At 45.8% G+C, this 57,671-nt stretch carries 55 protein-coding genes (1 of these 55 only partly in view); 40 read left to right on the top strand and 15 right to left on the bottom strand.

Annotated features, from left to right (window positions below; translation table 11 throughout):
* The 8 genes from atpD to BTA30_RS03325 form a co-directional block, all read left to right on the top strand.
* On the top strand, positions 1–70 hold the end of the coding sequence (atpD, locus tag BTA30_RS03360) for a F0F1 ATP synthase subunit beta (RefSeq protein ID WP_076759290.1). The gene continues 1,352 nt to the left of window position 1, outside the view; only the last 70 of its 1,422 coding nucleotides appear in the window; its start codon lies beyond the left edge, outside the window; the stop codon is at positions 68–70.
* A 23-nt stretch (positions 71–93) separates the two neighbouring features.
* Positions 94–489: a F0F1 ATP synthase subunit epsilon gene (locus tag BTA30_RS03355; protein WP_076759287.1), complete on the top strand. Its 396-nt coding sequence runs from the start codon at positions 94–96 to the stop codon at positions 487–489.
* A gap of 379 nt (positions 490–868) precedes the next feature.
* On the top strand, positions 869–1,102 hold the full coding sequence (locus BTA30_RS03350) for a DUF1146 family protein (RefSeq protein WP_076759283.1): 234 nt from the start codon (positions 869–871) through the stop codon (positions 1,100–1,102).
* A 130-nt stretch (positions 1,103–1,232) separates the two neighbouring features.
* Positions 1,233–1,973, top strand: a complete 741-nt coding sequence (locus BTA30_RS03345) for a YwmB family TATA-box binding protein (RefSeq protein WP_076759281.1) — start codon at positions 1,233–1,235, stop codon at positions 1,971–1,973.
* A 32-nt stretch (positions 1,974–2,005) separates the two neighbouring features.
* On the top strand, positions 2,006–3,316 hold the full coding sequence (murA, locus tag BTA30_RS03340) for a UDP-N-acetylglucosamine 1-carboxyvinyltransferase (protein WP_076759280.1): 1,311 nt from the start codon (positions 2,006–2,008) through the stop codon (positions 3,314–3,316).
* 196 nt (positions 3,317–3,512) lie between these two features.
* On the top strand, positions 3,513–4,529 hold the full coding sequence (gene spoIID, locus BTA30_RS03335) for a stage II sporulation protein D (protein ID WP_076759279.1): 1,017 nt from the start codon (positions 3,513–3,515) through the stop codon (positions 4,527–4,529).
* A 311-nt stretch (positions 4,530–4,840) separates the two neighbouring features.
* Positions 4,841–5,533, top strand: coding sequence for a VWA domain-containing protein (locus tag BTA30_RS03330; protein ID WP_076759278.1), 693 nt, complete (start codon positions 4,841–4,843; stop codon positions 5,531–5,533).
* Positions 5,534–5,900: 367 nt separating this feature from the next.
* Positions 5,901–6,593, top strand: coding sequence for a VWA domain-containing protein (locus BTA30_RS03325; RefSeq protein ID WP_076760235.1), 693 nt, complete (start codon positions 5,901–5,903; stop codon positions 6,591–6,593).
* Positions 6,594–6,661: 68 nt separating this feature from the next.
* Here the strand turns inward: BTA30_RS03325 and BTA30_RS03320 are convergent, their stop codons facing one another.
* Positions 6,662–9,013 carry an FdhF/YdeP family oxidoreductase gene (locus tag BTA30_RS03320; protein WP_076759277.1) on the bottom strand — a complete coding sequence of 784 codons (2,352 nt, stop codon included), beginning with the start codon at positions 9,011–9,013 and terminating at the stop codon, positions 6,662–6,664.
* Between the two features lie 44 nt (positions 9,014–9,057).
* Positions 9,058–10,311 carry an L-lactate MFS transporter gene (locus tag BTA30_RS03315; RefSeq protein WP_076759276.1) on the bottom strand — a complete coding sequence of 418 codons (1,254 nt, stop codon included), beginning with the start codon at positions 10,309–10,311 and terminating at the stop codon, positions 9,058–9,060.
* Positions 10,312–10,584: 273 nt separating this feature from the next.
* Here BTA30_RS03315 and fdhD point away from each other — a divergent pair, with 273 nt between their 5' ends.
* The 3 genes from fdhD (at position 10,585) to BTA30_RS22965 (ending at position 13,205) form a co-directional block, all read left to right on the top strand.
* Positions 10,585–11,376: a formate dehydrogenase accessory sulfurtransferase FdhD gene (fdhD, locus tag BTA30_RS03310; protein WP_076759274.1), complete on the top strand. Its 792-nt coding sequence runs from the start codon at positions 10,585–10,587 to the stop codon at positions 11,374–11,376.
* A 15-nt stretch (positions 11,377–11,391) separates the two neighbouring features.
* Entirely contained in the window at positions 11,392–12,417 is a 1,026-nt protein-coding gene (moaA, locus tag BTA30_RS03305) for a GTP 3',8-cyclase MoaA (RefSeq protein WP_076759272.1), read from the top strand.
* Between the two features lie 308 nt (positions 12,418–12,725).
* Positions 12,726–13,205, top strand: a complete 480-nt coding sequence (locus BTA30_RS22965; protein ID WP_076759269.1) for a hypothetical protein — start codon at positions 12,726–12,728, stop codon at positions 13,203–13,205.
* Positions 13,206–13,240: 35 nt separating this feature from the next.
* On the opposite strand, the gene BTA30_RS03295 is transcribed toward BTA30_RS22965, so the two are convergent.
* Positions 13,241–13,624 (bottom strand): PH domain-containing protein, encoded by a 384-nt coding sequence (locus BTA30_RS03295; RefSeq protein WP_239693567.1) that lies wholly within the window; start codon positions 13,622–13,624, stop codon positions 13,241–13,243.
* A 164-nt stretch (positions 13,625–13,788) separates the two neighbouring features.
* On the opposite strand from BTA30_RS03295, the gene BTA30_RS03290 reads away from it, so the two are divergent.
* The 14 genes from BTA30_RS03290 to BTA30_RS03225 all read left to right on the top strand — a co-directional run bounded on the left by BTA30_RS03290 (position 13,789) and on the right by BTA30_RS03225 (position 34,603).
* Positions 13,789–14,190 carry an Rrf2 family transcriptional regulator gene (locus tag BTA30_RS03290; RefSeq protein ID WP_076759267.1) on the top strand — a complete coding sequence of 134 codons (402 nt, stop codon included), beginning with the start codon at positions 13,789–13,791 and terminating at the stop codon, positions 14,188–14,190.
* A gap of 70 nt (positions 14,191–14,260) precedes the next feature.
* A complete protein-coding gene (locus BTA30_RS03285) occupies positions 14,261–14,905 on the top strand; it encodes an NAD(P)-dependent oxidoreductase (RefSeq protein WP_076759265.1) in 645 nt (214 codons plus the stop codon).
* 450 nt (positions 14,906–15,355) lie between these two features.
* Positions 15,356–16,951 (top strand): bacillibactin transport transcriptional regulator Btr, encoded by a 1,596-nt coding sequence (gene btr, locus BTA30_RS03280; protein WP_076759263.1) that lies wholly within the window; start codon positions 15,356–15,358, stop codon positions 16,949–16,951.
* A gap of 90 nt (positions 16,952–17,041) precedes the next feature.
* Entirely contained in the window at positions 17,042–17,995 is a 954-nt protein-coding gene (locus BTA30_RS03275) for an iron-hydroxamate ABC transporter substrate-binding protein (RefSeq protein WP_076759260.1), read from the top strand.
* 22 nt (positions 17,996–18,017) lie between these two features.
* On the top strand, positions 18,018–19,022 hold the full coding sequence (locus tag BTA30_RS03270; protein WP_076759257.1) for a FecCD family ABC transporter permease: 1,005 nt from the start codon (positions 18,018–18,020) through the stop codon (positions 19,020–19,022).
* Complete coding sequence (locus BTA30_RS03265) at positions 19,015–20,034, top strand: FecCD family ABC transporter permease (RefSeq protein ID WP_076759253.1); 1,020 nt, start codon at positions 19,015–19,017, stop codon at positions 20,032–20,034. Before BTA30_RS03270 ends, BTA30_RS03265 begins: the two co-directional genes overlap by 8 nt.
* Positions 20,035–20,073: 39 nt before the next feature.
* Positions 20,074–20,922: an alpha/beta hydrolase gene (locus BTA30_RS03260; protein WP_076759251.1), complete on the top strand. Its 849-nt coding sequence runs from the start codon at positions 20,074–20,076 to the stop codon at positions 20,920–20,922.
* Positions 20,923–21,120: 198 nt separating this feature from the next.
* Complete coding sequence (locus tag BTA30_RS03255) at positions 21,121–21,900, top strand: 2,3-dihydro-2,3-dihydroxybenzoate dehydrogenase (protein WP_076760234.1); 780 nt, start codon at positions 21,121–21,123, stop codon at positions 21,898–21,900.
* Positions 21,901–21,926: 26 nt separating this feature from the next.
* Complete coding sequence (gene dhbC / locus BTA30_RS03250) at positions 21,927–23,141, top strand: isochorismate synthase DhbC (RefSeq protein WP_076759247.1); 1,215 nt, start codon at positions 21,927–21,929, stop codon at positions 23,139–23,141.
* 15 nt (positions 23,142–23,156) lie between these two features.
* The gene (locus BTA30_RS03245) at positions 23,157–24,782 is read left to right on the top strand and encodes a (2,3-dihydroxybenzoyl)adenylate synthase (protein ID WP_076759245.1); all 1,626 of its coding nucleotides are present in this window, start codon (positions 23,157–23,159) and stop codon (positions 24,780–24,782) included.
* A gap of 24 nt (positions 24,783–24,806) precedes the next feature.
* The gene (locus BTA30_RS03240; protein ID WP_076759242.1) at positions 24,807–25,742 is read left to right on the top strand and encodes an isochorismatase family protein; all 936 of its coding nucleotides are present in this window, start codon (positions 24,807–24,809) and stop codon (positions 25,740–25,742) included.
* A gap of 15 nt (positions 25,743–25,757) precedes the next feature.
* Entirely contained in the window at positions 25,758–32,930 is a 7,173-nt protein-coding gene (locus BTA30_RS03235; protein ID WP_076759239.1) for an amino acid adenylation domain-containing protein, read from the top strand.
* A 21-nt stretch (positions 32,931–32,951) separates the two neighbouring features.
* Positions 32,952–33,176 (top strand): MbtH family protein, encoded by a 225-nt coding sequence (locus tag BTA30_RS03230; RefSeq protein WP_076760232.1) that lies wholly within the window; start codon positions 32,952–32,954, stop codon positions 33,174–33,176.
* Positions 33,177–33,178: 2 nt separating this feature from the next.
* Positions 33,179–34,603, top strand: coding sequence for an MDR family MFS transporter (locus tag BTA30_RS03225; protein ID WP_076759236.1), 1,425 nt, complete (start codon positions 33,179–33,181; stop codon positions 34,601–34,603).
* A gap of 60 nt (positions 34,604–34,663) precedes the next feature.
* On the opposite strand, the gene cls is transcribed toward BTA30_RS03225, so the two are convergent.
* Complete coding sequence (gene cls, locus BTA30_RS03220; protein ID WP_094777293.1) at positions 34,664–36,112, bottom strand: cardiolipin synthase; 1,449 nt, start codon at positions 36,110–36,112, stop codon at positions 34,664–34,666.
* A 246-nt stretch (positions 36,113–36,358) separates the two neighbouring features.
* Between cls and BTA30_RS03215 the strand changes: the two genes are divergently transcribed.
* A complete protein-coding gene (locus BTA30_RS03215) occupies positions 36,359–36,787 on the top strand; it encodes a DUF5392 family protein (protein WP_076759230.1) in 429 nt (142 codons plus the stop codon).
* 48 nt (positions 36,788–36,835) lie between these two features.
* Here BTA30_RS03215 and BTA30_RS03210 read toward each other — a convergent pair whose 3' ends face one another.
* A complete protein-coding gene (locus BTA30_RS03210; protein ID WP_076760230.1) occupies positions 36,836–37,333 on the bottom strand; it encodes a GNAT family N-acetyltransferase in 498 nt (165 codons plus the stop codon).
* A gap of 210 nt (positions 37,334–37,543) precedes the next feature.
* Here BTA30_RS03210 and spoIIQ point away from each other — a divergent pair, with 210 nt between their 5' ends.
* From spoIIQ to BTA30_RS03195, 3 genes are all read left to right on the top strand, one after another.
* Positions 37,544–38,428, top strand: coding sequence for a stage II sporulation protein SpoIIQ (gene spoIIQ / locus BTA30_RS03205; protein WP_076759228.1), 885 nt, complete (start codon positions 37,544–37,546; stop codon positions 38,426–38,428).
* Between the two features lie 133 nt (positions 38,429–38,561).
* On the top strand, positions 38,562–39,170 hold the full coding sequence (locus tag BTA30_RS03200) for an RNA polymerase sigma factor (RefSeq protein WP_076759224.1): 609 nt from the start codon (positions 38,562–38,564) through the stop codon (positions 39,168–39,170).
* Between the two features lie 12 nt (positions 39,171–39,182).
* Positions 39,183–39,755 (top strand): ATP-dependent Clp protease proteolytic subunit, encoded by a 573-nt coding sequence (locus tag BTA30_RS03195; RefSeq protein ID WP_076759221.1) that lies wholly within the window; start codon positions 39,183–39,185, stop codon positions 39,753–39,755.
* 50 nt (positions 39,756–39,805) lie between these two features.
* Here the strand turns inward: BTA30_RS03195 and BTA30_RS03190 are convergent, their stop codons facing one another.
* From BTA30_RS03190 to BTA30_RS03180, 3 genes are all read right to left on the bottom strand, one after another.
* On the bottom strand, positions 39,806–40,156 hold the full coding sequence (locus tag BTA30_RS03190) for a P-II family nitrogen regulator (protein ID WP_076759217.1): 351 nt from the start codon (positions 40,154–40,156) through the stop codon (positions 39,806–39,808).
* A 19-nt stretch (positions 40,157–40,175) separates the two neighbouring features.
* Positions 40,176–41,387, bottom strand: coding sequence for an ammonium transporter (locus tag BTA30_RS03185; RefSeq protein ID WP_076759214.1), 1,212 nt, complete (start codon positions 41,385–41,387; stop codon positions 40,176–40,178).
* Positions 41,388–41,537: 150 nt separating this feature from the next.
* On the bottom strand, positions 41,538–42,836 hold the full coding sequence (locus tag BTA30_RS03180; RefSeq protein WP_076760228.1) for a hemolysin family protein: 1,299 nt from the start codon (positions 42,834–42,836) through the stop codon (positions 41,538–41,540).
* Positions 42,837–43,002: 166 nt separating this feature from the next.
* Here BTA30_RS03180 and BTA30_RS03175 point away from each other — a divergent pair, with 166 nt between their 5' ends.
* Together BTA30_RS03175 and BTA30_RS03170 are read left to right on the top strand one after the other, a co-directional pair.
* Positions 43,003–43,956, top strand: a complete 954-nt coding sequence (locus tag BTA30_RS03175) for a magnesium transporter CorA family protein (RefSeq protein WP_076759212.1) — start codon at positions 43,003–43,005, stop codon at positions 43,954–43,956.
* A gap of 66 nt (positions 43,957–44,022) precedes the next feature.
* Positions 44,023–44,433 (top strand): CBS domain-containing protein, encoded by a 411-nt coding sequence (locus BTA30_RS03170; protein ID WP_076759210.1) that lies wholly within the window; start codon positions 44,023–44,025, stop codon positions 44,431–44,433.
* A 279-nt stretch (positions 44,434–44,712) separates the two neighbouring features.
* On the opposite strand, the gene BTA30_RS03165 is transcribed toward BTA30_RS03170, so the two are convergent.
* The 3 genes from BTA30_RS03165 to BTA30_RS03150 all read right to left on the bottom strand — a co-directional run bounded on the left by BTA30_RS03165 (position 44,713) and on the right by BTA30_RS03150 (position 47,241).
* Positions 44,713–45,660 carry an SDR family oxidoreductase gene (locus BTA30_RS03165; RefSeq protein WP_076759207.1) on the bottom strand — a complete coding sequence of 316 codons (948 nt, stop codon included), beginning with the start codon at positions 45,658–45,660 and terminating at the stop codon, positions 44,713–44,715.
* A 79-nt stretch (positions 45,661–45,739) separates the two neighbouring features.
* Positions 45,740–46,255, bottom strand: coding sequence for a TetR/AcrR family transcriptional regulator (locus BTA30_RS03160; protein ID WP_076759205.1), 516 nt, complete (start codon positions 46,253–46,255; stop codon positions 45,740–45,742).
* A 257-nt stretch (positions 46,256–46,512) separates the two neighbouring features.
* Complete coding sequence (locus BTA30_RS03150) at positions 46,513–47,241, bottom strand: YqjF family protein (protein WP_076759200.1); 729 nt, start codon at positions 47,239–47,241, stop codon at positions 46,513–46,515.
* Positions 47,242–47,376: 135 nt separating this feature from the next.
* On the opposite strand from BTA30_RS03150, the gene BTA30_RS03145 reads away from it, so the two are divergent.
* Together BTA30_RS03145 and BTA30_RS03140 are read left to right on the top strand one after the other, a co-directional pair.
* Positions 47,377–48,198 (top strand): manganese catalase, encoded by an 822-nt coding sequence (locus BTA30_RS03145; protein ID WP_076759197.1) that lies wholly within the window; start codon positions 47,377–47,379, stop codon positions 48,196–48,198.
* A 133-nt stretch (positions 48,199–48,331) separates the two neighbouring features.
* Complete coding sequence (locus tag BTA30_RS03140; RefSeq protein WP_076759193.1) at positions 48,332–49,258, top strand: manganese-dependent inorganic pyrophosphatase; 927 nt, start codon at positions 48,332–48,334, stop codon at positions 49,256–49,258.
* A 64-nt stretch (positions 49,259–49,322) separates the two neighbouring features.
* On the opposite strand, the gene BTA30_RS03135 is transcribed toward BTA30_RS03140, so the two are convergent.
* The 3 genes from BTA30_RS03135 to BTA30_RS03125 form a co-directional block, all read right to left on the bottom strand.
* Positions 49,323–49,895 (bottom strand): undecaprenyl-diphosphatase, encoded by a 573-nt coding sequence (locus BTA30_RS03135; protein WP_076759190.1) that lies wholly within the window; start codon positions 49,893–49,895, stop codon positions 49,323–49,325.
* Positions 49,896–50,050: 155 nt separating this feature from the next.
* On the bottom strand, positions 50,051–51,244 hold the full coding sequence (locus tag BTA30_RS03130; RefSeq protein ID WP_076759187.1) for an MFS transporter: 1,194 nt from the start codon (positions 51,242–51,244) through the stop codon (positions 50,051–50,053).
* Between the two features lie 3 nt (positions 51,245–51,247).
* A complete protein-coding gene (locus tag BTA30_RS03125) occupies positions 51,248–51,676 on the bottom strand; it encodes a MarR family winged helix-turn-helix transcriptional regulator (RefSeq protein WP_076759184.1) in 429 nt (142 codons plus the stop codon).
* 334 nt (positions 51,677–52,010) lie between these two features.
* On the opposite strand from BTA30_RS03125, the gene spoIIID reads away from it, so the two are divergent.
* The 6 genes from spoIIID (at position 52,011) to mscL (ending at position 56,633) form a co-directional block, all read left to right on the top strand.
* Entirely contained in the window at positions 52,011–52,286 is a 276-nt protein-coding gene (gene spoIIID / locus BTA30_RS03115) for a sporulation transcriptional regulator SpoIIID (protein ID WP_076759177.1), read from the top strand.
* A gap of 184 nt (positions 52,287–52,470) precedes the next feature.
* Positions 52,471–53,472 carry a cell shape-determining protein Mbl gene (mbl, locus tag BTA30_RS03110; RefSeq protein ID WP_076759175.1) on the top strand — a complete coding sequence of 334 codons (1,002 nt, stop codon included), beginning with the start codon at positions 52,471–52,473 and terminating at the stop codon, positions 53,470–53,472.
* A 227-nt stretch (positions 53,473–53,699) separates the two neighbouring features.
* The gene (locus BTA30_RS03105) at positions 53,700–54,539 is read left to right on the top strand and encodes a flagellar hook-basal body protein (protein ID WP_076759172.1); all 840 of its coding nucleotides are present in this window, start codon (positions 53,700–53,702) and stop codon (positions 54,537–54,539) included.
* 48 nt (positions 54,540–54,587) lie between these two features.
* The gene (locus BTA30_RS03100; protein ID WP_076759169.1) at positions 54,588–55,415 is read left to right on the top strand and encodes a flagellar hook-basal body protein; all 828 of its coding nucleotides are present in this window, start codon (positions 54,588–54,590) and stop codon (positions 55,413–55,415) included.
* A gap of 332 nt (positions 55,416–55,747) precedes the next feature.
* A complete protein-coding gene (gene fabZ / locus BTA30_RS03095) occupies positions 55,748–56,182 on the top strand; it encodes a 3-hydroxyacyl-ACP dehydratase FabZ (protein WP_076759167.1) in 435 nt (144 codons plus the stop codon).
* A gap of 67 nt (positions 56,183–56,249) precedes the next feature.
* Complete coding sequence (gene mscL, locus BTA30_RS03090; protein WP_076760227.1) at positions 56,250–56,633, top strand: large conductance mechanosensitive channel protein MscL; 384 nt, start codon at positions 56,250–56,252, stop codon at positions 56,631–56,633.
* Positions 56,634–56,676: 43 nt separating this feature from the next.
* Here the strand turns inward: mscL and BTA30_RS03085 are convergent, their stop codons facing one another.
* Positions 56,677–57,090: a YwpF-like family protein gene (locus BTA30_RS03085; RefSeq protein ID WP_076759164.1), complete on the bottom strand. Its 414-nt coding sequence runs from the start codon at positions 57,088–57,090 to the stop codon at positions 56,677–56,679.
* 171 nt (positions 57,091–57,261) lie between these two features.
* On the opposite strand from BTA30_RS03085, the gene BTA30_RS03080 reads away from it, so the two are divergent.
* Complete coding sequence (locus tag BTA30_RS03080) at positions 57,262–57,633, top strand: hypothetical protein (RefSeq protein ID WP_076759162.1); 372 nt, start codon at positions 57,262–57,264, stop codon at positions 57,631–57,633.
* Positions 57,634–57,671 lie beyond the last annotated feature (38 nt).

Here is a 57,671-nt window from a genome sequence, read left to right as displayed (position 1 = left end):
TGCTTTCCGTCTTGTCGGCCGAATTGAAGAAGTTGTCGAGAAAGCGAAAGAACTGGGTGTAGAAGTCTAATCTGGTCCTAGGAGGGTAAAAGCATGAAGACCTTAAAAGTCAATATCGTTACTCCCGACGGCCCAGTATACGATGCGGATATAGAAATGGTAAGCGTACGAGCAGAGAGCGGTGAGCTTGGTATTTTACCCGGCCATATCCCGACGGTTGCTCCGCTAAAAATTGCTGCAGTCCGTCTAAAAAAAGACGGTCAAACTGAGCTGGTTGCCGTCAGCGGGGGAATAGTGGAAGTGCGCCCTGATCATGTCACCATTCTGGCCCAGACGGCAGAAACATCTGAAGATATTGATAAAGAACGTGCCCAGGCTGCAAAGCGGCGTGCTGAGGAACGTTTGCAAAAACAATCGCCAGATATTGACATTGTTCGGGCAGAGCTTGCTTTAAAACGTGCGATTAATCGATTGGATATTGCGAAATAACAATGTGGATCCTTCCCATGGGAAGGATCTTTTATTATCATGATAATTGTTGAAAAAAGTTCACAAATTGTTCACCTTTTTTATCTGAATCTATCTATAATCAAAACTGTAAGCTATTTTCTCTTCCAACTGCATGAGGAAGTGAGATGCATTTACTTGGTGCTCACAAAAAGAAAACACTCCTAAATACACTCCTCAGGTAACAGGGGATCACTCCACCTATGGAAAAATGTTCTATGCATCATTGTATTAACATCAAACATCAAAACTGATAAAATGACTTGAAATGATCAGCATGATTCCTTATCCTACAGCAGAAGAGACTAGGACGCCGGACGATTTATAAAGCCGGCTTCAACATAAGGAGGTGTCATCAATAATGGGAGAGATTGGACAACAGGCTGCTGTCAGTATCTTCGTTCATCTTTTTTTTATTGCACTGACTTGGTGGGCTCTTCTGGCGGTCAACATCGATCCGCTTATCAGGAAAGGAAAAATCATTCAGGCGAGGCTATTGATGATCTTGATTACGATAGCCATCGGCTCCACCGTCAGTAATTTTTTCTTGGATTATCTTTATTATTCAAGACAGCTCCAAAATTTATTTTCATGATTGAATAATACAATATTTGGGAATGGACTAATGTGGGATAAAACTGCAAAAATGCGGGCTGACCTTGTTTTTCCACGTATGCTTTTCCTGCGATCCGTCAAAAATGGTGAGTAGGAGAGGATGATGCGAAATGAAGAAAAAACATACGGTTCACGCCCTCATTTTTATTGTGGTTTTATTTATGATCGTACATGTCTTTCAATCGCTTGATGCCGCGGGAAATACGCCGCTTGGACAGCTGGCGGAAGGGTTAAACCGCCATGACGTGAAGCTTGAGCAATGGACGCTTCACACAAAGAAACAGCTATCTCTGACTAAGGAAGATTTTTTTGCAAAAGTGAAACATTTCAAGAAGCAGCATCGACAATATGAATGGACTTTAACACAAGAAGACAGCACATTAAAAGCGACAGGCGTATATACTGACAAAAAAAATCAAGTCAGATCAAAAATACATTTGGTCACTACCCACAAAAACCAGAGACTTGTTTCGTATTTATTATATGAGCAAAAAGGTGCGGGATCACGGGAAAACTGGAACGATACATATAAGCAGTTTGAACGGAATGCATTCGACATCATGCGAGAAAAGACCGCAATTTTTACTTGTCTAAAGGGCCAATTAAATGGTATGATGGATGTTGTTTTGCAAAAAAAAGCTAAAGAGCTGGTCAGTGAATTTAACGCAAAGACAGTTGAAGATTTAATCGAACCAAATTTCGTATCTGTTTCTGCCTATACTAACGAGTGGAAAGAATCCATCAAGACAGATAAACATCAAATGAATTTGCAAGTCTCGCTTAGAAATGCGGGAATGGGCGAAAAACTTACCGTCACGGTTGGCACACCAATCGTCACGATTGAATATTAATATAGAGAAATTGGGACGCGGAGGGGAATACCTTGGAAAAAATCATCGTCCGCGGCGGTCAAAAGTTAAACGGCACAGTCAAAGTTGAAGGAGCAAAAAATGCCGTTTTACCAGTTATCGCTGCATCTTTATTAGCCAGTGAAGAAAAAAGTGAAATATGTGATGTGCCTACGCTCTCCGATGTATATACGATTAACGAAGTGTTACGTCATTTAGGCGCAAATGTACATTTTGAGAATAATACAGTAACGGTTGATGCATCTCGCACTTTGTCAACTGAGGCTCCGTTTGAATATGTCAGAAAAATGCGCGCATCTGTATTGGTAATGGGCCCGCTTCTTGCCCGCACAGGTCATTCGAGAGTGGCGTTGCCTGGTGGATGTGCGATCGGCTCAAGACCGATTGATCAACATTTGAAAGGCTTTGAAGCAATGGGGGCGACAATTAAGGTCGGAAACGGCTTTATTGAAGCGAAAGTGGAAGGCCGCCTTCAAGGAGCAAAAATTTACCTTGATTTCCCTAGTGTCGGAGCGACCGAAAACTTGATTATGGCTGCCGCTTTGGCAAATGGCACGACAACGCTGGAAAACGTTGCAAAAGAGCCTGAAATCGTCGATTTGGCTAACTATATCAATGCAATGGGCGGTAAAATTCGGGGTGCCGGTACAGGCACCATTAAAATTGAAGGTGTTAAAACGCTTCATGGCGCCAAGCATACCATTATTCCTGACCGGATTGAGGCAGGAACTTTCATGGTTGCCGCAGCGATTACTCAAGGGAACGTTTTGGTGCAAGGGGCTGTTCCTGAGCATTTAACATCTTTAATTGCGAAAATGGAAGAAATGGGCGTTCAGATTTTGGAAGAAGCCGACGGTCTTCGGATTATCGGACCTGCTGAACTGAAATCGATCGATTTAAAAACGATGCCTCATCCAGGTTTTCCGACTGATATGCAGTCACAGATGATGGCGCTTTTAATGCGCGCAAATGGAACCAGCATGATCACAGAAACCGTATTCGAAAACCGCTTCATGCATGCGGAAGAATTCCGCCGTATGAACGGAGATATTAAAATTGAAGGACGCTCTGTCATTATTAACGGTCCTGTACAGCTTCAAGGCGCCGAGGTTGCCGCAACCGACCTGCGGGCTGGTGCAGCTCTTATTCTGGCAGGACTTGTCGCAGACGGCCATACACGCGTGACAGAATTGAAACACTTAGATCGTGGATATGTCAACTTCCATCAAAAACTTGCAGGCATTGGTGCTGATATTGAGCGTGTAAATGATGAAGAAGCGGTCCACCTTGAAAAAAAAGAAGTGGTAACAGATTTAAATGCATAAACGAACACGAAATCAGTATGTCATATGGCATACTGATTTTTAATTTCAAGTATTCTATATCAGTATGTCTCCTCTATCTATCATTATGCACAAAAATTGCATTGCAAATACATATGTTCCGCTAAAAAGTGCAGTCATAATAGCTTGTCCCCTCCCATAAAATGAAAGAGACAAAACAGAAATGGGGGCAGCTAATTTGAAACAGCTATTTATTGTACTAGGAGGAATATGCATGCTGATTTTACTCGTACCAACACTGCTTGTTCTACCTTTTCAAGGAGAATCCGGGATGCCAAAAACAAACCAGAACACTGTACAAAAGGAGGAAAAAAAGACAGCAACTTTAAAAGAGTCTCCCGTTTCGATTCCGGTCTACAGAACGGCTGACCGCCAAGTAGAAGACATTCCCCTTGAGGAGTATGTCATCGGGGTTGTCGCTTCAGAAATGCCTGCTGATTTTGATATGGAAGCCCTAAAAGCACAATCGCTTGCAGCCCGCACATATATCGTGAGGCAGATGGTATCAGATCAGGCTGTGCAGCCGCCAAAAGGTTCGCTTGTCGATGATACTCAAATGTTCCAGGTGTACAAAAGCAAATCAGAGCTTCAACAAATCTGGAAAAAGGATTATGATTGGAAAATAAAAAAGGTGACAGAAGCTGTTGCGAGTACACAAGGCAAGATTTTAACCTACGATCAGAAACCGATTGACGCTTCCTTTTTTTCCACCAGCAATGGCTATACAGAAAATGCCGAAGCCTATTGGACAAGTGATATTCCGTATCTTAAAAGCGTGAAGAGCTCCTGGGATAGAAAATCACCAAAATTTTTAAACCATAAAACGTTTACGGCGTCAGAATTTGAACAAAAACTCAGCGTCACGCTGCCAAACTCGAATGGTATCGGTGAGATTACCGAACGGACACCGGGAAAACGCGTGGCAACCGCCGTTATCAACGGTAAGAAGCTGGAAGGAAGAGACATCAGGGAAAAACTTGGGCTCAATTCGGCTGATTTTGATTGGAAGCGTAAAGGAGATCAAATTGTCGTGACCACGAGGGGTTATGGCCACGGAGTGGGAATGAGCCAATACGGAGCCCATTATATGGCGAAAGAAGGAAAGAAAGCCGAAGACATTGTCAAATATTATTACAAAGGAACGGCGATTTCGAATGCTGATCAATTTTTAAATAAATACATGGCGAAAAAATAAAAGGCGCCCTCATGAGGAGCGCCTTTTTTTACTTGCATTTCAAATGTGTCATCATCATGAACGTACAGACATTTGTTACGCGATACAAATATTTCAAAAATAATAAGCCCGAGGACTCCCCGAACAGCGCCAAAAGACCGTTAATGATTCATAGACTGAAGATCATTCAGGTGATAATGACCATTTCAGATATTTGTTGTGTGCGGAAATCAATAACAAGGAAAAGGAGACATGCCCTATTTATTTCTTTCTAGTGTTCTTCTACGATAATAATGTGTTTAACGACCTAAAAATGAAAGGGGAATGGGAGAATGAGAAAAAAACTGACATTAGGGATTTTGACCGCGATGGTTTTAAGCCTGGGATCACCTGCGTTCGCAGCGGAAAAGAAACAGGAAGTAACTGTTGCCAAAGATGCACCTAACATTGCGATTATGCTTGATGCAAGCGGCAGTATGGCTAAAAAAATGAACGGGGTATCAAAATATGAGCTTGCCAAAAATGAGGCATTCAGCTTTGGCTCCAAGCTTGAAAACACGAATGTGCTAATGCGGGTTTTCGGTTCAGAGGGAAACAATAAAAACTCAGGAAAAGTACAATCCTGCAATGCAATCAGAGGTGTATACGGCTTCCAAATGTATGATGAACAAAGCTTCCGCAATTCATTAAATGGAATCGGACCAACAGGCTGGACACCAATTGCAAATGCACTTCAAGATGCAAAAAATGCTTTTGACCAGCTTAACAGCAACGGGAAAAACATTGTTTATCTGCTGACAGACGGTGAAGAAACTTGCGGCGGAAATCCGGTAAAAGTTGCAACAGAACTGCGCAAATCGGATCGCGACACAGTCGTCAATGTGATCGGCTTTGATTATGAAGGTGACTTCCACGGACAGTTGACAAGCATTGCAAAAGCTGGCGGCGGAGAGTACTTCCAAGCGAAAACCAAAAACGACATCAAAAAGATCTTTACTCAGGAAGCGATTGAGCTTTCTAAATAAATTGGAAAAAATCCGCGGACAGCTTCCGCGGATTTCCTATTGGTTCAAAAACTTGATGAAAGTCAAGTAAAACACTTTACAATTATTAAGTTACTGTGTCAGAACGATGAACCCCCCTGCATCCTTTGGAGGGGTTATTTGTCGAAACTGTTGTTTTAATGGGAAGAACATGCCCTTTTAGCAGACTTTTTTGATAGGTCTTAAGTGAAAGTGCCGTTCTATCATCGCATGTATTATGAAAAATTTGTGAATTTGAAAAGGAGATACGGCCTATTTATTTCTATCATGCCTTCTTTTACGATGTTGATGGACTTGTTCTGACGGGAACGGCTGGTCCAAAAACAATTTTGAAAGGAATGTGATGATGATGAAAAAAAGGTTTACACTATTGACGACGTTCACCATGCTTTTGTCTTTAGCGCCAGCAGCTTTTGCGGCTGAAGACGGGAATGCTGCGGACAACAGCAAAAAAGATGTCAATGTTGCGGTTGTGCTTGATGCAAGCGGAAGCATGGCACAGAGGGTTGAAGGAGATAAGAAATTCGATATTGCCAAAGAATCCGTTACCGATTTTGCTGACCTGCTTCCAAGCGATGCGAATGTCATGCTGAATGTTTTCGGACATAAAGGCAACAATAAAAACTCAGGTAAAGAAGAATCGTGCGGTACAACTGAAACATTGTATGATCTGCAGCCGTTTTCAGCAAATGGATTTCAAAATTCTTTGAGCGGAATTAAGCCTACAGGATGGTCTCCGATCGCCAAATCTCTTTATGATGTAAAAGATGATCTTGCTGACAAAGACGGAAAAAATTATGTGTACATCGTGACAGACGGTGAGGAGACTTGCGGAGGAGATCCCGTTCAGGCGGCAAAAGATCTGCGCCAGTCCAATATTAAAACAATCGTGAACATCGTTGGTTTAGATGTGAAAACGGTTAAAGAAAAAGAAAAACTGAAAAAAGTAGCTAAAGCCGGCGGCGGCAAACTGATTGAGGCTGAATCAGCAAACGACTTTAAAAAAGTATGGAAAGAAGAAGGCGGGAAAATGTCCAAGTAATTCCGCGGGAAAGAGAGACGGATCAACTGTGCCGTCTCTTATCCCTTTTTCCGATGCTGATATCCTCTTTAATCGATCGTCATTTCAAGCTCTTCAATCCGTTTTTCTCTATAGCGCCGATCTTTTCTCGAATGGAAGGTTTCGGCCTTTTCAATCATGACCATTGTGTTGTATTCCGGAATTTTGGCATTGTTTTCATATACGCCTTTAGGAATCAGGACATTTCCCTCTGGCCAGTAGACCGCTGTATTTCCGCGCTTCACATTTGCAAATTTGGCGCGTCCCTGGAAGGTTCCGAAGCGGTTGAACAGGACGATGGCCTCTCCCTCGCTAATATAGAGTTCCTCTGCATCTTGTTGATTGATCATCACATCGCAGCGATCTGCTGCATTAAAAGGATCTTTGTCACTGTAAATCATGGAATTGAACTGTTTTCCCCGTCTTGTCGTGACATAAAAACGGCCTTCCGCCTGTCTGTTTTCCGGAAGTTTGGCGGGAATCAAACGGCCTCTGCCGTCTGCTGTCGGACAAATGCCGGCTTCACAAAGCCAGGCTCCGCCCCATTGAAAGACATCTCCGCGTTCGTTCAAATGCTGAATGCCGTCATAATTCCGGTTGGCTGCGGCAATTTCATTGCGGATGTCTGCTGCGCTCGCAACATCAATCAGCTCTTTGTCTTCCGGCCGTACACGTTTGGCCAGATCGACATAAATGTCCCATTCCGGCCGGGCTTCACCGATACGCGGCCCTTTGATCTCAGGGCTGAAATAGACCATCCGCTCCGTACTCGTCGAGGTTCCGCCGCCAGGCTGTTCATATCTTGTCATTGCGGGAAGCACGATCACTTCCTCTTTCGCATCCACCAGTGTCGATGTGTTGAAAATGATGTCCTGGTGCACCCTGAGTTCAACCTCCTGCAATGCTTTCTCGATAAAAGCGGGATCTGGCATCGTTTCTAAAAAGTTGCCTCCGCTCGTATAAAACGCTTTTACCTTTTTCCCGCTTTCGTCTGGAAGAAGCATGTTTTCAATCGTCTGACCAATCGTATCACCTTGCCATCGCGGAATATCAAAGCCCCAAATCTTCTCTATCCGTGCAGCATTTTCTTCATCAAAGTCACCGCCGGGGAGAACGAAGGGATCGGCTCCCATTTCTCCAGAGCCTTGAACACCGCTGTGACCCCTGATGGGCATGACGCCGCAATGTTTTCTTCCGATGAATCCCTGCAATAGAGCGAGGTTGGCAACCTGTGAAATGTTGTCTGTCGCAAAGCGGTGCTGGGTGAGGCCCATGCTCCAAATGAAAACACCGGTTTTCGCTTTGGCAAGCAATACAGCAAACTCTTTCATTCTTTCCTTCGATAAACCGGATGACGTTTCAAGCGCCTCCCAGTTTTGGCTTGCGATATGCTGCTTCAGCTCTGTGAAGCCGTTTGTGTGCGCATCGACAAAGGCGCGGTCCATGGCTGACCCGGGCGCTTCCCGTTCCATTTCAAACCAATGTTTCATTACTCCGTTCATAAAGGCGATATCACCGCCGATATTGACCTGATACACATCATCAGCGATTTTCGTGCCGAAAAGGGCGCTTTCAGGTATTGACGGAATCCAATAGTTTTCCATGGCGGGTTCTCTGTAGGGGTTGATCATGATGATTTTGGTGCCTGCTTTTTTAGCAGCATACATGTATTTTGTCGAAACAGGCTGGTTATTGGCGGCGACAGATCCCCAAAATACGAGGACATCTGTCCCGATCCAGTCTCGATAGCTGCAGCTTGAGGCGCCGATTCCCAGCGACCTCTTTAAAGCCGTTTTACTTGGGGAGTGGCAGATCCGTGATGCATTGTCAATGTTGTTCGTACCGATGAAGCGGGCTGCTTTTCCCGCTGTGTAATAGACTTCATTCGTGATGCCCCGCGCGGTTAAATAAAAGGCGAGCTGTCGTTTATCAATCGACTTGATTTTGTCTGCGATTCGGCTGAGCGCTTCATCCCAGGAGATTCTCGCAAAAGAGGCTTCGCCTTTTTTTCTTGATAATGGGTAAGGAATGCGCCCGAGTCTTCTAAGCTCTGTGCTGTCCAGCTTGCGGAGTTTTTCAATGTCTGCAAACAGCCATTTGTCTTCAATTTCAGGCATTGTGTTTAAACGGAGGACATTCAGTCTTGTCGTACATAGATGAGGTCCTGTGAGCGTCTGATCGCGCAAGCCTGACACACCGAGTGCACAGCCGTCGCAAACGCCTTGCGTTAAAATTCTGTAGGCATACGATAGGTTGTCTTTATTGTCCCAAGCGGCTTTCATCGTATCTCTGATATGCTTTGGTTTTACTTTTCCAAGACCCATCGGCGCCCAGGATGCCCACAGTTTTGGAGCAGGCCTTTTATTCAGTTTCATTGGACCTTGGTGCTTCGTTTTTCCCATTTATTCGCACTCTCCTTTCCTACAGAAAAACATCTGTCATCCTTTTAACGAGTTTGAGAATGGAACTTCGGTTTTTTTCTCAATTGCTTCATATCCATTCTGATGAATACTGATAGGAACAGGCCGACCCCGAACAGTATGGAAAATACCGTCAGACTTTGGCTGTAGCTCCCTGTTGCATCGCGAATCCATGAAGAGAACATCGGCCCCACAAGTCCGGCTGCCGCCCACGCGGTTAAAATGTATCCGTGGATGGCGCCAAGCTGTTTTGTGCCGAACAAATCTCCAATATAGGCCGGAATTGAAGCAAAGCCGCCTCCATAGCAAGTGTAGATCAGCGCCATCAAAATAGAGAAAATGACTTGGTCTCCAACAAACGGTAATAGCGGAAAGGCGATCAGTTGAATAGCAAAAAAAGCGGTATACGTATTCGGCCGTCCAATATAATCTGATACAGAAGCCCAGCCGATGCGTCCGAAACCGTTAAACGCACCTAAAACGCCAACGAGCGCAGCAGCAGCGGCGGCGGACATTCCTGTACTTTCCTGGGACAGCGGAGAAGCGATCGAGATGATGGCAATTCCGCATGTAACGTTAATAAAAAGCATAAACCATAAGTAATAAAACCGTTTCGTTTTAACAGCTTCGTTTGCTGTCAGCTGGGATAAATCCATGTTTTGCGCTTTACCGCTTTTTTTGGCAGAAAATCCTTTTGGGACCCAGCTGTCTTCAGGGGGAGCCAAGTAAATGGAAGAGATCATCATCACCAGAAAGTAGCAAATGCCGAGAATAAAGAAGGTATTGGCAATGCCGACATTGATTATCAGCATCTGCATGATCGGACTGCTGATCAAAGCCGCAAAGCCAAATCCCATAATGGCAAGCCCTGTAGCCAGGCCGCGGCGGTCTGGAAACCATTTGACAAGGGAAGAAACAGGTGTGATATAGCCGACACCAAGTCCGATGCCGCCAAAGACGCCGTAAAACAAATAGAGCAGAGGGAGGGAGCCGAGCTGAACAGCCACCCCGGAAAATGTCACACCGATGCCGAAAAAGAGGGCGGCGAGCATGCCGGATTTTTTCGGGCCGTGCTTTTCAACAAAGTGTCCTAAAAATGCAGCTGACAGGCCAAGGAATAAAATCGCGATACTAAACGTCAGACTAATTTGGCTCAGGCTCCAGCCGAATTGTTCTGCGAGCGGGTTTGTAAACACGCTCCATGCGTATACAGATCCGATAGATAAATGAATACCGACTGCGCATAGGGCAATGAGCCATCTGTTTTTCACTTTTTTCATTTGTAGTCCTCCTGTGGAAATAAAAAGGCTTTCTTCATATTGTCCTTTAAAAGAAGCTGCCTGAGGGTGAGGAATTTGGAAGCGTTTTTGCTGATTGGTGCAATCGCGGGCAGTTGAGTGAAAAGTGTCTATTTTTTGAACTTTTAAAAAATAATATCATATTTTCAAGCTATCAACAAGATGAAGCTTCCAAATTTGACCTAGCAGTTGTGAAAAATCGTGATGGACGAGTATAGTAATAGATAATGACAGATACAAAGGGCGGGGTTATCAATGGGGAAAAACATCACAACAAGCCGCAGCGTATTCCGTTATGATAATGGAGAGCTGACACAGCGAAAGGATCAAATGGCGACAGAATATCCCCTGACTGTGATGGTCAACGGCGAAGAGTTTGTCACCCTTGTCTGTTCGCCTGACAGCTTGGAAGAACTTGTGATCGGTTTTCTAGCTTCTGAAGGGGTTATTCGATTTAAAAAAGAGATTAAAAGGTTTACAATAGATGAAAGTCTTGGGTTCGCATATGTCGATCTCGTCAGCTCAAATCAGCTTCGGCTGCAAGATTACACGAAACGCGTGATTGGTTCGTGCTGCGGAAAGGGGCGGCATTTTTATTTCCAGCAGGACGTCAAAACTGCAAAAACGGCGCTTCATCATCTAACAATCAAACCTGAGAACTGTTTGGCGCTTATGCGTGACATGCAGAAAAACAGCAAGCTTTTTCAGTCTACGGGGGGCGTTCACAATGCCGCTTTGTGCAGCCCTGAAAAAATGATTGTGGCGAGATCAGATATTGGAAGGCATAATGCGCTGGATAAATTGTACGGATATTGTTTATTGCATCAGGTTCCGGCTCGCGACAAACTGATCGTATTCAGCGGCAGAATTTCCTCTGAGGTGCTTCTCAAAGCCGCGAAAATCGGTGTTTCCGCGGTCATTTCCAAGTCGGCTCCGACCGAGCTCGCCATTCAGATGGCAGAGGACCTGAATATCATGACGATTGGGTTTGCAAGAAACCGGTCATTTAATGTATACACCCATCACGAGCGATTACAGCTATCATAAAAGGAGGCAATGCACATGACCGCCAACAATGAACATGTTTTGGATCAGAAAGACCGCCCCCTTCGAGACTTGAGAATCTCCGTAACCGACCGCTGCAATTTCCGGTGTACGTATTGCATGCCTGCCGAAATTTTTGGAAAGGATTATCCATTTCTGCCAAAGAGTGAACTCCTTTCCTTTGAAGAGCTTGAACGCTTGGCTAAGCTGTTTGTCCATACGTTCGGCGTTGAAAAAATCCGACTTACAGGCGGAGAGCCGCTGATGAGAAAAGATATGCCCGAATTAGTCGGAAAGCTGTCCCGCATACCGGGACTTCGAGATATTGCGATGACAACGAACGGCGTTTTGCTGCCCGTCTATGCGGAAAAACTTAAAAAAGCAGGGTTAAAACGAGTCACGATCAGCTTGGATTCACTTGATGACGAGCGTTTTAAAACGATAAACGGAAGAGGGGTCTCCGTCAGTAAAGTCCTTGATGGAATCGAAGCGGCAAAACAAGCAGGGCTGGGCATCAAAATCAATATGGTCGTCCAGAAAGGCGTCAATGAAAAAGATATCCTGCCGATGGCCCGCTACTTTAAAGAAAAAGGCCATATTTTGCGATTCATAGAATTTATGGATGTCGGCAATACAAATGAATGGAATCAAAAGTCAGTGGTCACAAAAGCTGATATCATCAGGATTCTCAATGAAGGGATGCCGATTGAATCAATCGACCCCAATTACAAAGGAGAAGTCGCGAAACGATATCGCTATCAGGATGGCTCTGGAGAAGTCGGGTTTATCTCTTCGGTATCTGATGCTTTTTGCGCGACATGCAATAGAGCACGGCTGTCGGCAAAGGGCGAGCTCTTCACATGCCTTTTCGCATCAAGCGGCTTTGATCTGAGAAAACTGGTCAGAAGCGGACAGTCTGATCAAGAGCTTGTCGAGGCGATCGGCACCGTCTGGAGAAACCGGGATGACCAATACTCGCTTGACCGGGCACAGTCAAAAGCGGCGCCGAGGAAAAAGGTCGAAATGTCTTATATAGGCGGGTAGCACAGAAGGTTTTAGAAAAGTAAATGAAGGGACTCTGACCGACTATAATTGAATATTATCGTCGGTTTTTTTGTTTGCCATTCTTTCAATATGGAGCTGGTTCATGAGTAGGCCGCTATCACATCATGACACTGATAGAAGCTGTTTGTTGTTCCTGATCGTGATCTATCAGAACAGCTGCCTCACAGACACGGCCGCTACAGGAAAACGATGGAGGATTCAAAGACATTTTTGCGCTATTGACATATTTACAGGTTTGAATAGCGTAAGATGCGGCAATTTTTTATAAAAACAGAAAGGGTGATTGGATGTTCGGACTTCAGGATATCGCAAAATTCTTTTGGTCCTTTTTGCTCGTTTTTCCTGCCGTGTCGATCCTCCATGTTTTGGGCCACAGCTTCATGGCGGTGATTTTCGGGGGCAAGTCTTCCCTTGAGATCGGCATGGGGAAAAAGCTTGTCAAAATAGGGCCGATTCAAATCAGAAGCATTTATTTTATGGATTCGTTTTGCAATTACGGCGAATTAAAATTTGATAATCGATATACGAATGCATTGATTTATGCCGGAGGGGCGATCTTTAATTTAGTATCTATTTTTATTGTGAATTCGCTGATTATCAATGATATTTTGAAAGAAAATATTTTTTGCTATCAATTTGTTTATTTTTCAACTTATTATGTGTTTTTCGCCCTGATTCCTGTGAGATATTCCGAAAATCATCTTTCTGATGGAATGGCGATTTATAAAGTGTTGAGGTATGGGGAAAAGTATGAAATTAATAATTGATCCACGGGTGCCGGAGGTGAGGACTTCCGGCATTTTTAAACATGAACGCTGCCTTCGGGCAGCTGTTTTAGCTTTTGCACTGCTTCGATGAATGTTTCGAGACGATCACAGCCATTAACATATTGAAAGTCTTCGCGCTCGCCGTTGTTCATCACAATGATATGATCACCGCCTAAGATAAGTCCTTTCTTACGGCGGAAGGAAGAGACGGCTTCATAACGGATGTCAAGATGAAATGGAGAGCCGAACAGCGAAGAATAAAACAGCAGGCGTTTGTTCGTCGCTGCCAGAATGCCTCTGTATGGGGTGTATCGTGCCGACATCTTTGCATTATATGTGCAAAGAATTGAAGACTTTACTTCTTCATCTGGTTCAAGCTGATTTTTTATGGCCGCTTTTCCTTCGGATATCTCCTTCATGAAAAAACACTCCTTTCGATTGTTTCTACGAAATTGTTGAGAAAAAGTTCCAATTGGTATAGGATAAAAAAATAAATATTTATCCTTTCAAAAATAAAGGATATGATAGTAGTTGACAAAAAACACACCTGTAACTATAATTATTACATCGGTGGTGAAATCATATGGTGAACACCCGTCTTTCAGTGGCCATTCATATTTTATCCTTAATCGCATCAAACCCGCGGGAATCTTCAGAAATGATCGCCGGAAGCGTCAATACAAATCCGGTTGTGATCAGGCGCATGATCAGCCAGTTGAAAAAAGCGGATATTTTGACATCGCGGCCCGGAGTAGCCGGAGCAAGCCTGAAAAGAGATCCCGCAGATATTTCTCTGCTTGATATTTATCGGGCGGTTCAGCAGCAAGAAGAATTATTCGCGATTCATGAAAAACCGAATCTAAACTGTCCGGTTGGGAAGCAGATTCAATCAACGCTTGATCAAACGTTTCTCAGCGTCCAGCAGGCGATGGAGCGTGAATTGGCCAGCAAGTCTCTTAAAGACGTATTAACTCATCTCTTTTAAATAAGAGATGATGTTTCACCGCCTGCATGTAACTTTGTTTGTTACAAATTAAAAATCGGAGGAAGCGAAAATGAAAATTGGTATAATCGGAGCAAGCGGTAAAGCGGGCAGCCTTATTTTAAAAGAAGCGGCAGGAAGAGGGCACGAAGTGGCCGCGATCGTCAGAAACGCATCTAGAGTCGCAACAGAAAGCGGAGCAGCTGTCATTGAAAAAGACGTATTTGATCTGACGCCGGGAGATATGAAAGGTCTTGATGTTGTCGTCAATGCATTTGGAGCGGCCCCCGGACAGGAGCACCTTCATGTGGAAGCAGGAAGAAAACTGATCGAATTGTTTAAGCAGGTTCCTGATACAAGATTAATCATCGTTGGAGGCGCTGGCAGCCTTTATGTCGATGAAGAAAAAACAACCCAGCTGTATAACACCCCTGAATTCCCTAAAGAGTATCTGCCAACGGCAAAAAATCAGGGCCAAAACCTGCAGGATTTAAAAGAATCCAGCGGTTTGAAATGGACATTCATCAGCCCTGCAGCCTTTTTCAATCCGGAAGGAAAACGTACGGGATCATACAAAAAGGGACAAGAAAACTTGATTGTAAATGCCGCTGGAGAAAGCTACATCAGCTATGCCGACTATGCTATTGCGGTTGTTGACGAAGCTGAAAAAGGCGAGCATGTTAATGAACGGTTCACCGTTGTTGGTGAAGCAGAATAAATAAATGACGGCCTATTTCAGGCCGTTTTTGTTTTCAAGCGAAGTGCTAAAGTTCAGCTCGGAAAAAATTCCTTAAAAGACAAGAATAAAGAGGGCGGCCATTCCTAAAATAATGATGGCGATCACTGTCGTTAAATGAAAAAAATGACATTTCATAAACTTGGCATAGCTATCCCTTTCCGTTCATCTCTTAATACATGAGTTAAAAGTATATTAGTATGATAAATAGTATGCCTTTGAATGACGGCTGCCCGGCATAGTTATTTCACAATAGAAGCGATTATGTTATAGTAAATCTAAAGCAGCATGTTCAGCTATATTTGATGTTAAATGCACCTCGCAAACTGGTATTTTGTGTTGTCACACCTGCAACCAATTTACCATATTTTGTTCAGGGGCATTTTTAATTTTGGGGTGAAATTTATTGGTTTTCAGAAAGGCGGTTTTTCCATGAAATCCTCTTATGTCTATCGTCTCTTGCGAATCGATCATATAAAAAAAACCGGCGACCTTCCAAATGAACAGCAGCTTGCTGATTCTTTCGTCTTTATTTTTCATTTGAAGGGTGAAGGTAAAATTGATATTCAAACGGCGGGCCGTCCGCTTCAAAAAGAAACGCTCTATATCTGCCCTCCTTATGGAACATTCGGGATCACGGCTTTTTCGGACGAAATCAGCGTTTACCTCGTCAGGCTGCAGGCGTATTTCTACGATGAACAGCGGCAAACACTGGTTGCCGAAACGAATCTTGACGCCTTTTCTGGTCTGCAGATGATGAATGTTCATTCTGTTGGACATCTTGCCTCCCGTCTTCAGGAACTTTCCGCTTTATGGCCGGCTTCAACGGCGCTTCAGGAGATGAAATGCCAGGTCGAACTGCAGCATCTTCTATATGATATCTACTCGGCAAAACTGGTTCATCCCGCGGATACTTCATCAGCCATCGCCAAAACAAAAGAGTATATTGAAGTTCATTCAGATGTTCAACTCACGCTTGATCAGCTCGCGCAAATGGCCGGGATCAGTGCAAAGCATTACAGTGAAACATTTAAAAAGCTGTACGGGCAAAGCGTGACAGAATTTATCGCGGAAACGCGGATGACAAAAGCGAAGCAGCTGATGGCCAAAGCCAGCTACAAGCTAAGGGAAATTGCGAGCTTGACCGGCTATCAAGATGAATTCTATTTCAGCCGGACATTTAAAAAGCATACCGGTTTATCTCCTACTGTTTACATGAAAAAAAGGCGCAGGAAGTTGGCTGCTTACGGTCAAAACACGATCGGACAGCTCATTCCGCTCCATCTCATTCCTTATGCCGCTTCGCTCCATCCGAAGTGGACATCCCATTATTACAAGCATTATGCGGCAGATATCCCGGTTCATCTCAGCGCATACCGTTTTCATGAACCATGGGAAGAGAATTTGAGCACATTGTCAGATGCTGCTCCTGAACGGATTGTCAGCATGGATAGCATTTCGAAAGAAGAACGGGGGCGGCTGAATCAAATCGCCGATGTCATCTATCTCCCTTCACAGGAAAATTGGCGAACGCATTTTATGCTGACCGCTTCGCATCTTGATGAAGAGGAAGAAGCCCGCAAATGGATGGCGTCTTATGAGCGGCTGACCGAGTCGGCAAAAGAGGCGCTTTACCCGGTGTGCGGGAAGCAAACCTTTTTGTTCCTGCGGCTGCATAAACATGAAATTTATTTTGCTCACAACCGATCTGTCCAGGATGTGTTTTTTGGCGACTTGGGCTTGGAATCGGCTGTTTCCTTGGATGAACCGACTGATCGGGCAATCTCTCTCGAAATGATTGCGGCATATCAGCCGGACTTGATTATGATCTTCGTTTTCAAAGAGCAGGAAACACTGGCGTTCTACCAGCAGCTTCAGCAGTCAGCCCAATGGCAGGATTTAAAAGCGGTGCGACATCAGCGGGTTTATCAAGTGAAGTCTGATCCTTGGCGAGAATATACGGCTTGCAGCCATGAACGGATCATTCGCCAAGCGGTTCCACTGTTGTCCGGAAAAAATCCATTTTAATTGCCGGATATTGTCCATGGTGTTATCGAAGAGGCTTACCTATAATTTTAATTGATAATAGTTATCAATTAAACAGGGGGTCTCAGATAGATGAGAAAAATGTCGATCTTTTTATTTATTCTGCTTCTTGCTTTTGCCGCAGCAGGATGCGGAAACAGCAAAGAAAAAGCGGGGACTGATGCAAAAAGCTCAGAAACAGCTGAGAAAAGCGTCCAATATCTCGATCATACATACAAAGTGAACGTTCCAGCCGAACGAATCGTGATCACGGGAAGTGTTGAATCGATGGAAGATGCAAAGCTTCTGGACATTCATCCAATCGGCGCGATTTCCTTCTCAGGAAAGTTCCCGGATCTGTTTAAAAGCATTACTGATCAAGCAACTGCAGTCGGCGAAAAAACAGAACCGAATCTAGAAAAAATCCTTGAGCTTAAACCGGATGTCATTTTGGCTTCAACGAAGTTTCCCGAAAAAGTGGTGAAAAAGCTTGATAACATTGCCACAACGATTCCCGTATCCCACGTTTCATCAAACTGGAAAGGTAATTTAAATCTGCTTGCTGAACTGACGGGTAAAGAAGATAAAGCCAAACAGATTATTTCAGATTATGAAACCGATCTTAAAAACGCAAAAACCAAACTGGAGAAAACGGCGAAGGATACAAAAGCGCTCATTGTCAGAATCAGACAAGGCAATATCTTTATTTACCCGGAAGACGTCTTTTTCAACTCAACATTGTACGGTGAATTAGGCTTCACAGCTCCTAAGGAAGTAAAAGCAGCGAAAGCCCAGGAACTGATTTCTTTAGAAAAATTAAGCGAGATGAATCCGGACTATATGTTTGTTCAATTTTCTGATGATGAGAATGCGGATAAGCCGAATGCACTTAAAGATTTAGAGAAAAATCCGATTTGGAAAAGCATATCAGCAGTAAAAGAGGACCATGTATTCGTCAATGCAGTAGACCCGCTTGCACAGGGAGGAACAGCCTGGAGCAAGGTTCAGTTTTTAAAAGCTGCAGCTGAAAAATTAACACAAAACTAATCAATAGAAAAGGTTTTTCATTATGCATTCAAAGCAAATAACCCGCATCATCATAATTACTGCTCCGTTTGCCATGATACTGTCTGTTTTTCTGTCCGTCTGCTACGGCGCAAAGCAGCTGGATGGTGAAGTGATTTTTTCGGCATTGCTGCATTTTGATCCAGGAAACACAGATCACCAAATCATTTGGCATTCCCGGCTCCCTCGGGCCGCCGGCGCTCTCTTGATCGGGGCGGCGCTGGCCGTGTCCGGGGCTCTGATGCAGGGCGTCACCCGGAATTATCTCGCTTCACCATCGATCATGGGTGTTTCCGACGGTTCGGCGTTTATCATCACACTCTTGATGGTGTTGATCCCGCAATCAACATCTCTTGAACTGATGGGATACTCATTTATCGGCTCAGCTGTCGGAGCGGCCCTTGTCTTCGGTTTGGCTTCGGTGATTCCGAACGGTTTTATGCCCGTTCAGCTTGCGATTATCGGAACAGTTACAAGCATGCTGCTCAGCAGTTTATCGGCAGCGATGTCAATTTATTTTCAAATTTCTCAAGATGTCAGCTTTTGGTACAGTGCCAGGCTGCACCAAATGAGTCCGGAACTTTTGATATATGCCGTCCCTTTTATGATTGTGGGCATCATCCTGGCTCTTTCTCTCAGCAAGAAAGTAACGGCTTTATCACTTGGGGACGATATTTCTGAAAGTCTTGGGCAGCAGAAGAAGACCGTCAAAATCGCAGCGATGGCTGCGGTTGTGCTTTTGACAGGAAGCTCTGTCGCCTTGGCCGGGAAGATTGCCTTTGTCGGCTTGGTCGTTCCGCATATGACGCGGTTTCTCGTCGGTTCGGACTACAGCCGGTTAATACCTTGTTCCTGCATCATCGGCGGAGTCTTTTTGACACTGGCCGATCTTGTCAGCCGGCTGATCAATTACCCGTTTGAGACACCGATTGAAGTCGTCACTTCAATCATTGGCGTTCCTTTCTTCCTTTATTTGATCAAGCGAAAAGGAGGGGAGCAGCGTGCCTAAAAAAGTAGCGGCCATCTATGCTGTATTTATTGTGCTGATTCTTGCGGTCTGTTATGTCAGCCTAACGATAGGGTCTTTCTCCGTTCATCCGGCGGAGCTGTTATCAACCCTTTTTCAAATCAATCCGAATGAGCAATACAGCATTTTGCTCTTTGAATTAAGACTTCCCCGCATCGTGACGGCCGCTTTGGTCGGTCTTGGACTCGGCATTGCCGGCTCTGTGATTCAGGCGATGACAAAAAACGGTTTGGCTGATCCCGGTATACTGGGGATTAACGCGGGAGCAGGGGCAGCGATTGTCGGCTATTTACTTATTTTTCAAGGCCAGACCGAAACGACGAGCCTCCTGGCTGCAATGGGAATGCCTTTCTTCGGCTTGATCGGCGGAATTTTGGCGGCCGTTTTTATATTTATCTTTGCATGGCACGGCGGAAACCTGGATTCCGGCAGGATTATTCTGGTTGGAATCGCAATCAATTCGGGTTTCAGCGCTGTCTCGCTGTACTTATCGTTAAAGATGAATCCGAACGATCATGAAATGGCGATGGTTTGGAAAAACGGGAGCATCTGGTCGGCGAACTGGACATATATTCAAGCCGCACTGCCGTGGCTTTTGCTTTTGATTCCGTTTCTGCTCGCAAAGAGCAATTTGCTGGACACGATTCGTTTTCATGAAGATACCGTCAAGAGTCTGGGCGTGTCTTCCAATACAGAAAAAATGGTGCTGCTTACCGCTTGCGTCGGCATTATCAGCGCTTGTGTAGCGATTTCGGGAAGCATGGGATTTGTCGGCTTGATTGCTCCGCATATTTCTCGGAGGCTGGCAGGGGTGCTGCATCGTCACTCATTGCTGTTAAGCGGACTTGTCGGCATGTTTCTCGTGCTATGCGCCGATTTTGCCGGCAAACTGCTGTTTCAGCCGTCGGAAGTTCCCGCGGGTATCATTCTCGCCATTTTCGGGGTGCCTTACTTTTTATTCTTGCTTTTTAAACAAAAAAAGGCGGTGCACTAGACTGCCTGATTTCATCACAGAGGGGGAGGGAGAAATCAAATGGTTCAAGAAAAACATGATCAGGCTGTCAAAGCTTCGCCCGTTGCTATCCCAGGCACAGAACAGCGTCTCATGCGTTCAAAAGACGGAAAACGCAGCTACCGGATTTTTATTGGAAGGCCCCATGGAGAACCGCCTCCTGAGGGATATCCGGTTATCTATCTGCTTGATGCCAATTCAGTATTCGGAACGATGGTCGAGGCGGTGCGGATGCAGGGGCGCCGCCCGGATAAAACGGGGGTTGTACCGGCTGTTATCGTTGGCATCGGCTATGAGACGGATGCTCCGTTTGATCCGGGGCGCTACTACGACTTTACGCTGCCTATGCCAGGCAGAGAACTGCCTCAAAGGCCCGATGGGACAGATTGGCCTGAACCGGGCGGTGCGGAAGCCTTTCTCTCATTCATCGAGGAACACTTGAAGCCTGTGATCGAACAGGAATTCAACATTGATGCGAAGAGGCAGGCCATCTTCGGCCATTCCCTCGGCGGTCTTTTTGTCCTGCAAGTTCTGTTTACAAAGCCCGCTTTATTTCAGACATACATCGCAGGCAGTCCATCAATTCATTGGAATAAGCTGTTTTTTGATGAGGAGCATGAATTTGTTTCCCGCCTGCAAGAAACTGATGTCAAAGTCAATGTATTACTTGGAGCGGGAGAACTGGAGAAAACGCATAAGAGCAGGATGAACGACAATGCAATAAAGCTGGCAGAGCGCTTATCAGCTCTTGAACACTGCGGGGTCAGCGCGGAGTTCATTGAATTTAAGGAGGAAGGCCATATCTCGGTCTTGCCTGTATTGATCAGCAAAGCATTGCGATTTGCCTTAAGTCCTGATGGACAAGGCTGATATGAAGCAGTGGGCGAGCTTTATCGCCCATGCTTTTATAAAAAGAATAATCGACATAAAAAGTCAATATACCATAGCAGTTACGGAGTTAAAATCGAAAATGATTTGACCGTTAGCATTTATTGGTATATTATATTTTTGAGCGATAATGATTATCATTATCAATTAGTTTTAAGGATTCGGATTTCAGGAAAGGAAATGATGAGAGTGAAAGGCAAGGTTGCTTTAGTAACCGGAGCTTCCCAAGGGATTGGTGAAGAGGTAGCCCGGGTGCTTGCAGAACTTGGAGTGTTTGTTGCAGCAATAGATCAAAATGGGGAAGGGCTTCTAGAACTCGTGAAAGATCTGAGGAAAAAAGGTCTGCAAGCTGCCGATTTTGTCGTTGATGTGGGTGACAGCACCGCTGTTGATCAGCTTGTGGACAAAATCGAGCGCGATCTCGGCCCGATAGACATGCTGGTCAATGTTGCAGGTATTCTACGGACCGGTTTGATCACATCTTTAAGTGATGAAGATTGGGTAAAGACGTTCCGCGTCAACTCTACCGGGGTTTTTAACGTATCCCGCTCAGTAGCAGGCCGCATGATTCCGCGCAGATACGGTTCAATCGTGACCGTTGGATCGAATGCAGCGGCGGTGCCGCGCATGCAGATGTCAGCTTATGCGGCTTCAAAGGCAGCGGCTTTAATGTTCACGAAATGTCTTGGGCTTGAGCTGGCCGAGTACAATATCCGCTGCAATATCGTATCGCCCGGGTCAACGGATACTCCGATGCAGAGGTCGCTTTGGCGGGGGCAAGACGCTGCTCAAAGCGTGATTGCAGGATCACTCAAAACATTTAAGACAGGCATTCCGCTCGGAAAATTAGCGATGCCGGCGGATATCGCTAATGCCGTTGTTTTCTTGCTGTCAGACAGCGCCCGCCATATCACGATGCATGATCTGCGCGTAGACGGGGGAGCTACTCTGGGCGTTTGATTCAATTTTAAAGGAGGTTTTGCTTTATGATGGAACGTCATATAGTCACGGAATCGCTTGCTGTACAGCTTCTAAAAGAATATCGAACTGGGGCTTCATTCTTCTTTTCTTCTCCTGAACGAACCATTCTGGCGGAAGGCGTTTTTGCTGCCGTTCCTGAAGCGGAAGGTCTGAACCAGATGGAGAACTTGACTCAGCGAGCTGATGCGGTTCTCAGACAAGCCAAACAGGCTGGCCAGAAAAGGCCTATCGTTGTCGGTGCAGTGCCTTTTGATGAAACAAAGCCTGTGCAGCTTACCGTGCCTGACGAGGTTTGGCATGCGGGTCCGCTGACATTTGATCAGGACGAGCCAAAACAGCCGGAGTGTGCAACTTTTGGCTATGACATACAGCCGGTGCCAGCACCGGAGGAGTATATGAACGGAGTAAAACAGGGATTGGCCGGTATAGCCGCCGGCGATTTCAGCAAAATCGTACTTTCCCGGTCATTGCATTTGACGTCACCGATAAAGATCGATATCGGCGATTTGCTAAACAGTCTTGCCCGGCACAATTCCCGCGGTTATACCTTTGCTGTCGATGTGTCCGAACGGGCAGGAGGAGAGTCTGAAACCGTGCGGAGAACCTTGATTGGAGCCAGTCCGGAGCTGCTTGTTTCAAGATCCGGATTTCGGGTTTCTGCCAATCCTTTAGCAGGATCAAGGCCCCGAAGCCATGATCCGCATGAGGATCAAAGGCGGGCAGCCGAATTGCTTGCTTCTGCAAAAGACCGTCATGAACATGCGGTTGTGGTTGAAGCGGTCGCTTCCGCTCTCAGACCATTTTGCAGGACGCTGGACGTTCCGTCAGAGCCATCGCTGATCACTACGGAGACGATGTGGCATCTATCTACAGAAATCAAAGGAGAGCTTACAGACCTTTCTATATCATCATTGGAGCTGGCAGCGGCTCTTCACCCGACTCCAGCTGTCTGCGGCACACCGACGGATCTCGCAAGAGCGGCAATTAAAAAAATTGAGCCGTTCGAACGCGGCTTTTTCACAGGTATGGTCGGCTGGTGCGATTCTGAAGGCGATGGAGAATGGGTGGTGACGATCCGCTGTGCTGAGGCGGAAGAACGCGCCCTTCGTCTGTACGCTGGAGCAGGCATCGTAGCCGGATCAAAGCCGGAAGATGAACTGGCCGAGACATCAGCAAAGTTTCGCACAATGCTTCGTGCAATGGGAATGAACAGTGAATAATAGGGGGAGATGAACATGCTGACGGGATGCCCGGCATGGCCGAAAGAGTTTGCAGACAAGTATCGGAAGGAGGGATGCTGGAGAGGCGAAACATTTGGAGGAATGCTGAGGGAACGCGCTGACAAACATGGCAGCCGCATTGCAATAACATGCGAGGACACCCATCTGAGCTACAAAGAATTGGATGAGAGAGTCGATCTTTTGGCAGCAGGTTTTTTAAGGCTTGGCATTCAAAAGGAAGACCGTGTCGTCGTGCAGCTGCCAAACATCATCGAATTTTTTGAGGTTTGTTTTGCGCTGTTTCGAATCGGTGCGCTGCCTGTGTTTGCTCTTCCTTCGCATCGGCACAGTGAAATCACTTATTTTTGCGAGTTTTCTGATGCGGCTGCATATGTGATCCCGGATGTTCACTCAGGGTTTGACTACCGCCGGCTGGCGAGAGAGGTTTGTGATAAGGTTCAAGGATTGCGCCATGTCATTGTCGCCGGCGATTCGGAAGAATTTAAGGCGCTTCGCGATCTGCAAGCCGGTCCGGCCGGTTATCCAGAGGTGAGTCCCGGCGATGTGGCTTTTCTTCAATTGTCCGGGGGAAGCACTGGACGATCCAAGCTGATACCGAGAACCCATGATGATTATATATACAGTCTGAGACTCAGCGCTGATATTTGCCGCCTTGATCATGACAGCGTGTATCTAGCCGCTCTTCCGATAGCACATAACTATCCGCTTAGTTCACCAGGTGTGCTTGGAACATTGTATGCGGGAGGGAGAGTCGTTCTTGCGCAAGGATCAAGTCCTGATGAAACCTTTCCTTTGATTGAAAGGGAACGGGCTACAATAACAGCGCTTGTTCCGCCGCTGGCTTTAATCTGGCTTGAAGCCGCCTCGTCGCGCCGCAATGATTTCTCAAGCCTTCAAGTTCTTCAAGTCGGCGGAGCCAAATTCAGCGCTGAAGCTGCCGGACGCGTAAAATCAGTGTTCGGCTGCACATTGCAGCAGGTGTACGGCATGGCAGAAGGTCTGGTCAACTATACCAGACTTGATGATCCGGAAGAAATCATCATCAGTACACAAGGCAGGCCGATGTCTCCATTTGATGAGATTAAGGTTGTAGATGAGAACGGATGCGAAGTCGAACCCGGACAAACCGGCGAACTGCTGACAAGAGGACCTTATACGATTCGCGGCTATTACAAAGCTGAGGAGCACAATGCTAAAGCTTTTACCGCAGATGGATTTTACCGAACAGGCGACCTGGTCAAGGTAAACTCATCAGGTTATCTAATTGTTGAAGGTCGTTCTAAAGACCAAATTAACAGAGGCGGAGAAAAAGTCGCGGCGGAGGAGGTAGAAAATCATCTGCTTGCTCATCCTTCCGTACATGATGCCGCGGTTGTCTCAATGCCTGATAAGTTTCTTGGAGAAAGGACATGTGCATATATCATCCCGCGCAGCACCCCGCCTGCTGCCGCAGAGATAAAAGTGTTTCTGAGAGAACGCGGGCTTGCAGCATATAAAATACCTGACCGGGTGGAAATAGTCGAAGCATTTCCACAGACAGGTGTAGGAAAAGTCAGCAAAAAAGCATTGCGTGAGGCAATTGTTGAAAAAATGATGTCAGCCGCCGACGCGCGGCAATGATAAAAATCGAGAGGATGTGATTTGATGGCCATTCCTGCCATCTTACCGTACCAAATGCCAACAGCGTCAGATCTGCCGAAAAACAAGGTGTCCTGGACGCCTCATCCGAAGCGTGCCGCACTTCTCATCCATGACATGCAGCAATATTTTATCGATGCCTACAATTTAGGCGAATCTCCGATGACAGAGCTTTTCGCAAATATTAAAATGCTGAAAGAACAATGCGCAGAGCTTGGCATACCTATCATCTATACGGCTCAGCCTGGCGGACAGACACCGGAAGAGCGGGGGCTTCTTCAGGACTTTTGGGGATCTGGAATCGGACCGGGTCCAGATGGGCAGAAAATCGTGGAGAAGCTTAAACCGAATGAAGGCGACATCGTTCTGACGAAGTGGAGGTACAACGCCTTTAGAAAAACCAATCTCTTAGGCATTCTCCAGGAACAGGGCCGCGATCAGCTTATCGTCACGGGGGTTTATGCGCATATCGGCTGTCTCATGACGGCATGTGATGCGTTTATGCAAGATATAGAGACGTTTTTTGTAGCGGATGCGGTCGCGGATTTCTCTTTAAAACATCATGAAATGGCGATCTCTTATGCAGCTGACCGCTGTGCTGTCACCGTCACCGCCGAAAACCTTCTGAACGAACTGAAAAACGGGCGGGATTCTGCAAATGACGAGGGCGTAAGAGAAGATGCAGAAAGGCTGTCAAAACAAATCATACGCGAACAAATCGCCGCGCTTCTCCTTGAATCACCAGCCGATATTAGCGACAGTGAAAATTTGATTTATCGCGGGCTCGATTCAGTCAGAATAATGAGTCTTGCCGAGCGCTGGCGGCGTGCCGGGGCAGAGGTGACTTTTGTGGAGCTGGCCGAGGAGCCGACGATTGAAAACTGGTGGAGACTGTTGTCTTCCTCTAAAGAAACATCACTGCCAAATGCAGACTATCAATGAAGGAGGTTGCCATAAATGCCTGAATGTCAAGAAAACCGCAGGCCGTTAACCGGAGCACAGGCCGGCATTTGGTATGCACAGCAGCTTGATCCGCAAAATCCGGTCTATAATACCGCTGAATACGTAGAAATCAGCGGTCCGGTTGATCCGGAGCTATTTGAGAAAGCGCTTCGTCATGTCATTAAAGAAGCTGATACATTGCATGCCCGATTCGGGGAAGATAAGGAAGGGCCATGGCAGGTGATCGAGCCATCATCAGATTTTCCGCTTCATTTCATTGATGTCAGTGCAAAGCCGGACCCGAGGAAGGCGGCTGAAGCATGGATGAGGGAAGATCTTTCCCGGCCGATCGACCTGACCCGCGGGCCTCTTTTTACAGAGGCGCTTTTTAAAGCGGCACCCGACCTGTTCTACTGGTATCAGCGAACACATCATATCGCAACTGACGGATTCAGTTTTACACTGATAGCCGAACGGCTGTCAAAATTGTATACCGCACTTGCACAGGGGAAGTCTGATCATGACAGAGCCTTTGGGCCTCTTGATTCGGTTCTCAAGGAAGATTCGGTATACCGTTCGTCAGATCAATACCAAAAGGACCGCCAATTTTGGCTGGAGCGCTTTAGTGATGAGCCGGAGGTGGTCAGCCTTGCCGACAGAGCCCCAAGGACTTCTTCCAGCTTTCTTCGCCGTTCTGCACATCTTCCTGCGGAAAATGCCGATCGTCTCCTGTCTGCAGCAAGCTTGACGGGAGCAAACTGGCATGAAGCGGTAATCGCAGCAGCCGCCATTTACGTCCATCGTCTGACAGGCGCCAAGGATGTTGTTCTCGGATTGCCGATGATGTGCCGTTTAGGTACGGGTTCTCTAAATATTCCCGGTATGGTCATGAATCTCCTGCCCCTTCGTCTGTCAGTGGGGCCGGAGATGGGGACGGCCCAGCTTATGAAGCAGGTATCAGAGGAAATTGTTCAGATTCGGCGCCACCAGCATTATCGCCATGAAGAGCTGAGGCGCGACCTTAAACTGCTTGGTGAAAATCAGCGGCTGTTCGGTCCGCAGATTAATCTGATGCCATTTAGCGATCATTTATATTTTGCCGGTTATCAAGGGGTTGTTCACAATCTTGCGACGGGGCCTGTGGACGATCTTTCGATTAATATTTACGGAAGGCCCGGCGGTAGCGGCTTAAAGGTGAACATGGACGCAAATCCCGCCGTGTACAATGTCAATGAATTAGATCAACACCTGCACCGTTTTCTTATTCTTCTGAAAACAATCGCCGATGCTGAACAAGATATGCCGATCGGAAAAATAGAGCTGCTGCTGCCTGAGGAACGTCATCAGGTTCTTACCAAATGGAATAAAACTGATCAAGTGCTCCCTGAAAGCACACTACCTCAATTATTTGAAATGCAGGTGAAAGAATACCCGAATTCGCCGGCAGTGGTGTTTAAGGACGATGTACTCAGCTATTCCGAATTGAATGAACGGGCGAATCGGCTGGCCCATCTGCTGATGGAAAGAGGGGCCGGACCGGAGCGGTTTGTTGCTTTGGCTCTGCCCCGATCAGCGGAAATGGTGATCTGTATGCTTGCCGTGCTGAAGGCTGGGGCTGCTTATTTACCTATCGATCCAGAATATCCGGCTGACCGGATCGATTATATGCTCAGCGATGCACAGCCGATGCTCGTCATAACGAGCAGGGAGGCCGCAGTTCATATTCCCGAAAATCCAGATGTGCCGAGAATGATCATTGATGAACAAGACGCAGTCAATAAAATCAACGATTATTCCGCCGAAAATCCGGTTGATGTTGATCAACATGGCAAGCGGTTATCTCTTCAGCCTGCGTATATGATTTATACGTCGGGTTCGACCGGAAGGCCTAAGGGAGTCGTTGTATCAGCTGAAAGTTTATGCAATTTTCTTTTGTCGATGCAGGAGACTTTTTCCCTTCAGAGGCATGATCGTCTCTTGGCGGTCACAACGATCGCCTTTGATATTTCAGCATTGGAAATTTACCTGCCGTTGATCAGCGGCGCCTGTTTCATTATTGCTGATAAGGAAACCGTTCAAGATCCCCCTGCTTTGGCGGGCATGCTTGAAAATCAAGACATCACGATCATGCAGGCCACACCGACACTATGGCATGCATTGGCGACAAGCGTCCCTGAAAAGCTGCGCGGACTCAGGGTGCTTGTCGGAGGCGAGGCACTTCCAAGCAGTCTTGCACTTCATCTGCAAGAACTAGACTGTGAGATTACAAATCTATATGGTCCGACTGAAACAACGATCTGGTCAACGTCTGCTGCGCTCGTAAACGACGGCCGAAAAGAAGCCCCTTCAATCGGCCGTCCGATTTGGAACACACAAGTCTATGTTTTAGATGCTGGCTTGCAGCCTGTTCCGCCGGGAGTGGCAGGCGAGCTCTATGTGGCCGGGGCAGGAGTGGCGCGCGGCTATTTGGGTCGGCCTGGACTTACAGCTGAGCGTTTTATCGCCAATCCTTACGGGGCGCCGGGATCTCGGATGTATCGGACAGGCGATCTTGTAAGATGGCGTTCAGACGGTTCTCTGGATTATATCGGGCGGGCAGACCATCAAATTAAGATTCGGGGATTTCGCATCGAAATGGGAGAAATTGATGCGGTGCTTTCCAGCCATCATGATGTTCAGCAGTCTGCTGTTATCGTGCGCGAAGACCAGCCGGGAGATCCCCGCTTGGCTGCCTATATCGTTCCGGTTTCTGAAGCGGCCCCTCATCCGGATGAGCTTCGCCGGCATGTCAGAGAAACGCTTCCTGATTATATGGTGCCATCGGCATTTGTCATTCTGGAAGAGCTTCCGCATACTCCGAATGGTAAGCTTGACCGAAAAGCGCTGCCGGCACCCGTGATGAGTGCGCAACCCTCCGGACGTGAGCCGAGGACGCCGCAAGAGGAGATTTTGTGTGATCTGTTTGCTGAGGTTCTGGGGATATCACGTGTCAGCATTGATGACAGCTTTTTTGATCTTGGCGGGCATTCGCTGCTTGCCGGCCGGCTTGTAGGCCGTATTCGTGAAGTGTTGGGAGCCGAGCTGGGAATCGGGCGTTTATTTGACGAACCGACGGCTGCAGGGCTGGCCAAACAGCTTGACCAGGCACAGAGCGTCCGGCCGCCTCTAGAGAAAGCCGAGCGCCAGGAGGAGATTCCCCTTTCATTTGCCCAGCGCCGTTTATGGTTTTTACACTGTTTGGAAGGGCCAAGCCCTACCTACAATATTCCGGTAGTTGTCAATTTGTCCGGTATGCTGAATCGAGAAGCGCTTGAAACGGCTTTAGGTGATGTCGCAGAACGTCATGAACCGCTGAGAACGATTTTCCCCGAAAGGCAGGGGACATCGTGCCAGCTTATATTAGATCCCGCCAAGGCACGCCCTGAACTGCTCGTTTCTCATGTCGGCGAAAATGAGCTTGAGGAAGTGCTTGCTGAAGCTGTAAGTTACAGCTTTAACCTAGCAGAAGAGCCGCCGTTTCGCACGCAGCTTTTCGTGCTCGGGGAAAACAAATATGTTCTGCTGCTTCTTCTGCACCATATGATCGGTGATGGATGGTCTTTGACACCGCTGACCCGTGATTTGGAAGCTGCCTATAACACCCGCTGCCAGGGCGCTGCTCCGGAGTGGGAGCCGCTTCCCGTACAATATGCCGACTATGCTTTCTGGCAGAAAAATCTGCTTGGCAGTGAGAACGACCCGGATAGCCTGATTGCAAGGCAGCTGACATTTTGGACGAAGACGCTTGACCATTTGCCTGACCAGCTTGAGCTTCCGACTGATTTCCCAAGGCCTGCTGAATCAAGCTATCGCGGCGACACGATTCAACTCAAGCTTGATAAGGAGCTGCACAGCCGTCTGCTCGACTTGGCCCGCACTAGCGGAGTCAGTCTGTTTATGATTTTGCAATCGGGTCTTGCCGCATTGCTTACAAGAATGGGAGCAGGAAGCGACATTCCGATCGGCAGCCCGATCGCGGGAAGAAGTGCTGACTCATTGGGCGGGCTTATCGGTTTATTCATCAATACGCTTGTGCTGCGGACTGACACATCAGGTGATCCCAGCTTTCGCGATCTTCTCGCCAGGGTAAGGGAAGTCAATCTTCATGCTTATGAACATCAGGATCTTCCTTTTGAGCGTCTTGTTGAAGTTCTCAATCCTGCGCGGTCGCGCGCCAGACATCCGCTCTTTCAAATCATGCTGGCATTTCAAAACACGCCTGAACCCGTGCTTGAACTTCCGGGACTACAATCCGCCCTTGAGGTTCGAAGCGTTGGTGCCGCGAAGTTTGATTTGACGATTGAACTTCGCGAACATCGTAATGCAGACGGAATACCGGCCGGCATTACGGGATTCCTTGAATACAGTACAGATTTATTTAAGCGTGATACGGCTGAAGCATTCACTGCAAGACTAGTGAGACTGCTGGAATCCGCCGCATCTGCTCCTGATCAGCCGATTGGGCGGCTTGACATCCTATTGCCTGAAGAACGCCAAATGATGCTGGCTAATTTGAACAAAGATTCACTGAAATTGCCTGAGGCAAGTTTGCCGGTATTGTTTGAGAAGCAGGCCGCTGAGAAACCTGAAAACATTGCTGTTGTATTTGAAGATGAAGTTCTAACATACGGCGAACTCAACAAGCGGGCGAATCGGCTGGCTCACCTGCTGATTGCCAAAGGGATCGGTCCTGAACAATTCGCAGCTTTGGCGCTGCCAAGATCATTGGAAATGGTTGTCGGTCTGCTGGCTGTGCTCAAAGCAGGAGCGGCATACGTTCCGCTGGATCCGGACTACCCGGCTGAAAGAATCGCTTTTATGCTTGCGGATGCCCGGCCTGCCTGCATCATGACAAATTCAGAGGTGGACTCACACCTTTCTGATGCAGGAGCTGTTCCGCGAATTGTGCTTGATGACCCTCATATAAAAGAAGAACTGAAAGAGTGTGCTGATACGAATCCGAGTGATGCCGACCGTCTTGAACCTTTGTCACCTTTCCACCCGGCATATGTCATTTATACATCAGGTTCAACCGGTACACCAAAAGGGGTGGTGATCCCGCATCAGAATGTTGTCCGGCTTTTTGGAGCAACGGAACAATGGTTCCATTTTAGCGCAGATGATGTTTGGACGATGTTTCATTCTTATGCCTTTGATTTTTCTGTTTGGGAAATTTGGGGCCCGTTGCTGCATGGAGGGCGGCTTGTTGTGGTTCCTCATGCCGTCAGTCGCTCACCGAACGAATTTCTGCGCCTGCTCGTAAATGAAGGTGTGACTGTGCTCAACCAGACTCCATCGGCATTTTATCAACTGATGCAGGCGGATCGCGATCATCCTGAAATCGGAAGGCTTCTTTCTCTGCGATTTGTCATCTTTGGCGGAGAAGCGCTTGAGCTGAGCAGGCTGGAAGACTGGTATCAGCGCCATCCGGATCATTTCCCGAGATTGGTCAATATGTACGGCATCACGGAGACGACGGTGCATGTCAGCTACATTTCCCTTAATCAGAAGATTGCGGCTTTAAAAGCCAACAGTCTGATCGGCCGCGGGATACCTGATCTTGGTGTATATGTGCTTGATGCATGTCTTGAGCCGGTTCCGCCGGGAGTGGCCGGAGAGCTTTATGTATCCGGAAGCGGACTTGCCCGCGGTTATTTGGGAAGGCCGGACTTGACGGCTGAACGATTTGTCGCTGACCCGTATGGACCGCCCGGCATGCGGATGTATCGTACGGGTGATCTGGCCCGTTGGCGCCCGGATGGTTCTCTTGATTATATGGGACGCGCTGACCAGCAGATTAAGATTCGCGGCTTCCGGATTGAACTGGGTGAAATTGAAGCCGTGCTTGTTCAGCATGATGGAGTGGATCAGGCTGCTGTCGTTGTACGGGAAGACCAGCCGGGGGATAAGCGCTTGATCGCCTATATAGTACCTGCATCAGAAACGGGAACAGATCCCGCTGAGCTGCGCCGGTATGCTTCTGGTACTCTGCCTGATTACATGGTGCCTTCCGCTCTTGTGGAAATTGATGTTCTGCCATTGACTCCGAATGGCAAGCTTGACCGTAAAGCACTGCCTGAACCGGAATATACAGCAGCGGTCAAAGGACGCGGTCCCCGCACGCCGCAGGAAGAGATACTGTGCGATCTCTTTTCAGAAATTTTGAATTTGCCTCGGATCGGCATTGATGACGGATTCTTTGAGCTTGGAGGACATTCTCTGCTCGCCGTCCAGCTGATGAGCCGCATTCGCGAAGCACTTGGCGTCGAACTTGGTATCGGTGATTTGTTAGCAGCGCCTACTGTCAGCGGCCTTGCCGAACGCATTGCGGCAGGCAGCAGCCACAATGCGCTAGATGTCCTGCTTCCGCTGAGAGCGGGCGGCAGCGAGCCGCCTCTGTTCTGTGTGCACCCTGCGGGAGGCTTGAGCTGGTGTTACGCCGGTATGATGACGTCTCTGAGCAAAGAGTACCCGATTTATGGTCTTCAGGCCCGAGGCATTGCAAGACAGGAGGCATTGCCACAGACATTGGATGAAATGGCTGCTGATTATATTCGCCATATTCGTACGATTCAGCCAGCCGGTCCTTACCGCCTTCTTGGCTGGTCTCTCGGAGGCAATGTTGTTCATGCAATCGCAACTCAGCTGCAGGAACAGGGCGAAGAAGTTTCTCTTCTCGTCATGCTTGATGCTTATCCAAATCATTTCCTTCCGATTAAAGATGCTCCTGACGAGCAGGAAGCGCTTATTGCCCTCTTGGCTTTAGGCGGATATGATCCGGATAGCCTTGACGGGGAGCCGCTCGAGCTTTCCAGCGCGATCGAAATTTTGCGGCGTGACGGCAGTGCGCTAGCAAGTCTTGATGAATCGGCAATATTGAACTTAAAGGAGACCTATGTGAATTCGGTTCGCATTTTAAGCGCCTATAAGCCTCAGCCATATCACGGGGATCTTCTGTTCTTCAGATCAACCGTCATACCGGAATGGTTTGACCCGATTGAGCCGGAAGCATGGCTCCCTTATCTTCATGGAAAGATTGAGAAGCATGATATAGACTGCCGGCATAAAGATTTGTGCCAGCCGGGCCCGCTTGCCGAAATTGGGCGCGTCCTTGCGGAAAAATTAGATGCCTTTAAAGTAAGCCGATAAAGAAAGAAGGGAGAGAGAATGATGACGAATCCTTTTGAAAATGAAGGCGGCACATATGTTGTTCTGATGAATAGCGAAGGCCAGTACTCGCTCTGGCCGGCCTTTCTTGATGTGCCGTCCGGCTGGACTCCTGTCTTTGAGGAAGCGAGCCGAAGCGAATGTATTCAATATATCAGCTCGAATTGGCGCGATTTGCGGCCGAACAGTCTGAAGCCCGCTATTGGGGTTCACGGCGGTGACGAGTGAAAATGAGACCGTTCAATCAGAGGACGGTTGTCAGTATCGTATATGTCTCGGCGATGTTTATGGCCGCAATGGACGCAAGCGTCATCAACATGGCGCTGCCGACAATCATTCAAGAATTTCAGACGTCCCCGTCAACGGCCGGCATTGTCAATATCGGATACTTAGTCAGTCTTGCTGTATGTCTCCCGATTGCCGGCTGGCTCGGCGATCGCTGGGGGACAAAGCGGATTTTTCTCATAGCGATTGGTATGTTTACGGCGGCATCTGCCTTATGCGGACTTGCTGATCATCTTGCTGCTTTAAATTTGTTCCGCATCATCCAGGGAGCTGGCGGAGGGCTTCTTACACCGGTGGGAATGGCGATCTTGTTCAGGACGTTTCCTCCGCAGGAAAGGCCGAAAATCTCTCGTGTTCTTGTTCTTCCGGTTGCCGTGGCTCCTGCGCTCGGGCCGATCATCAGCGGTATTTTTACGGATCAGCTGTCATGGCGCTGGATTTTCTACATTAATATTCCAATCGGAATCGTGATTCTGCTGTTTGGTTTATTGTACCTTGACGAACATATTGAATCAGAGGCAGGGAGATTCGATCTTCCAGGGTTTCTTCTCTCAGCACCGGGAATGGCGTTGACGGTTTTTGCACTCAGCCAGGGCCCTGTGCGGGGATTCAGTTCGCCTGATGTACTTGCTGCCGGAATCGGAGGGCTTGTTCTTTTGACCGCCCTCGTGTTTGTAGAGCTTCAGGTTAAAAAACCGCTGATCGATCTTCGTTTGTTCGCTGATCGGGCTTTTAAAACGATGAGCATCATATCGCTGTTCTCTGCCGCCGGATTGCTTGGCATGCTTTACGTCTTTCCGCTGATGTATCAGGAGGCGCTGAATTACTCGGCGCTGGATACAGCGCTGATTACGTTTCCTGAAGCGCTTGGACTGATGCTCGCTTCTCAGCTGATGCCCAGATCGCTTTCAAAGCTGGGGCCGCGCCGGCTGATCTCCGCTGCATTGTTATGTGCAGCTTTGATGTTTGCGCTGCTTAGTTTAACAGGATCTGGGTCAAACCCGTGGTTTTTGAGAATGCTGCTATTCCTAGCGGGTTTTTTCCTGGGGCATGCGGTCGGTGCAGTTCAAATCGTCACTTTTGCCAACATTTCCTCGGCTTCAATGGGGCGGGCAACGACATTATTTAATGTTCAGAATCGGATCGGCTCTGCTTTTGGTGTCGCGATCATGTCCTGTCTTCTCGCCGTCATGAGCCGACATGCGGACAATTTGCAGCCGGATCTTACGGCTTACCGGACGGCTTTGCTCGGTGCGGCCGGATTCCTTTTAACTGCTTTATGCTTTGCACTCAGGATGCGGGATGCAGACGCCTCCGTGCATTCTTCATCTTCTACTCGGACCGCGCCGGCTGCGGGGAGCAGGCAGTAGAAAAAGCCCCTGGGTTTTCTCAGGGGCTTTTGTTTATAAACGCCGCAGGTTCGCGTTTTTCTATAAAATTGGAGACAGCAAAATTGAAATGGCTTCTTTAAAGCGAATTGACCTGTTTCGGTTTTGATACTCTTCAAATGTGAGCTCTCTCGAAACTTGCAGGTCTTTTTCGAATGATAGGACAAGGCTCCTTGCAATTTCCTCGTCATATAAAAAGGCATTGACTTCAAAATTCAGCTTGAAGCTGCGCATATCAATATTTGCCGTTCCCACTGATGCAATTTCCTCATCTACTATAATCGTTTTTGCGTGAATAAAGCCATTATCATAAATGAATACTGATGCACCGGCTTTAAGAAGTTCGCCGATATAAGAAAAGGTCGCCCAGTATACAAAAGCATGGTCGGGCTTGTTGGGAATCATGATTCTGACGTCAACTCCCGAAAGGCAAGCGATTCTGAGAGCGTCAAGAAGGCTGGCGTCAGGGATAAAATATGGCGTTTGAATCAGAATTGACCGTTTGGCTGTTGAAATCATCTTAATATAACCGTTTTTGATCTGTTCCCATTCCGAATCCGGACCGCTTGTGACAATCTGCATGCCGATGTTTCCGTGAGAGCCGATTTCAGGGAAGTGATTTGGCACATATGTAATGTCATGGTGATGCGAGGCCTGATTCCAGTCAAGGATAAAACGCGTTTGAATCGAGTGGACGGCGGTTCCTTTGATTCTAAGGTGCGTATCCCGCCAATACCCAAAATCCGGGTTCAGACCGAGGTACTCGTCCCCGACATTAAATCCTCCGACATATCCGATGAATCCGTCGATGATGACCAGCTTGCGGTGGTTGCGGTAGTTCATGCGCAAGTTGATAAATTTAAACCGCGATGGGAAAAAGACTTCAACATATCCGCCTGCTTTTGTCAGCTCTTTAAAAAAGCTTTTTCGCAAGCTTCTTGATCCCAATTCATCGTATAGAACACGGACTTCTACACCTTCTTTGGCTTTTTTGATGAGCGCGTCCCTCAGCTTTTTACCGATTTCATCCCCTTTATAAATATAATATTGAAGATGAATATGGTCTTTGGCGTTTTCAATGTCAGAGAGAAGCCGGTCAAACTTCTGGCGCCCGTCCGTCAGCAATTCAACGGCATTGTCTTCTGTGAAAACGGCATGATTATTAAGAATATGCATATAGATTAGATCTTTGCTTTCTGCAGTCGCCTTGTTGCGAAATTCGAATTCGCGGCTTTTCAGCTTCGTAAGCTGCTGTTCCAATATTTTCTCAATCCCGATTCTTTTCCGGTCTTCCCATTGAAAGAGATGATTGCGGCTCAAATTATGGCCGAACAGCAAATAAAGGATGAATCCGAGAACGGGGATAAAGAAGAGAACTAAAAGCCAGGCCCAGGATGCGCTTGCATCGCGGCGTTCCCTAAAGATCACAACGATTGCCAAAAGCGTATTTAAAACTAGTATAAAACCGAGAAATATCGATGTGATACTAATATTTTTAATAATATCCATATAGAACCTCGCAAGACGGATTTGTTTTTATACATTCCATTTATATCAGTTACTCCCTCTTCAAGCAACTATCTCTTGTTATACGCAAAAAAAGCAATAAAGTTTCTAAGAAAAGAGGAGATAAGGCAAAAAACTGTAAAACATGTTAGAACTAAGTTACGATATAAATATAAAAAGCGTGATTTTATACTGGAACAAGGTCTCTTAACTAATCCAGGAGGGATTATTATGGATATTGAAACATTTAATCAAATGCCCGCCTTTATGAAGGAAGAAATGGATAACCTCAAGCGGGTTGCTGCGCCGATCTTAAAGAAAAGGCTGATTTTTCTTTTTATAGCCATTCCGCTGATCTTAGGTTCGCTCATTTATCTTTCAACTTTCTGGAGCCAGTCGTCATACATGAAAATTGGCATCGCTGCAATTGCTGCCGCTTTTGGAATGGCATTGCTCAAAGAATCATCCCATCAAAAAAGAAATGTCCAGCAAACGGTGATGAAATATATTTTGGAACGGATGCAAAAAAGCGAAGTGCTTCCCGATGAGCGGAAAAACCGTTACGTTCGGGCGGTCAAAGAAGAGCCGTTTACTGTGATGAGGAATTTTATGGCGTTTTTAAATGAAGAAGAAATCCGCAGGCAGCGATTAGCTGAATGATAAAGGAAAAAGAGAGCTGTATGCCAGCTCTTTTTTCGTGCCATGTGATCAGCCTTCATTTAATTCTTTCCCCAGTATTTTCAAGCTGTACCGATTCCCGTCCATCTCCGCGATGCCCGGGAAATGTCCCCATTCAGCAAAACCGTACTTCTGGAAAAGCTTGATGCTTGGTTCATTATGGGCAAAAATAAAAGCCATTAAAGAACGGATCCCAAGCTTTGGAGCGGCTTCAAGCGCTTTTTCCAATACGGCAGAACCCGCCCCTTTTCCTCGGTGGGCTTCATGAAGATAAATGCTGACTTCGGCGGTTTTGGCATAAGCGGGCCGTCCGTAAAACGATTCAAAACTGATCCAGCCCATTATTTCCTGTGCTTCGTTTTCAACAATATAAAGAGGCCTTGCTTTAGTATGCCCCAAAAACCAATTCATTTTTTCTTCCGGTGTCACAGGTTTGGTATCTGCCGTGACCATTCGTGAAGCAATTGTGGAGTTATAAATATCGACTATTGCCGGAAGGTCTGCTTGATTGGCGATGCGTAATTTCATGATTTCTGTCCTTTCTACATCCATTTTTACATTCAAAAGGGTAACGGCTGCTATTCCCCGGAATTCGGCCTTATAGTATCGGTGGCCGCTTTTTCTGCTGCTTTATTACATATTCATGAAGCGGTCTGCAAATACTAAACAGAAAAAAAGTTTTTTGTAAATGTATATATTTTCTGAAAAGTGTTCAGAATGTTGCTGAGGTGATGAAGCATGAAAGAGGAAGAAAAGAATCGTACTTCCAAAATCACAAAGATGCAACAGTTTTTTCGTAGACGCTGGGTATTTCCGGCCATCTATTTAATCAGTGCAGTCGTTGTTTTGACAGCGGTTCTCTGGTATCAATCAGCATCAAACAACGATGTGAAAGACAAGCTTGCAGATGATGGTAAGAAATCAGCCTATGATAACCGTGATGATGCGGTAGAAGTAGGAAAACCAGTGGAAAATGTCGCAATGCCGGTCATTGATTCTGAGAATGTTTCTGTCGTTAAAAAGTTTTTTGAAACTGACGCACCTAAAGAAGAGAAAGAAGCAGCACTTGTTAACTATAATAACACGTACAGCATGAGCAAAGGTATCGACTTGGCTGAGAAAGATGGAAAATCATTCGATGTTTCCGCATCTCTCAGCGGTACGGTCATTAAAGCTCAGAAAGACCCTGTGCTAGGTTATGTTGTTGAAGTTGAGCATGAAGATGGTTTATCAACTGTTTATCAATCTCTTTCTGAAGTGAGCGTCAAACAAGGCGATAAAATTGAGCAAAATCAAGTCATCGGAAAAGCAGGCAAAAACCTTTATAATGAAGAAGGCGGAAACCACGTACATTTTGAAATCCGCAAAGACGGAGTTGCTCTAAATCCGCTGAACTTCATGGACAAGCCGGTTTCAAACATTGAAAAAGCAATGGAAAAGCAGGCGTCTGAAGAAGTGAAGGAACCTGCACAGCCTTCTGTCGAAGAAAAACCAAAAACAGAAGACAAAGCCAAAGATAAAACAGATGGAAAAGACGATAAAACCAAACGGGATGATTCTTCTGAGGATTCAGGAACTCAGGATGAGGGCCAGAGCCAGACAGAAGATTCAAAACAGCAGTAAGGCACGCTGTTTGACGCCTATCATATATGATAGGCGTTTTTTTGTTACAATATTTTAAAATCCCCGTATCAAATCGGCGGGGCCAGCCGTTTATTAAAGTAAGAGGCCTCTTTTAAGGAGTGTGAATTCATTCATGAATGAATTAAATCAAAAAGCGCTGATGAAGTACTGTTTGAGAATCACCGGCGACAAATGGGATGCCGAGGATTTAGCTCAGGATACAATCCTGAAATTAATGGAAATCAATCGGACAGACGCCTCACATGCTTATCAAAAAACGGTGGCGAAGCACAAATGGATTGACCAGCTTAGAAAAAGAAAGCGCGAATGCTTTCTCGCGGCGGACAATCCGGCAGGCGGACAGACAGAAAACATGAAAGCAGCGGATGAATTTGAGCACCTGCTGAAAAAGCTTTCAAATATATTAACACCGAAGCAATTAACGATTTTTCTGCTCAAGGATGTTTTCTCCTTTCAGCTGCATGAAATTGCCGAAACGCTCGATAAACCAGAATCATCGGTTAAATCGCTTTTATTCAGATCCCGCCAGCGTTTAAAAGGCCTTTCTCCCGATGTGCTCCATCGGGATGCGGCGGAAGGGGATCATGAAGAACACAGCAGGCTGCTTGTTCAAGCCATACGGTTTCATAATCCTGATCATCTGCTGGAATATGCGAAAAAGACTTGGCTTCCGGGCGCTTCACAGCCGTATTGCGGAAGCGTGATGAGGTGTGCTGCCTAGGAGGTAGAGGCGATGAACACCATTCCTTATGTCATTGAGAGAACAGCGGGGGGAGAAAGGTCGTACGATATATTTTCAAGGCTTCTAAAGGACCGGATCATTATGATCGGCTCTGAATGTACGGACGATCTCGCCAACCGTGTCACCGCCCAGCTGCTGTTTCTGTCAGCGGAGGATGATGAAAAGGATATTTCGATTTATATCAACAGTCCCGGCGGTTCAACCTCAGCCGGATACGCGATTTTAGACACAATGGAATATGTGAAACCGGACATCCGCACAATCTGTGTCGGAATGGCGGCTTCAATGGGAGCGATCCTGCTCACAGGCGGAACGAAAGGAAAGCGATATGCCCTCAAAAACAGCGAAATCATGATCCATCAGCCGCTCGGCGGTGTCAAAGGCCAAGCGACTGACATGGAGATTTCAGCCAAGCGCATTATCAAACTGAAGAAAAAAATCGAGCAGTTTTTTCATGAACGGACGGGTCAGCCCATTGAAAAGTTAAGAGAAGACATGGAACGCGATTATTTTATGAATGCAGACGAGGCAAAAGAGTACGGCATCATCGATGCCATCTTATAAAATGCAGAAAAGCTCCCGCGCAATTTTGCGCCGGGAGCTTTAATCATGATTTATAAAGCGTCAGGACCTTCCTCGCCTGTACGAATGTTGATGGTGTTTTTAATTTCGGATATAAAGATTTTTCCGTCCCCGGGTTCTCCGGTTTTCAGTACGTTCTGCGCCGTCTCGGCCACTTTTTCAACAGGCACATTGCTGACGACGATTTCCACTTTTAATCTTTCATACACATTGCTTTCGCGTTTGACGCCGCGGTAAAGTTCTGTATGTCCTTTTTGCAGGCCGCATCCGTGTACATTATAAAACGTAATCGAAGTGACCCCGATTTTGGCCAGCTCAGTTTTCAGCTTTTCAAAGTTTGTAGGACGAGTCACAATTTCCACTTTATACATTTGACCGCTCATACCACCACTCCCTGACAAATTAATCTTGATACGCTTTTTCACCATGCATCGTCAGATCAAGGCCTAACGATTCTTCGTCCTCGGACGCACGGAGGTTAAAGAAGATGCTGACTACTTTAATAATAGCGTAAGTGACGATTGCAACAAACAAATATGTTGCAGCGATGGCAATGAACTGTTTCCACAGCAGGCTGAAGTCACCGTAAAAAAGCCCGTCGGCTCCGCCTGAATTGACTGAAGTTGTGGCAAACAGCCCTGTCGCAATCCCGCCCCAGGTTCCGCCGATGCCGTGAAGACCGAAAGCGTCAAGCGCGTCATCATAGCCGAATGTTTTCTTGAGAGAAAACACGCCCCAAAAACAGACAGCGCCTCCGATCAATCCAATAAACACGGATGAGAAAGGAGTAACAAAACCTGCGCCGGGCGTAATGGCGACGAGCCCGGCGATCGCTCCTGAGACGGCCCCGAGCATTGTCGGTTTTTTATTGATCAGCCATTCAGCCAAAAGCCAGCCGATCAGTCCGGCCGCCGCCGCGGTATTGGTGTTGATGAAAGCCGTCATTGCGACTTCATCGATCGTCAACGCGCTTCCGACGTTAAATCCGAACCATCCAAACCAGATCAGTGTTGCGCCGAGCAATGTAAGAAGCAAGTTGTGCGGCGCGGTGTCGCTGATATTTTTTCGTTTGCCGAGCACAATCGCGACAACCAGCCCGGCTACACCTGATGAAATATGGACGACGTTTCCTCCGGCGAAATCAATGGCGCCCAGCTTGTGAAGCCAACCTCCGCCCCAAACCCAGTGGGCGACAGGAGAGTAGACAAGCACGACCCATAGCACCGAAAAAAGGATAAATGCCGGAAAACGCATGCGTTCAGCAAAGCTTCCGGAAATAATCGCCGTCGTAAGCACGGCAAACGTCAACTGGAACATCATATAGAGGGTATGCGGAATCGTCTCTGAATAATCAGCATTGGGTTCAAAGCCCACGCCGTGCAGCCCGATCCAATCCAAGCCGCCGATCAATGGATTTCCCGGCGCAAAAGCGAGAGAATAGCCGAACAGAATCCATATGATGGAGACGATCGCGATCGATGACAAGCTGTGCATGACAGTGCTCAGCACATTCTTGCTTCTCACCAGCCCCCCGTAAAATAAAGCGATGCCCGGCGTCATCAGCCATACGAGCAAGGCGCAAAAGAACATAAATACTGTATCCCCCATCTGCATGTTTCATTCCTCCGTCGTAGTTCAAATTCTTTTATTCTTTCATTATAGTGACAAAAGAAAGATATCATGATGAACATGTCAGATTTCCTTACATGGTTTTTGGGGAGAAAAGCAGACAGGGCGGGGCTGAAATAAACGGGATCACCGGGCTCATGCGGCTTTTGTCACTTCAATCCACACAATCCGATGGCCATCCATTTCTTTCACTTTAAAAAGATATCCTTCACTTTCGATTTCGGTTCCGGGCCTGCTTTCGATGTTTTGTGTGAGAAACCAGCCGCCGATTGTATCGATTTCATCATCGGTTAAATGAATCCCAAGCAGGTCGTTTACATCGCTGACCAGTACTTTGGCGTTCATTATATAATGATGTTCTTTGAGCTTGCGAATATCGGCAACTTCCTCCGTATCAAATTCATCACGAATATCGCCGACAATTTCCTCCACGATATCCTCGACGGTAACCAGGCCTGATGTTCCGCCGTATTCATCCACGAGAATGGCCATCTGTGTATGTTCTTTCTGCATTTTGACGAACAGCTTGTATACGGGAATGGTTTCAATGGCGTAGATGACGGAATGGATATACGGCTTTAGCTTCTCGGCTTCCATTGTGAAATCGCCTGCAAGCTCGGCCAGAAGCAGCTCTTTTATATTGATCATTCCGACAATGTGGTCCTTGTCTTCCTTCATAATGGGGAAACGGGTATGCTTCGTTTTTTTGATCAGGTGCTTTACTTTTTTCATGCCGTCTTCAAGAGATAAGACGGACATTTCATTTCTCGGCACCATGATTTCCTTTGCCATTCGCTCATCAAATTTAAAAATATTGTTCACATATCTCAATTCATTTTGGTTGATTTCCCCGCTTTGATAGCTTTCGGACAGGAGCGTTCTCAATTCTTCTTCCGTATAGGCCAGTTCATGTCCTCCGGTCGGCTTCATTCCGAAAACCCCGGTGATCATACGGGCTGAATGGTTAAGCAGCCATATAAACGGAAACATCATTTTATAAAACCAAATCATCGGTTTTGAAAAAAGCAGTGTAACGGCCTCCGCTTTTTGAATGGCGACGGTTTTAGGCGCCAGTTCTCCGACGACGACGTTCAAGTAAGTGACGGATAAAAAAGCGATAAAAAATGAAAGGACGTGTGTTGCCGGTTCATTCAAACCGAGTTTCGAAAAAAGGGGATGCAATAAGCTTTGCATCGTCGGTTCGCCAAGCCAGCCAAGACCAAGCGCCGTCACCGTTATGCCGAGCTGGCAGGCTGATAAATATTCATCAAGGTGTGAAGTCACTTCTTTTGCAGCAAGCGCGCCCTTTTTTTTCTGAACGATCAATTGGTCGATCTTTGTCCGTCTTACTTTTACGATGGCAAATTCAACCGCTACGAAAAATCCCGTCAATGCAATTAAAACGGCTACGGCGATCAGCTTCAAAAATTCCAATGCCAGGCCTTCTGAAAAAAGAAGGCGCACACCTCCTTTTCTATGAAAACATCATACTCGCTTCATTCCACATGCCCGCAGGCGGCAAACATCATGTTTATTTATGCTGAGGGCGGGCAAAGAAATAGAAAGCAAATGAGCCGGATGATGAGGAGGATATGAAAATATGAGAGTATTTCAGGGAGAGGGCTGGACATGGTATCAGCTCGGGCCTCACGAAAAAACAAAGGCACAAGGGCTGATTCAACCTGATCACTGGCCGGGATGCCGGAAATGGTTTCAAGGCGTTCCTTCAACAAACATCAATTGCTTGGATTTCAATGTTGCCGCCCAAGACAGGGAAGCCCTCTACGGTTCGTATATTTATGATCAAGCACCAGAAGAGGAGCAGAACCGCTCAGCTTTTCATTTTTATTTAACAAAAAACTATTTTTTTACGATGAATTTAGATTTGTCCGTTTTCGAAGAGCTTGGCAGCCGGCGGATGCATGAACAACTTATGAGATGCGATGACGCAGCAGAGGCGTTTTTGGTATTATTGGGAGAATTAATGAGAGTGTACTTGAAGGAACTCGAGCACTTTGAAGTTCAGCTTGGAAAACTAAGATGGGGATTTCATCATGATAATAACAAAAGCATTATTGAACTTATTCATAAGCGGCGCCATGAGTTGTTGATCATGAGAAGTTTGATTTTATCCATGAAAAAAATAGGAATGGGAGTCAAAGAAGCATTTGTTTCAAAAGATTTTGATGCAACTGAACAGCGCCGCACCTTTTGCGAGATCGACAGAGGGATGGGATTGATCAAAGAATATGCCAATGAAATCAATTATCTGCTCCATTCAGAAGAAGTGGTGACTTCCCACAGAGGGAATGAGATTTTTAAAGCCCTGACCATTTTTACGACGATCTTCACGCCGATGACATCCTTCGGCGCCCTTTGGGGGATGAACTTTGAGGTGATGCCTGAACTATCATTAAAATACGGCTACTTGTTTTCGCTTATACTAATCTTTTCATCAACGGTTCTGGTTTATCTCTATTTGAGAAAGAAGGGCTGGACGGGTGATTTATTAAAAGACAAAAAAAGATATATGAAAAGGAAGGGCTTCTTTTAATGATGTTTAACTCCCGGATTTTTCGGAAAAGCACATACTACACCGCTGATAAAGGAGGAATCCCAAATGAAGCTGAAAGACGTGATGACAACCGATGTCGAATGCTGCGAACCATCCGCATCCGTAGCAGAAATTGCAGGCAAAATGCGTGATCAAAATGTCGGTTCAATCCCGGTTTGTGAGAATGAAAAATTGCTGGGGCTCGTGTCAGACCGTGATATTGTGATCAGGTGTGTAGCTGAAAATGTTATTGACGCATCGGCCGAAGATGTCATGAGCACCGAGATGGTCACCGGTCATTCGGATATGTCGGCTGAGGAGGCCAGTGATCTGATGGCAAAACACCAAATTCGCAGGCTGCCGATTGTTGAAGATGGCTATTTAGCCGGAATTGTCGCTTTGGGTGATCTTTCCGTCACAAATACTGCAGATGAGAAAGCCGGGGAGGCTTTAAGCGAAATTTCAAAGCCGGCCTGAGCAGTGAGGAAGAGCGTTTTGCTCTTCCTTTTTATTGGTGCAATGCCTTCAGTTGTTAATGAAAATGAAGGCGTTTAAAAGAGCAGCGTCTTGAACAGTATCCAAAACGAGGTTAAAACGGAAATGCCGGCCTCCATTAGCCAGCCGCTCATGCAGCGCCCAAGATCGGCGCTCCGCCAGAGGGGGAAATGAACGTTCATCTAGAATGTTTTTATTAGTGATTAATCAATAACTAATCTTCCTGCCGTTGGAGTTTGAATTTTCATTCTCTGCTTTATTTTATTTTCCCATTAAGAAATGTAGTGTTTCTTTTAACCCATCTTTATAAGGTGTAGCTACAATTTCACCTATTCTATTTTCATATTTTTCTCCGCTTAGCATAAATGCTTCTTCTGTAAGATACATGATTTCGACCACTTCCTTCATAACCGGATCAAACAATCCGCTTATACGAATAGCATTTTTATTCAATGGAATCACTAATTTTGTATTCCCGGTAATTTCACGCGCCATTTTTATTATCTCTTTTCCTGAAATCAATCCAGCACCGGGGATATTCCAATTTTCTCCGTAAGAATCGTCTTTGCTTGCTATTTCCACAATCATCTTAGCGGCATCAGGCAAATAAACATATTCCCGAGGTGTTTTTAGATTACCGATAAAAACCGCTATTTTATTTGCTGCCATTCCCGTCAGTGTAGGCTGTAAATAAGAATTCTGTGACGTTTTCCCATAATAGTCCGGCAACCTAACAATTAATGATTTTGCATCCTTCCATTTATTATCGAATATTAAATTTTCAAATTCCACTCTAATCTTCCCTTTTTTCGTATGGGGGTGTTTAGGGTGATTTTCATCTCCTTTAGCTACTTGACGGCCGTAAACATATATTCCGTCTACAATAACGATTTTCTTGCCTAAAATATCCGCTGCCTTCATTACACTTTCTCCAAGATGCAGGAGTTTCTCTTCCATTTCATGATATTGAACATTTGCACATTGGAATATGACATCTGCATCTTTTGCTGCCTCTACGATGGTCTTGTAATCAAAGACATCGCCCAGCTTATAGGTTAATAGCGGTGTAGAACGATGCTCCATCATTAATTTTTTTAATTTATTTTCGGAACGTCCGAAGGCGATCACCTGTTGATTTCTAGACAACAATTCTGAAACAATTGCTTGACCCGTTCCACCCGTTGCTCCTAAAACAATTGCTTTTTCCATTGTATACTTCCTCCTCGTAATAGTTATTGATTGATCAATAACAAAACCTTGAAATAAAAAACCGACACGAATCGGTTATCTATTTTGGTTCGCCATGAATCATCTCGGGTAAATCTAAGAAATAGGAAATGTTGCAAAGGATTCCCCTGGCCAAGAAGGTTGTGACCTCCCTTTCTGCATTCGGAACATTCGCTAATTGGAACCGTTCCAAAGTATAGCTTCTAATCCGAGATAAGCCCATTTTCGTACAATTTTTTATTGATTCTTCTGTAACTGAAAGTCCTATGACCTGCAAGGCAATTTCATTAGGATTCGATACAGACAATTCTTCATACGCCTCGACCATTTTGGCAACGATTTGCTCTGAGCCGGCTTCTACATTTTTAAATGTTTGCAGTATCCTTTCAAAGGCTCTCTCTAGAGCTGCAACGAACAACTCTTCCTTCGTCTTAAAAAATCTAAATATATAGGGCTGGGAAATTCCGGCTTTTTCTGCAATTAATGCTGTCGTGGTATTATAATAACCTTTTTCTGCAAACACCTCCAAACCGGCTTCAAGGATTTCTTCCTTTCGATTTTCCTTTGTCTGTCTCATGGTATGCCACCTCCCTTCAATTTGTTATTGATTGATTACTTACTGAGACATTAACACATTCCTAGTTAAGATTCAAGATAATATTTAAATGAATGTTTTGGGAATGTATTCTTTTTCCTCTCCCTTAAAATAGTAGGCATTGCTTTTTCTGCATCCGGAAGACGATCGTTATACAAAGCTATATCCTTGACTTGATCAGAGGATATCTCCTGCATGTAAATATCGGATTCATGATATGTAGCTTTCATTCAATTCCATCATTGAACCCGCCGCAGAGGCCAGAATAAGACGTGCTGCCTTTTGGCGTAATGGAGAAGCGGGGCGGTATCAGGCAATATGAGGCCGTTTGCAGCCGCCGCCGTATTTTGCTGAAATTCGGTTTCTGCCTGCTGAAGCGCCCATTGTGAATGATGGATGTCTTCATAGTAGACCCGGCTGTTGTGTGTAGTGTACAGCCGATATCTTTCCGTCAGCCAGTATTCGATCGTTCCTTTTTGGGCGGTGAAGGGATCTGACAGCGGACCGTAGCGGGCGTGAAAGACCGCTTTTGAATCAGCCCTTCTGCTGGAGAATTGTACTCGGCTTTCTTCTTTCTCAAAGGCTATGTCTGCGCGAAAATATGGCAAATGGAAAAATCTGCGCGCGCTCAAGACGGCTAAGCGCGAAGCGGCATCAAGACTGAAAAAATAAACCCCTGGTACGCCCTTATATGTGACATACGTTCGGACATTCAGCTCAGGAAATCTGCTGATGCAAGGAAGGGGCGGCAAAAAGCGGGCCCGCAGATCTGTCAGCAGAAAAGGAAGAATGCCGATCCAAGCCTTTCCGTTAAACGTCTCCAGCTCCAAGGCCGCCGGTATTTTTTCTTGAATGGTTTCAGGTTCAACCGGCCAATGGGCGAACAATACATCGTTCCACGTCTGCGCCATGAGCCAGAGCCCTTTCGGGAGCGGAAAGGGCCGATGTGAAGTATTGGTGATCTTCATCTGAAAACGCTCCTTTTTGTTTTATTATGCTTAAAAAATCCATCTGCAACACATTGGGCGGCATATTGCAAGGTTTGATGATCAGCCTCTCCGGTTAACTCAAAAACAGCAGCATAAAAAAGAGGAGTGTTTCATTTGTTCAAACATTCGAAGGTTCTGCAATACCCGGCTAAGCCTGAAAGGCCGGACCCTGTCTTTGCAAAGAAAATGCAGGAGATTCTCGGCGGCCAGTATGGCGAAATTTCGGTAGCTATGCAGTATTTGTTTCAGGGCTGGAATACGAGAGGAAATGAAAAATACAAAGACTTAATCATGGATACTGCTGCTGAAGAAATCGGGCATGTCGAAATGATTGCGACGATGATTGCGCGGCTGCTGGAAGATGCTCCTGTTTATGAACAGGAAGAAGCGGCCAATGACTCGGTCATCGGTTCAATCATGGGCGGGATGAACCCTCATCATGCGATCGTTTCAGGCCTTGGAGCTATGCCGGAAAACAGCACAGGCGTTCCATGGAATGCGGGCTATATTGTGGCCAGCGGCAATCTTCTCGCTGACCTGCGTGCGAATGTCAATGCAGAATCACAAGGACGGCTGCAAGTCGCCAGGCTGTATGAGATGACAGATGACAAAGGTGTAAAAGATATGCTGGGCTTTCTTTTGGCCAGAGATACCATGCATCAAAACCAGTGGCTGGCCGCGATTCGGGAATTGGAAGAAAAAGAAGGTGTCGTCGTGCCGGGCACGGTTCCTCAAGGGTATGAGAAAGAAGAATATGCGCACACTTTATACAACTTTTCAGATGGAGAGGAAAGCGCACAGTTTGATTGGCTGCAAGAGGAGGCGCCGGACGGAGCTAAATTCCAATATGAGAGCGGCCCGGTCGCTTACGGAGAAAAACCTGTCTTAAAGCCGGCGCCGAAACAAAGCCACAATACACCTGACTATGGAGATTAAAAGAGCCGAACGGCTCTTTTTTTATTTTTTAAAATGACAAAACACTTCGTAAATATTAAAATTAATGACAGGTTTGCAGATTTTTTTATTGTCAGGTAAGCTTACTATAAAAACAAAAGTAAGGAGTTATATCATGAGCAAAGTACTTATTTTTGGCCACAAAAATCCGGATACGGATACGATTTGTTCAGCGATTGCATATGCTGAATTGAAAAACAAGCTCGGACTTGATGCAGAACCTGTCCGCTTAGGGGAAGTCAACGGGGAAACCCAATATGCGCTTGATCAGTTCAATGCAGAAGTTCCGCGTCTTGTAGAGACTGTAGCTAATGAAACAGACAGCGTCATTTTGGTTGACCATAACGAACGCCAGCAGAGCGTCAATGACCTGGACCAGGTTCGCGTGCTTGAAGTCATCGACCACCACCGGATCGCCAATTTTGAAACAAGTGATCCTTTATACTATCGCGCAGAGCCTGTAGGATGTACGGCGACGATTTTAAACAAGCTGTATAAAGAAAACGGTGTTGAAATTAAAAAAGAAACGGCCGGACTCATGCTGTCAGCCATCATTTCAGACTCCCTTTTATTTAAATCTCCGACTTGCACGGAGGAAGATGTTAAAGCGGCAAAAGAATTGGCTGAAATCGCCGGCGTTGATGCTGAAAGCTATGGACTGGAGATGCTGAAAGCGGGCGCCGATCTGAGCGCAAAAACGATTCCTCAGCTTCTCTCGCTTGATGCGAAAGAGTTTACGATGGGAAGCCATAAAGTGGAGATCGCTCAGGTGAATACAGTCGATACAAATGATGTCCTTTCCCGCAAAGAGGAAGTAGACGCGGCGCTTTCAAAAGTAGTTGCTGAAAAAGGATTGGATTTATTTGTCTTCGTCGTCACCGACATCTTAACGAACGACTCTGTCGTCGTCGCTTCAGGACAAGCTGCGCAAGCAGTGGAAAAAGCGTTCAACGTTGAACTGACAGATAACACGGCGACGCTGAAAGGCGTAGTGTCCCGTAAAAAACAAATCGTTCCGCCATTAACAGATGCATTAAAATAATGCAAAAAGCCCTGACAGCCGGATACCGCCGTATCCCCTGCCAGGGTTTTTGCATTTTCGGAAACTATCTGAAAATCGCTTTTTTAAATCGGTGCATAATAGAATCGTAGAGGGAAATGATCCAAGTGAAAAGCGGATTTAAGTATTTGGAAAATCTGAGCACAATCAGAGAAGCCAAGACAGCTACCAATATGCTTCCTAAAACATCAACCGGATAATGGTGCCCTACCCAGATGCGGGAGAAGCCCGTCAATAAACCAAAGGCGATCATAAAGCTGCCGATTTTACGGTGGAACAACCAAAAAGCTATAGAAATAGCCAGAGCTCCTGTCGTATGATCGCTTGGGAAGGACGCATCAGCGGCATGATGAATCAATACATTGACATGGTGAGCGATGAAAGGACGCGGCTCGAAGTAAATCAAGGTAATGAGATAATTGGCCGCCAAGCCTAAAATGCCTGTGAAGCCTGCCTGAAGAACGCTTTTTTTATAGGAATGGCCTCCGAAAAGCCATATGGCTAACAACGCCAGCGCATACAGGTAAATCGCTTTTTCCGTAATGAAAATCATGAAACTGTCAAGAATATTGCTGTGGTGTGATAGATTATGGATTGCGTTGAATAATTCGTAGTTCACAAAATCACCTTTCAGTATTTATTAATAGAATTCTATTTTTCTCAGACAGTTAGGGGACGATATGACATTCATAAAGGTTTCATTTTAAATCAAGATTTGAGCTGTGTAATCAAAAAAGCCGGGCCCCTTTTTATGCCCGGCAAAATGATGAAGGATCAATCCGCTATTGATATATTTCTTTTTTCCTTTAGGAATGCAGGCTTCCGGCTCCAAGTATAGAGGAACAGGTTGACAAGCACGAAAATACCCGAGAATAAATAGATGTTTGAAAAGCCGGTTTGGGCGACAATTAAGCCGAACACATAGGACCCGACTGCAATCCCGGTATCAAAAAAGGTAAAATAAGTAGCCGTTGCATAACCGCTGCGATGAGGCGGTGAAGCCTGGATCGCAAGTGTTTGCAGACAAGGTGTAATCGAGCCGTAGCCGATGCCGATGACTGCCCCTGAAAGCAGCAGCATCGCACTGCTATTTGTAAAAGCAAGCACGCAAAGCCCGATGCAAAAAATGATAATAGACGGGTAAATAACGATGCCAGGGCCGATTTTATCATACAGTTTTCCGGTAAACGGCCGTGTGATCATCATCGTCACTGCGAAAATCAAGAAGAAATAGCTGCTTGCTTCAATAAGTCCGAGAGACTTTGCATAAACCGAGATAAACGAAATGACGCTGGAATAGCAAAAGGAAACGAACAATCCGACAGTAGCAATCCGCAGTGCACCTTTTTCAAACATATTGGAAAAAGATAGTTTGAAAACTGCTGATACCTTGTCATTCTTTTTAGGAATCCGAACCAAGGCGGTACAGAGAATGCCGATGGTGACGATCGCTGAAAATAAAGTGAACAGCGCCGGAAAGCTCATTTTATCCAGCAGGTTCAAGGCGATAAACGGTCCGATGACAACAGCCAGATTCATTGACATGGCAAAGTAGCCAAGCCCTTCCCCCCGGCGCGCCGACGGAATCAAATCAGCGGCAATGGCACTCGTTACTGTTGTAATGATGCTGAACCAGATGCCCTGGAAAAAGCGCAGACCCAGCAGTACATAGATATCCTGGATGATGACATAAAGAAATGATGAAAGAGTGAATAATACGACGCTGATTAAAGCCATTCTTTTTTTTCCGAACCGTTCGATGACCGCTCCCGAAAATGGTCTCGCAAAAATCGCAGACAGCATAAACCCGCTGATCAAAAGCCCGCCTTCTGACTCGGAGCCTCCGAGCTCCTGCATCGTATAGACGGGAAGGACTGTCAGCAGAGCATAAAAATAGACAAATATAAACAAATTAATGAGAACAACCATGATAAAATCTCTTGTCCAAATCGGTTCAGATTGTTTCATAGGCTACAACTCCTTCTTATTTCCTGCTATGAATTGATGTAATAAACGCTGAAATGTTTTTTTATCGTTGTCTTCAAATACAGAAAGCATTTCCTCTTCGAATTCTTTCATTTTTAACTGAATCTCATCATATTTAATTGCGGCTTCATCCGTCATCTTGACGACCTTTTCCCTTTTGTCCTCGCCTGGGACTCTTTGCACCCAGCCGTTTTTCTCAAGACGGTTGACGGTTCGGGTCACTGTCGGTGCCTCAACGTGCAGATAAGTCCATATATCTTTTTGAGTCATCTGGCCAAAGGTATGAAGACAGTACAAAATTGACCACTGAGCACCGTAAAGGCCGTATGATTCGAGCTGTTCATTCGTTTTTTTGGAAATCATCCGCGTGCTTTGATTAAGTTGGTGGATAATCATTCGATTGATATGTTCCATATGAACTCCTTCAAAATATTTACCTAGGTAAATAATAAACTTTACTCATTTTACTGGATGTACTGAATACTGTAAAGTAAAAATTTTTGAAACCCGAAATAAATTTGCCTGATAAACCCCTTGTCCTCCTTGAGTTTTTAGCATAATCCCATTTAAATGCTAATACACTGATACAAACCTAACAAAGAGAGTGTTTGAGGTGAGGGATCGTGGGCGTATTTCAAAATTCTACTTGGAAAAGCATAAAACGGAGAAACAGCGCAAATAGTGATTTCTTTCATAAAACGGATCTCATTTCACACTTCTCACATCCATTTTAGGGAGGTCGAGTGGTGTGCACGATTACATCAAAGAGCGAACAATCAAGATAGGGAAGTACATCGTGGAGACGAAAAAAACGGTTCGTGTAATAGCGAAGGAGTTTGGTGTTTCCAAAAGTACCGTTCACAAGGATTTGACAGAAAGGCTGCCTGAAATTAATCCTGATTTAGCCAATGAAGTAAAGGGAATTCTTGATTATCATAAATCAATCAGACATTTGCGGGGCGGAGAAGCAACAAAATTGAAATATAAGAAAGATGAAATCCTTGAAAGGGAGCCTGTCCAATAAGGAATAATGAACCAGATATGAGCAATGTTTTTCAGAATTTCCCGGTATCCTCCGTAAAAAGCCACAAAATTTTGTGAAGAACTTTAACAATAACGCTTTTTTTTCTAATATTTATGATAAAATATATAATTAGGGCAGAATGTGGATATTGCTGTGAAACAGATTTCGAGGAGGATATAGATAGATGTTTGCAAGGGATATTGGTATTGACCTTGGTACAGCAAATGTGCTGATCCATGTCAAAGGAAAAGGTATTGTCTTAAATGAACCATCAGTCGTTGCTCTGGACAAAAACAATGGTAAAGTGCTCGCTGTTGGTGAAGAAGCAAGGAGAATGGTAGGACGTACACCTGGGAATATTGTTGCGATACGTCCATTAAAAGACGGCGTTATTGCAGATTTTGAAGTAACAGAAGCCATGCTGAAACATTTCATTAACAAGTTGAATGTAAAAGGTCTTTTCTCAAAGCCCCGCATGCTGATTTGCTGCCCTACAAATATTACGTCTGTCGAGCAGAAGGCTATTAAAGAAGCTGCTGAAAAAAGCGGCGGAAAGCATGTGTACCTTGAAGAAGAGCCAAAGGTAGCCGCAATCGGCGCAGGGATGGATATTTTTCAGCCAAGCGGGAATATGGTAGTGGATATCGGCGGTGGAACGACAGATGTCGCAGTCATCTCAATGGGCGATATTGTCACCGCCTCTTCTATTAAAATGGCTGGGGACAAGTTTGATCTTGAAATACTAAACTATATCAAACGTGAATACAAACTGTTAATAGGTGAACGGACAGCTGAAGACATTAAGATTAAAGTCGCAACTGTTTTCCCAGACGCACGTCATGAGGAAATCTCTATCCGCGGCCGTGACATGGTCTCTGGCTTGCCGAGAACTATTACGGTAACGAGCAAAGAAGTTGAAGAAGCGCTTCGCGAATCTGTATCTGTTATCGTGCAGGCTGCCAAACAAGTGCTTGAAAGAACACCGCCTGAACTTTCAGCAGACATCATTGACAGAGGCGTTATCATCACAGGAGGCGGTGCACTGCTAAACGGTCTTGACCAGCTTCTTGCAGAAGAGCTTAAAGTTCCGGTGCTCGTTGCTGAGAATCCGATGGATTGTGTGGCGGTCGGTACAGGCGTCATGCTTGATAACATGGACAAGCTTCCAAAACGCAAACTGAGCTAATCAAAGGGCCTCATTCTTTTAGAATGAGGTTTTTTGATGTAAAAGCTTTAAAGGAAACGAAAAGCTGCCGATAAAAAGAATAGATATTTGAATGTTATTATAGAACAAATGTTCCTGATCGGCAAGTGAAATTTTCTCCAACGAGCCAAGGTTATAAAAAACTCTTGGTTTTCCTTACAGCTCCAGGCTCTTCATCTGGAGTCATTACACATATTTGAGGTGAAATGATGTTAAAAGGACTTTATACAGCAACTTCCGCTATGATCACCCAGCAGCGCCGTACGGAAATGCTGACGAATAATATAGCAAATGCGAATACACCGGGTTATAAAGAAGACCAAGGCTCAATTCGCTCCTTTCCTGACATGCTTCTGAGCCGGATGGAATCAGATTCTGTTCAAATGGGCAGCGGCTCCCGTTCATTTTCAAAACAGACACCCATCGGATCTATCAACACTGGCGTTTATATGCAGGAACTGAAGCCGCAATTTTCACAAGGCGATCTGCAAAGCACAAATGAGCCGACAGATATTGCGATCAGTGAAGCGGAAATCCCGGTCAATGAACAAACGAACGATAAAGCCGCCTTGTTTTATGCTGTCCGGCTCGAGAATGGAGATATTCGCTATTCACGAAGCAGCCGCTTTTCGCTAAATGAAAATAATGAACTGACGATTAACGGACATGCCGTTCTTTCCACAGACGGCCGGCCGATCACCGTGGGAAGCGAGAACTTTCAAGTTGCTGAAGACGGCACTGTGTCTGAAAACGGACAAAACCTTGGAAGAATTGATGTGAGAATCGCGCTCGATACAAGAAATGTAGCAAGAGAAGGAAATGATTTGTATCGGACTGAAAATGGAGGAGAGCTGCCGAGCGCAGCTGAAAACCCCAATGTCAATTACTCCGTCAAACAGGGGATGACGGAACGGTCGAATGTTGATATCACAAGAGATTATACGGAAATGACTGCTGCTTACCGTTCGTTCGAAGCCAACCAAAAAGTCCTTCAGGCTTATGATAAAAGCATGGATAAAGCGGCGAACGAAATTGGAAGGATCGGATAAGGCGAATGAGCTGTTTCCAGCGAACTAAATGGAGGATGTTAAAACACAATGCTTAGATCCATGATAACGGCTTCAAACACAATGAATCAGCTGCAAAAACAGATTGATCATATCAGCCATAACCTTGCAAACACAGACACGACGGGATATAAAGCGAAAAACACGAGCTTTTCGGAGCTTGTCAGACAGCAGATTGAACAGGTGAATGAGAAAAACAATGAAGTGGCAGAAAGCAGAAAGACGCCGCCGGGACTTCGGGTTGGCGTCGGAGCTGTGTTGACAGACCAGTTGACACATAAACAAGGGAGCATAAAGGAAACGGGACGAGAGCTTGATATCGCTCTGACTTCCCCTTACCAATACTTCCAGGTTGATGTCGACGGAGAAGTCCAATATACAAGGGATGGCGCATTTTATTTGGCACCTGCAGCTGGAAATGCCGACCAGCTGCAGCTGGTGACGAAAGAAGGGCATCCTGTGCTCGATGAGAACGGCAATGCCATCCGCTTCAACCAGCGCTACAAAAATTTTCAAATTGACGGAAGCGGGACGGTTACCGTATCATCAGGCAATCAAAACGAAGCGCCTTTAAGCTTCAGCTTAGGCATTGCCCAGGCAGTCAAACCTCAGGCTCTGGCAGAGGCAGGGAGCAATCTTTTTTCTGTCCGCGATGATTTGAGAGACACGGCTCTCATCAATTTAAACGGGGCGGGACGGCAGGATGTCTCGATAAAACAAGGCTTTCTTGAATCGTCCAATGTAGATGTTTCAAAAGAAATGAGTGATTTGATTTCCTCGCAGCGGTCTTATCAAATGAATTCGCGTGCGATCTCGATGGGTGATCAAATGATGGGACTCATCAATTCAGTGCGCTGATATATTGAAGAAAAGAGCAGACGCGGGTCAGGCCCGTCTGCTCTTTTTTTGTTACGGCATGCTGTGCCTGTGTTTTTGAGACGTTCGTGATCGTCTTGAAAGAACGGACAGCTTTATCCCGAGAGAACGGTCCGGGCCTTTTGAAGCCGGCTTTTGGCGGTTAAGCCTGGGGCTCGAATCATTCAAACGCCGCCTTCAAACAGGGTCGGCAGAGCTTGTTTGACATCTTCTGTTGAAAAAGATTCCGTTTCATAATATACTTCCAGATGTACAGAATGAGGCACCGAAACATTGTTCTATACATATTTCTCAAAAAAGGAGATGTCAAGGCGATGCTTGATGCTCAGCAAATTAAAGAAATTATTCCCCACCGTTATCCCTTTTTGCTCATTGACCGGGTGACAGAAGTAGAGGAAGGGAAGCGGGCTGCAGGTTATAAAAATGTCACGGTTAATGAAGAATTTTTTAGCGGCCATTTTCCGAATTATCCGGTGATGCCGGGTGTTTTGATTGTTGAAGCGCTCGCGCAAATCGGAGCTGTGGCGCTTCTGATGAAGGAGGAAAACCGCGGAAGACTCGCGTTCTTTGCGGGGATTGACAGCTGCCGTTTCAAAAAGCAAGTCAAACCGGGCGACCAGCTGCACCTTGAACTTGAAGTGCTCCGTTTCCGCGGTTCAATCGGCAAAGGAAAAGGCGTCGCAAAGGTAGACGGCGAAGTCGTTTGTGAGGCCGAGCTGATGTTTTCTCTTGGAGAAAAACAGGAATAATACTGAGCAGATGGGTTTAGCATGAACCCATTTGTTTTTTATAACGAAAGGAAAAGGTGATCCTTTTATGTGGAAAGATTTTAGAAGCTTTGCGATCCGAGGAAATGTAATCGATCTCGCAATAGGGGTTATTATCGGAGGCGCCTTTGGGAAAATCGTGACTTCGCTTGTCAATGATTTGATTATGCCTATACTGGGTCTTCTGCTTGGAGGTTTGGATTTTTCGGAGCTTTCATTTACATTTGGCGATGCTGATGTAAAGTACGGGCTATTCATTCAGTCGATTGTGAACTTCTTTATCATTTCGTTTTCGATTTTTCTTTTCATCCGCTATATCTCAAAATTGAAGAAGAAGGAAGACGCGAAGGAAGAGGAACCTGTGCCAGATCCTCAGGAAGAATTGCTCAAAGAAATTCGCGATCTATTAAAAGAGCAGTCGAAGCAATCTTAAAAAAACGCGGACAAAAAGGCTGTCGTTTCCCAGACAGCCTTTCCTATATATTTTGTTTGAACGCTTCTAGAAGCCGATCTCCGGAATATCCTTCCTTCATCAACCCTTCTAAAATCTTGTCGGAATCCTTCCTCAACTTGGAACTGACCATTTTGCCATCCAATAAAACGGAAACATGTTCACCGAGAACCGTGATGTTTTTAACCTTTGCCAGAAGCTGTGCCGGCCGATTGCTTTTTTTAGTAATCGTCACATATGCTTTCACTTCTTTGCCTTCCTGCAGAAGGTATTCAAAAAAATACCGGTATTCCTTTGAGACAAGCCCCTCGGCCATCCAATGGTTTTCTCCGTCTTCCTTATTAATAATCAGGCCGTCGATCAGCGGGAACTCCTCGAGCCGTTTTGATGTCTCATCCTGGCGGACGATTTTTAAATCAATAAGCCTAAAGGTTTTCATCCTATCACCTCACAAGCTTCCTTAGTTATATAACCATTATATCACATTCAATATGAGAGCTCCTAAACAGCGGCTGCATGATTGATCCTCTTATTTTAAATTTTTCAAAAAGTATTTTATAATGCTTTGTTTTTATTTATACTTTAGGTGATATTGAGCAGGAGGTGACTTATGAACCATTTTTACTTAAAGGAAGTATTGGTGATAAACAACAATCCAGCTGCTGACTGTCTTCAATATAGACCTTTGATTCGCTTTTTGGCCGGAAACAAAAAGTATGAGATTGATATGCGTGACCATGAAAGCATTGTCTTTCGTTATGTGACAAAGGATAAGATGGAGATATACGAATTTCACGCCGCATTTAAAGAAAAAGAATTGTCATTTCGGCAATACGCTTGGGACGGAGGCTCATATGTCCGCTTGTATTCTGATCAGTGGCTGGCATCTCCTGTTTTCTTGCAGTTTTTAAAAAATACGTATTTCTCAAATAAAAAAGAAATGATGTTCATAATTAGTGGGAAGAAAAAACAAAAATTATAATAAGAAAGCAAGTTTTGATAAACTATTTTCCTTTTATC

The sequence above is a fragment of the Bacillus swezeyi genome, from assembly GCF_001969815.1.
Lineage (GTDB): Bacteria > Bacillota > Bacilli > Bacillales > Bacillaceae > Bacillus > Bacillus swezeyi.
The sequence above is the reverse complement of the archived record's forward strand: the minus strand, read 5'-3'. Positions and strand labels throughout refer to the sequence as shown.

Bases quoted from the DNA above. Each gene is read 5' to 3' on its own strand.
- BTA30_RS03175 (WP_076759212.1), top strand. From the start codon at position 43,003: ATGAGAGTATTTCAGGGAGAGGGCTGGACATGGTATCAGCTCGGGCCT.
- BTA30_RS03230 (WP_076760232.1), top strand. From the start codon at position 32,952: ATGACGAATCCTTTTGAAAATGAAGGCGGCACATATGTTGTTCTGATG.
- BTA30_RS03320 (WP_076759277.1), bottom strand. From the start codon at position 9,013: ATGGGAAAAACGAAGCACCAAGGTCCAATGAAACTGAATAAAAGGCCT.
- BTA30_RS03245 (WP_076759245.1), top strand. From the start codon at position 23,157: ATGCTGACGGGATGCCCGGCATGGCCGAAAGAGTTTGCAGACAAGTAT.
- spoIIQ (WP_076759228.1), top strand. From the start codon at position 37,544: ATGAAAGAGGAAGAAAAGAATCGTACTTCCAAAATCACAAAGATGCAA.
- BTA30_RS03290 (WP_076759267.1), top strand. From the start codon at position 13,789: ATGGTGAACACCCGTCTTTCAGTGGCCATTCATATTTTATCCTTAATC.
- BTA30_RS03325 (WP_076760235.1), top strand. From the start codon at position 5,901: ATGAAAAAAAGGTTTACACTATTGACGACGTTCACCATGCTTTTGTCT.
- fdhD (WP_076759274.1), top strand. From the start codon at position 10,585: ATGGGGAAAAACATCACAACAAGCCGCAGCGTATTCCGTTATGATAAT.
- BTA30_RS03165 (WP_076759207.1), bottom strand. From the start codon at position 45,660: ATGGAAAAAGCAATTGTTTTAGGAGCAACGGGTGGAACGGGTCAAGCA.
- BTA30_RS03330 (WP_076759278.1), top strand. From the start codon at position 4,841: ATGAGAAAAAAACTGACATTAGGGATTTTGACCGCGATGGTTTTAAGC.
- BTA30_RS03105 (WP_076759172.1), top strand. From the start codon at position 53,700: ATGTTAAAAGGACTTTATACAGCAACTTCCGCTATGATCACCCAGCAG.
- BTA30_RS03355 (WP_076759287.1), top strand. From the start codon at position 94: ATGAAGACCTTAAAAGTCAATATCGTTACTCCCGACGGCCCAGTATAC.
- mbl (WP_076759175.1), top strand. From the start codon at position 52,471: ATGTTTGCAAGGGATATTGGTATTGACCTTGGTACAGCAAATGTGCTG.
- BTA30_RS03350 (WP_076759283.1), top strand. From the start codon at position 869: ATGGGAGAGATTGGACAACAGGCTGCTGTCAGTATCTTCGTTCATCTT.
- mscL (WP_076760227.1), top strand. From the start codon at position 56,250: ATGTGGAAAGATTTTAGAAGCTTTGCGATCCGAGGAAATGTAATCGAT.
- BTA30_RS03085 (WP_076759164.1), bottom strand. From the start codon at position 57,090: ATGAAAACCTTTAGGCTTATTGATTTAAAAATCGTCCGCCAGGATGAG.
- BTA30_RS03100 (WP_076759169.1), top strand. From the start codon at position 54,588: ATGCTTAGATCCATGATAACGGCTTCAAACACAATGAATCAGCTGCAA.
- BTA30_RS03270 (WP_076759257.1), top strand. From the start codon at position 18,018: ATGCATTCAAAGCAAATAACCCGCATCATCATAATTACTGCTCCGTTT.
- BTA30_RS03200 (WP_076759224.1), top strand. From the start codon at position 38,562: ATGAATGAATTAAATCAAAAAGCGCTGATGAAGTACTGTTTGAGAATC.
- BTA30_RS03345 (WP_076759281.1), top strand. From the start codon at position 1,233: ATGAAGAAAAAACATACGGTTCACGCCCTCATTTTTATTGTGGTTTTA.
- BTA30_RS03315 (WP_076759276.1), bottom strand. From the start codon at position 10,311: ATGAAAAAAGTGAAAAACAGATGGCTCATTGCCCTATGCGCAGTCGGT.
- BTA30_RS03140 (WP_076759193.1), top strand. From the start codon at position 48,332: ATGAGCAAAGTACTTATTTTTGGCCACAAAAATCCGGATACGGATACG.
- dhbC (WP_076759247.1), top strand. From the start codon at position 21,927: ATGATGGAACGTCATATAGTCACGGAATCGCTTGCTGTACAGCTTCTA.
- BTA30_RS03160 (WP_076759205.1), bottom strand. From the start codon at position 46,255: ATGAGACAGACAAAGGAAAATCGAAAGGAAGAAATCCTTGAAGCCGGT.
- BTA30_RS03210 (WP_076760230.1), bottom strand. From the start codon at position 37,333: ATGAAATTACGCATCGCCAATCAAGCAGACCTTCCGGCAATAGTCGAT.
- BTA30_RS22965 (WP_076759269.1), top strand. From the start codon at position 12,726: ATGTTCGGACTTCAGGATATCGCAAAATTCTTTTGGTCCTTTTTGCTC.
- BTA30_RS03170 (WP_076759210.1), top strand. From the start codon at position 44,023: ATGAAGCTGAAAGACGTGATGACAACCGATGTCGAATGCTGCGAACCA.
- BTA30_RS03080 (WP_076759162.1), top strand. From the start codon at position 57,262: ATGAACCATTTTTACTTAAAGGAAGTATTGGTGATAAACAACAATCCA.
- fabZ (WP_076759167.1), top strand. From the start codon at position 55,748: ATGCTTGATGCTCAGCAAATTAAAGAAATTATTCCCCACCGTTATCCC.
- BTA30_RS03130 (WP_076759187.1), bottom strand. From the start codon at position 51,244: ATGAAACAATCTGAACCGATTTGGACAAGAGATTTTATCATGGTTGTT.
- BTA30_RS03150 (WP_076759200.1), bottom strand. From the start codon at position 47,241: ATGAAGATCACCAATACTTCACATCGGCCCTTTCCGCTCCCGAAAGGG.
- BTA30_RS03195 (WP_076759221.1), top strand. From the start codon at position 39,183: ATGAACACCATTCCTTATGTCATTGAGAGAACAGCGGGGGGAGAAAGG.
- BTA30_RS03215 (WP_076759230.1), top strand. From the start codon at position 36,359: ATGGATATTGAAACATTTAATCAAATGCCCGCCTTTATGAAGGAAGAA.
- BTA30_RS03125 (WP_076759184.1), bottom strand. From the start codon at position 51,676: ATGGAACATATCAATCGAATGATTATCCACCAACTTAATCAAAGCACG.
- BTA30_RS03240 (WP_076759242.1), top strand. From the start codon at position 24,807: ATGGCCATTCCTGCCATCTTACCGTACCAAATGCCAACAGCGTCAGAT.
- BTA30_RS03260 (WP_076759251.1), top strand. From the start codon at position 20,074: ATGGTTCAAGAAAAACATGATCAGGCTGTCAAAGCTTCGCCCGTTGCT.
- BTA30_RS03235 (WP_076759239.1), top strand. From the start codon at position 25,758: ATGCCTGAATGTCAAGAAAACCGCAGGCCGTTAACCGGAGCACAGGCC.
- BTA30_RS03190 (WP_076759217.1), bottom strand. From the start codon at position 40,156: ATGAGCGGTCAAATGTATAAAGTGGAAATTGTGACTCGTCCTACAAAC.
- BTA30_RS03295 (WP_239693567.1), bottom strand. From the start codon at position 13,624: ATGAAGGAGATATCCGAAGGAAAAGCGGCCATAAAAAATCAGCTTGAA.
- moaA (WP_076759272.1), top strand. From the start codon at position 11,392: ATGACCGCCAACAATGAACATGTTTTGGATCAGAAAGACCGCCCCCTT.
- BTA30_RS03225 (WP_076759236.1), top strand. From the start codon at position 33,179: ATGAGACCGTTCAATCAGAGGACGGTTGTCAGTATCGTATATGTCTCG.
- BTA30_RS03185 (WP_076759214.1), bottom strand. From the start codon at position 41,387: ATGCAGATGGGGGATACAGTATTTATGTTCTTTTGCGCCTTGCTCGTA.
- BTA30_RS03255 (WP_076760234.1), top strand. From the start codon at position 21,121: ATGATGAGAGTGAAAGGCAAGGTTGCTTTAGTAACCGGAGCTTCCCAA.
- BTA30_RS03285 (WP_076759265.1), top strand. From the start codon at position 14,261: ATGAAAATTGGTATAATCGGAGCAAGCGGTAAAGCGGGCAGCCTTATT.
- BTA30_RS03275 (WP_076759260.1), top strand. From the start codon at position 17,042: ATGAGAAAAATGTCGATCTTTTTATTTATTCTGCTTCTTGCTTTTGCC.
- btr (WP_076759263.1), top strand. From the start codon at position 15,356: ATGAAATCCTCTTATGTCTATCGTCTCTTGCGAATCGATCATATAAAA.